Here is a 51,011-nt window from a genome sequence, read left to right as displayed (position 1 = left end):
CATGTTTTTTATCCTCTATGACTTCGCTAAAAGTTAGAGTTCAATTAACATGAGTAGATATTCAGGCAAAGCCTAATTGATGATAACCACCTACTGAAGTAGGTGGTTTAGGGCTGAAAATAAAAAAGCAGAGCCATTGGCTCTGCTTACTAGGGAAACCGACAATATTTAGTAACTTGCAGTGAGCTGCAATCCGCTATAAGCCGAATAACCTCTTAACATCACATGGTAAGTGCCTGCTTGAGATACATTGATTGAACAGGTCTCATTGTTGCCATTTCGATAAGGGCGACAATCATAACTGCCAGTCGTAGGTGCACTACCCGCTTTTACATAAAGATCAGCATCACCACTACCACCGCTGGTGGTCACAGTAAGCTGAGAGTTAGCCGGAACATCTATAGTATAAAACGTCTCAGAAAGCCTTGCTCCACTAAGGTTAGTCTCAGGTACGCCATTTTCTAAACAAGCGCCACTGGTACATCCGCCTCCACCTGTTGAGAAGCTGGCTGTAAGTGTTGCATTGCTATAGCTAGAGTAACCACGAACCATGACATACCATTTACCCGCTGCTGGAGCCGAGAAGTCACAGGACTCATTGTTGCCGTTCTTGTATGGACGACATTGATATTGAGTTTGTGTTGGTTGAGCTCCCTGCTGAACATAGATATCAGCATCACCTGAGCCACCGGCAAGATTTACAGAAAGACTGGTCGCTCCTGCTGGAACATCAATGAAGAACATGGTTTCAGAACCTGTTCCACCATTAACCGTTACTCCCTGATTATTAGTCAGCTCAGTGTCGCCACCTGGACAATCGTTCCCACATCCCCCGCCATCGCCAGTAAGCGAGTAAACAAGCTTATTTGGTGAACCCGATCTTGCATCTGACACCTTGCCACTTGATGAGCGTGATGAGAGTAGAGACTCTATTTGAGTTGGCGTCGAACTTGGAGACTCATCAAGGTAAAGCGCTGCAACACCAGCAACATGAGGGGATGCCATCGACGTTCCACTAATGGTATTCGTCGCTGAGTTTGAGTTGTACCAAGCTGACTTGATACTTGAGCCAGGCGCATAGATATCTAAACAGCTGCCATAGTTAGAAAAACTTGAGCGTGAATCACTACTTGTTGTTGAACCGACAGTGATAGCATCAGCAGCTCTTGCAGGTGAATAGTTACAAGCGTTGCTATTATCGTTACCCGCAGCAACCACAAAGGTGATCCCAGCAGCCACAGCTGAATTAACGGCATCATCGGTAGCCTGTGATGCACCGCCACCTAAACTCATATTAGCAACTGAGGGGCCTTGAGCATTATTCTTAACCCAGTTAATACCAGCAATAACACCTGAGTTACTACCTGAGCCAGAACAACCTAATACTCGAACGCCAACCACGTTAACATTCTTTGCAACACCATATGTCGACCCACCTATGGTGCCGGCAACATGGGTACCATGTCCGTTACAGTCAGTTGCATCATTATCATTGTCAACAAAGTCATAACCACTAGATGCTCGACCACCAAACTCATTATGGGTGTTTAATACACCAGTATCGACAACATATGCGGTCACCCCACTGCCATCGAAATCATAATGGTAGTTATTGTTTAACGGTAGATCTCGTTGATCGACTCTATCTAAACCCCAAGTCGCACCGCTTTGATCGCCCGCAATATCGACCATAGGGTTAATAGACATGATTTGATCTTGCTCTATGTATTTCACATTTGGATCTTGTTGCAACGCTTTCAACTGCTCTTTATTTGCTTGCACCAAAACACCATTAAGTGAATTACCAAAGTTTCTTTTTACATTTACGTTATACCGATTCTCTAATGAATTACCTTGCTGAATAGCAAAGCTCTCCACAGATAAGTTGTCGGACAAGTTTAAAACGCTAGGGGTATTAAATACGACGATATAATTATCTTTAATAGCTCGTGATTGTTCGACCTCAATCATTTGAGCTTGATAAGCATCAGCATTTACAGCACTTGATGAAATTACTGCAGCAATCGCTACTGCTATCAATTGTTTCTTATGCATGTGTTACTCCATTTATTATAATTTTGCCTTAAGGCATAATTAACCTAGAGCATTATTTGACCGTTGTGAACAATAATAAAACAAATAAAGCCAATTTAGTTATCAGGGTGTAAAATCATATTTACAAATAACACTTTATTACTTCAGTAAAATAACCGAATCACTTACCTAATATGTCAACTTTTCTATCACTGTCATTTTTTTTGAAAATGAATCTTAAACCATGATAGATAAAGGTAACCAGCTGTAATAAATGGCATTTATATTTATCTACGAAACATTTAATAGTGAATAAATATAAGTTACAGTATGAAAATAGAACATTTACATGTAAATCACTTAGTGTTCGCTGTAAAACTTAAGTATTAAACTTAATGTTTTACATAATCTTCCATCAAGTAAATAGTTTGTTATATCAATATTCAGTAAAGGAATAATGCATGTATTGATGGTAGGCGACACATGTATATTACTCATGAGTATAATAAGGAAAATCAATGCAGGATCAGTATGAACATTTTTACCCTGATAATATTTTACTTATATCATTCTTTTTGCTTCTTTCTATATTTCCACATGAATGACGAAAATATTTAACAGTGATGGTAGCACTTTTAAAGAAATAAGAGGAATATGGAATAAAACCCTTGAGTAAAATTATCCTGCAATAAAAATTGCTTTATTGCAGGGTTATGAGTGAGTCAATATAGACTGTAAAACACGTTAGCTTTACTTACCCCAAGGGTTTTTAGGATCTTGAGAAGGCTTAGGTCGTTTATCGTTAGTTCGGGTCTTATAAGCCCCATCATAAACCTTCTTACCATAACCTTTGCTCTTGTTTGCTTTCATCGCTTCATAATCGGCAGTCGCTTTAGCTCGCATCTGCTCAATAAGCTCTATCGTTAACGTTTCTGGTTTACGCGGCACAATACCATCGGCAAAACCTCGTTCCCGCGGCTTAAGTTCAAACTGTGCACTACTTCCCTTTGGCATACGCTTAAAACGATAAAGATAAAAGCTTTCAACTCGTTCACGTGCCCACTCGGTTTTCTTTAAAAACTTAAGGCAAGCTTCATGTGAAGGGTTGAGGTTAAAACACTCTAACCGTAGAGCTGCATATAAGATCTTCCAGTCATAAAAATCGACTAGTTCAGTAAGCATTACTTCGAGTTTAAGTCCGTGCAGTGGATTATTCTTTTGCTCTTCAATCATGAGATAGGTATTTAAAGCTGGAGTGTGGAATGCATTTTATACTAAGCCGCTTTGAACTTACATCAATAAAGATTTGAATAAGCAGATTTGGGTTTATTGTCTCAGTCATGTAATGTTTAGCTACTAACCGCCTTAAGGACTGGTTTAGGTGGTTGGTTAATCAGTTTTGGATAATCAGCTAAGGAATCAGCTATGACCAAACAACTAAAAGCGGTCACCTACAGGATGACCAACACTAGCCCCTACCCTGAAACGACGTTAGCGAGCTTTAATACACGAAGTAAAGATAAAGAGGTAGGTATCACCTTCTCTGGTGGAGGTACGCGCAGTGCTTGTTGCACATTAGGCCAACTTAAAGCACTCCATGACTCAGGTCTTATCAATAAAGTTAAGTATATCTCCAGCGTATCTGGAGGCGCATGGGCCGCCATCCCCTATACCTTTATCAGTGAGATACAACTTGAGCGATTTTGGGGAGAGATATTACCGCCTGAAGATATCACCTTAGAGAAAATTGAATCACCGGCACCTCTACACAGCCTGCAATACAGTATTACTCATTCAGCCGTTGTTGGTCGGCTCATTAAAGCGGGTTTTAAAGGCTATGGTGATGAGAGCTTTGCCCATGTATTAAGCCAAGTGTTTTTGAAACCATTTAAGTTAGATAGTGCAGATCAGAGCTTTAGTTTTGATAATGCCTCTGTCGAGAGTGCTTGTGCCATTAACCCTCAAACACTCACACCTGAAGATTTTGTTACCTCAAGAGAAGGCTCACCTTTCCTCATTGTCGGTGCGACACTGCAAAATCCAGATGGAGTCAACTTCAACCAAAGTTATCCAGTGGAGTACACACCTTTGTACAGTGGCATCAAACAACATTTTCTTGATGATGACTGGTTCAATGCTGATGATAACTTTGGTGGCGGTTATATCGACTCATATGGTTATGACTGTATTGGCCCCTATAAGATAGTGACTCAAGGGGATAAAACCATTTTCAGTGTTAAACGTGCGCCAAAAAAAGGACTCGACTTTACCAACGAACGAGCATTTTCATTGGCCGATATTATGGCCAGTACTGGTGCAGCGCCACAAGAAGTCACTGAATTTTTAGGTTTAAAATCTTTAGGCTTCCCTGAGTTTAATCATATTCCGATACACACCGCTAAAGGAACCGAACGCCTAGTTGAGGAGTATAGTCACTCAGATGGTGGGCACAGTGAAAACTTAGGCATCATGCCATTGCTCGCCCGTGGCGTTAAACGTATCTATGTGTTTATCAATACCAAGAAAGCCTTTAAGCCTGACAAGAAGCTGTCAAAACCCGATAGAGCTGCAAGTAAGAAAATTGCTAAAACAGATCTTAATCGCTCGGTTAAAGCCCTGTTTGTTCCTCTTAAGAACTGGCATAAACTGTCCAATTTCTCCGATAATTTGGTATTTAAAGGCGGAGAAGCACCACTGTTAGAGCTGATCGAGTTACTGGCAGAGAAAGTAGACAGCAAGGCTAATGGCATACCTGCTAAACAGGCTCTGTTTGCGACGCAAAAATTGACGACGATAGCGAACCATAAGTTTGGAGTAAAAGGTGATCAAGACGTTGAGATCACCTGGGTTTATAACCAGCGTTCCCAAGGTTTTGAAAATACCCTCAAAGATAAGAGATTAAAGGAGCACCTTAAGGAGCAAGATCAAGATGATTGGGATCCCCATGGTCTCGATAATTTCCCTCACTACGAGACCTTTATGGAAAATAGTGGCGTTATAAAACTCACACCACTGCAAACAAACTTACTTGTATCTCACTCACATTGGGTAGCAAGTAAAGCCATCGCGTCGAGTTAACCCATACCATGCCGCCCATTTTAATGGACGGCATACATTAATCGTCAGCCAAGGCTCGACATACCCGCTAGTTGCTCTGTATAATCCGCGACCTAATTAATTACGCAAATTTGCACGTCTTATTTGGCATCACTCTCTTTATTCGAGCTCAAGTCAAAATTAACCTGCTTAACTTTACCTGGGAATACCTCTTTGATCTCTACCGCGAACATCACAATGCAGTTTGGTGCTGAGCCTCTGTTTGAAAACATTTCAGCTAAATTTGGTCACGGCAACCGCTACGGTTTAATCGGTGCAAACGGTTGTGGCAAGTCCACCTTTATGAAGATCCTCAGTGGTGCCCTTGCGCCAAGTTCAGGTAATGTATCAATCACTCCAGGCTTAAAGCTAGGTACCTTGAGTCAAGATCAGTTCGCATTTGAACAGTACAGTGTTATCGATACCGTGATCATGGGCGATGCTGAACTGTGGAAGGTCAAGCAGGAGCGTGAGCGCATCTATTCACTACCAGAGATGACCGAAGAGGACGGCATGAAAGTCGCTGAACTTGAAAGTATCTTTGCTGAGATGGACGGTTACAGTGCAGAGAGTCGCGCCGGTGAGATTTTACTCGATGCAGGCATTGAGGAGGAGTTTCATTTTGGCTTGATGCAGCAAGTTGCACCAGGTTGGAAACTTAGGGTTCTACTGGCGCAGGCTCTGTTTGCTAACCCAGATATTCTGTTGCTCGATGAGCCTACCAACAACCTGGATATTCATACCATATCTTGGTTAGAGGAGGAGCTTAATCAACGTAAATGCACCATGATCATCATCTCGCACGACAGGCACTTCCTTAACTCTGTTTGTACCCATATGGCAGATATCGATTACGGTGAGCTGCGGATCTACCCAGGTAACTATGAGTACTTCCTAGAGGCGTCAGGTCTTATTCAGGAGCAGTTACTGGCAGGTAATGCCAAGAAAAGTGCCGAAATGGCTGAGTTACAGGACTTTGTTAATCGTTTTGGGGCTAACGCATCAAAGGCGAAACAGGCAAGCTCACGTGCTAAGAAACTTGAAAAGATAAGCCTAGATGAAGTTAAGTCAACTAGCCGTATGACACCATCGCTGCGCTTTGATGAAAGTAAAAAGCTACACCGTCAGGCGCTTGTTATCGAAGATCTTGGTCATGGTTTTGAAGATGGAATGCTATTTGAAGGCGGCAACCTCATTCTCGAAGCGGGTGCTAAACTAGCTGTAATTGGTGAGAATGGTGTGGGTAAAACAACCCTACTACGCTGTCTGGTCAATGAACTGTCTAACACTCAAGGTGTGATTAAATGGTCAGAGAATGCCGCTATCGGCTACTGTCCACAAGACAGCAGCAAAGATTTTGATAATGATCTAACCCTCTTTGACTGGATGTCACAATGGCGCACACCTAAGCATAACGATCTTATGGTCCGTGGTATGTTAGGTCGCCTACTCTTTACAGAGGATGACGCCAACAAAAAAGCGCGTAACTGCTCAGGTGGAGAGAAAAACCGCCTGCTGTTTGGCAAACTGATGATGCAAGATATCAATGTATTAGTAATGGATGAACCAACTAACCACATGGATATGGAAGCCATTGAAGCGTTAAACAATGCGCTGAAGTTGTTTGAAGGCACCCTACTGTTTGTCAGTCACGACCGCGAATTTGTTTCATCTCTTGCGACGCATATTATCGATGTTAAAGATAAGCAACTGGTGAACTTCCACGGTACTTTTGATGAATATCTAGCAAGCAAGGCTGAAGCGGAAGCTAAAAAAGTCGCTTAACTGCAGCCTAAGGCTAAAGTCACTCGCTCTTTAAGAGCTAGGGCTTTGGCCTTTTTTATTTCAGTCACAACCACTTTCTTATAACGCAAGCCTTGAAACGGTAAACAAGTGTCTCCATTACTATTGTATGTCGGGAAAATAGCAGTTTTTCCTAAATGGAACATAGCCATTATCAAAACTAAGGAAGTGTTATGACACAGATAAGCATTGAAGAGCTAGAAGACAATTTTACCCATTTCGATACCGACAGCGATGGCACCATCGAGTTATCAGAATTTAACCGCTTACTCGTAGCACTTGAGGCGCTAGCCCCAGGGGAGAGCGATCCTATCGGCTTCGATGCCATCGACACCGACGGCAATGGTCGAATTGACTTTAAAGAGTTCTCGGACTGGTTTAATAACCGATAACTTTTATTTTCTGCTTATACATCCCACCTACTCCGAGCTTATACAGCTCGGGTAGCTCCAACCATTTCATCTATACTCTTCATTCCTCCTTTAACTTAGATAACAAAAATCCAACCTGTTAGCGTATGATAATCTCAAACAATGAAGTGTGGACTGTATGAATATGGAAGCGAGTATGAAAACCACTGAGATAATAGATAAGACCTACATCAAACGGCTCCCTAAGAGATTGGCTATCACAGCATTACTCAGCTTAGGTATTCACTTGCCAGTTTTTGCACAAGACACCTTATTGATCGCTGATGGCTATGTGGATGTTGCTAAGGGAAAAACCGTAGAAAATGCAGCGATCATTGTTAGTAATAACCAGATAGTTAAGGTCACAAAGCAAGATAAACTAACAGATAGAGCTTCCTATAATCTGATTGATCTAAGTGGCAAAGTCTTGGTACCAGGTGTCATGGATATGCACGTGCACCTCGCAGGTGACGCAGAAGATGACTTCTTAGCAGCCCAAAATTACTCCATTCCCCGCCAGACAGTTAAAGCGGTTAAAAATGCCAAGCTGACATTGTTAGCAGGTTTTACTACAGTTCGCGATCTCGGCGCATCAGGCTATGCCGTTATCGCCACTCGTGATGGTATTAATGCCGGCGAAATTCCAGGTCCTAGGATCTGGGCTGTCGGCAATCCAATCAGTATCACAGGTGGTCATTGTGATGATAACTTCTCGGCTCCTGAGAAAAAATCGATCGCTGATGGTGTCGCCGACGGACCTTGGGCTGTTAGAGCTAAAGTGCGTGAAAACATAAAATTTGGCGCCAATGCCATCAAGGTTTGTGCAACTGGCGGTGTGTTTTCCAAAGGCACAAAAGTCGGTGTACAACAGCTCAGCTATGAGGAGATAAAGTCTGCAGTCGATGAAGCGCATATGCGTGGTTTAACCATTGCGGCTCACGCTCATGGCACCAGTGGAATAAAAGCATCGATAAAAGCTGGGATCGACAGTATTGAACACTGCAGCTTTATGGATAAAGAAGCGATAAAGATGGCCATTAAGGCTGGTACCTATCTCTCCTGTGATATCTACAACACTGAGTATACCCTTGCCTTTGGCGCTGCAAATGGGGTGCCTGAGGAGAATATCAATAAAGAGAAGTTGGTGTCTAAAGCCCAAAGAGAGAGCTTTAGAGAAGCGGTTAAAGAGGGGGCGAATATGGTGTTTGGCTCAGATGCAGCTATCTATCCCCATGGTGACAATGGTAAGCAGTTCTCCCGTATGGTCACCTTTGGCATGACCCCCATTCAAGCCCTTCAGGCAGCAACCATCAATAGTGCAGCCCTACTTAAGCAAGATAATTTGGGTCAGATAAAAGCGGGGTTTATGGCTGATATTATCGCTGTCGATGGTGATCCGTTAGAAAATATTAGCTTAATGGAAAATGTCACCTTTGTGATGAAAGATGGCCAAGTCTATAAACAGCAGTAATATCAATTAGCATTAACACCAACAATGCCAGTCATCTCGACTGGCATTTTGTCTATGGACAAGAAGAATCTATACATTGTTTTGATTCAAGCCTTGATGTAGCTCCTGATACATCATCTCTCGCATCTTAAATTTCTGTATCTTACCCGTCACAGTCATGGGGTATTGCGTAACGAACTTAATGTAGCGTGGCACTTTAAAATAGGCGAGTTTTTGCTCCAAAAAACCACGAATTGACTCCTCAGCACCGACACAACCGGGTCTGAGTTTTATCCAAGCACAGACCTCCTCACCGTACTTTTCACTCTTGACACCAAAGACGGCAACATCTTGTACATCGCCGTGGGTAAACAGCTTCTCCTCAATCTCTCTAGGGTAGATATTCTCACCGCCACGTATGATCATATCCTTAATGCGCCCCACAATTTTAACGTAACCCTCAGAGTCCATAACACCGATATCCCCTGAGTGCAGCCAGCCCTGCTTATCGATTGTGGCCGCTGTTTTCTCTATATCATTCCAGTAGCCCTGCATTACACAATAACCTTGGCTGCACACCTCTCCAGCCTCACCTACTGGCAAGATGTCACCAAACTCATCGATAACTTTGACGTTAGTATGGGCCAAAGCACGACCAACTGTGGTCACTCGCTTATCCAAAGGAGAGTCTATCTCAGTGATGTGATTGATCGGGCTACACTCGGTTTGCCCATAACCAATTAGCACCTCTTTCATGTACATCAATTTTTGTACTCGGCGCATCACCTCCTCAGGACAGGTCGCGCCAGCCATGATCCCGGTTCGTAAACTAGTTAAGTTAAACTGAGCAAACTCTTCGAGTTCAAGCATGGAAATAAACATAGTAGGTACCCCATGAAGCCCACTGCAACGCTCCTCTTCAACCACCTGTAAACAGGTAAGCGGTTCAAAAGACTCTGAAGGAAAAACAGCCGTCGCTCCCTTGGCGATACAGACTAAATTACCCAGCACCATGCCAAAACAGTGATAGAGAGGTACCGGAATACATAGTTTGTCATCACTGCTTAGATCCATCATCTCAGCCACTAACAAACCGTTATTTAAAATATTGTGATGACTCAGTGTTGCACCTTTGGGTAAACCTGTAGTACCTGAAGTAAACTGAATGTTAATGGCATCTTGTGCGTTAAGATGCTGACTGACATGCTTAAGTCTGTGCTTATCATCAGAGGTTAAAGGTCGTATTAATTGGTCAAAGTTAAACATACCCTGTGAATGTGTCTCTCCCATGCGGATCACATGTTTTAGATCTGGTAAAGCTGCAGATGATAACTGACCAGGCCCACACTCATTAAGTTCGGGAGCCAACTCATACAGGGTTTTAAGATAATGGCTGCTTTTAAACTTCTCAGCGCAAATAATAGCGCTGCAGCCTACATTAGTCAGTGAAAACGCAAGCTCCTCTGCTCGATATGCGGGATTAATACAGACCATAATGGCCCCTATTTTTGCCGTCGCAAACTGAGTTAAACACCATTCGATATTATTTGGAGACCAGATCCCAACCCTATCCCCAGGCTTAATACCAAGTTCTAACAGACCAATGGCAAGCTCATCGATATGTTGCTGGTATTCTCGATAGTTCCAACGAATATTTTGATGCTTAACTACGATGGCTAAGCTCTCTGGGTATTGCGCTGCAACCTGATCGAGATAATCACCTATGGTGAGTTCCGAAAGTGTCCGTTTGTCGCTACCAGCAAACTGACTAAGGGTTAATGGGGATGAGTTAACTTTACTGTTTTCCGACATATGGCTCCCTGCATATCGTGTTGTAAGATCTGTTGATGAAAAAGGTGTTCACTTCCCAAAAAGATATATGCAGACTAACTAATCACAGCAAGCTTTCACAAGTTAAACCGACAATTTCGAACTAAAAAACAGGCGATAAGCTTCAAATATGATGATGAAACTGGATAAGAGATAAGAGATAAGTGCTAGTGATAGCTTAATGCCCTTCCCCTCTACTTTTAGTAAACCTGCGCTTAAGGAGAGTACAAATTTGTGAGCTGGGTGCGAAATGAATAGCCTCGGCACTATAACGCTCGCCTAACTCATTATTGCCGGTTCTAAAATGCAGATCGGCAAGTACAGCACTCCATTGATAGCTTAAGCCTAGCCAACCGGGTGGCGTGGCAGCTTGCAAAATCTCTAAGCCTGCAGCTGCGCCCTTCCACTGTGCAACTGCTATCGCGCGATTTAACTGATGAAGGGCTGAGGGCGTCGATTGCTCTAGTAGCAGGTAGCACTCAGCAATTCGCTCCCAATTGGTCTCCTTGAAAGAGGGGGCAAGGCAGTGTTCAGCAGCCACTCCCGCTTCGGCATGATAGCGTGAGAAACATTTTCCCTGAGCCGAACTCGCTAACCAGTAGAGGCCTTGCTCAATACAGCCTCTATCCCATAAGGACCTATCTTGCTCTTCCAGTAAAAGTAGTGAACCGAATTCATCCTCTCTTGCACCCATTCTCGATAGATGAAGGTACATTAAAGAGAGTAACGCATGGCATTCGGGTTTATCCCCAACGGAGTGATTAACTAAGATCAGAGTTAGTCGTATCGCTTCTTCACAAAGATCTTTTCGAATTGCAAAGTCCACATTAGAGGACAGATGCCCCTCAGTAAACATCAGATAGAGTACGCGGTTTATTGCTGGTAAACGCTTAATGTAATCACGACTTGATAAGTCAAACGCTGGAGGGGCAGTATTTTTGAGGACATGACGAGCACGACTCAAACGTTTATATATATTTGCTTCATTTGAAAATAACCGAATAGCAATCTCATTAATACTAAAGCCACACAGAGTTTTAAGTGCAAAAACAAGCTGTGACTCGATGGGAATACTGTGATCGCAGCAGATAAACAGCATGCGCAACAGCTCATCTTCAAGCTCATTAGATAGATAGAACTGAGGTAGTTCAGCCACCTTTTCAGTCAGCTGTTCTATGTTATCTTGTAACAACTGATTGTGCCTACTCTCACTCCTTAGCTCGCTCACAAGCCTATTACTTGCAACTCTGAAAAGCCACGCGGTGGGATTTTTAGGTATTTGCTCTCTTATCCAGTTATCCAATGCTGCGGTTAACGCAAACTGCACGGCATCTTCGACCATCTCAATATGTCGCATCCCAACTCGATGCGACAGTAGTGAGACCAACTTTCCATACTCATGACGAAACAGATGATCAACCAGCTCCTTGGCTATCAAGGCTTGTGTATCTCTCTTATCTCAACACTAGAGCCTGGCATTGAGACACCAGGACTTGCTTGAACTATCTCTGTAGCAAACTCTAAGCTGTCGGCAGAGACTATCATAAAGCCTCCTATAATCTCTTTAGACTCAATAAATGGACCATCATGGGCACTGTCTTGCTTCACGACTCTACCATCAGCATTGAGTTTGCCCCCCATATCGACAATATGTTCACCATATTTATCTTTCCAAGCATTAAATTTGGCATACATTGCCTCCATTTGTGACGGCGACGGTGAAGGGGTAGATTCACAGGGACCAGACTGACTGCGTTGGATACAGAGAAACTGCTTAGACATAATATTTCCTTAATTTTCTAGAAGCTATAAAGTGTTATCGACTTTGTCACGGTTTTAAAACCGAATCGATATCTCTATGACGCATGAGCAAATCATTCTTGGACACTAGATTGAAAATAATTGTCATCTTTGCCTAAAAATGAGTTTTGGCGTGATATCAGAATGATTTAAGTAAAAGTGGTTACATCAAAACTAAGCGAATCCCCCAAGATAATCCAGTCGTTAGCTGGCCAAGTTTTGCGAGCACTTGTATGGGAAAAGTAGCAAAAGGTCACAGTAATCAACGACACAAATAGATGTTACCGGACTCATTAAAGCTTAGAGAAAATAGATCACTGGTCTGTCATCTAATCTTATTGGGATTGAAGATAAAAACTACGTACCGCCATGTTGTTAATATTACTCTCAATGGTTAGCCGCCCCCACAACCTGATTAAATATCTCAACCCAGAAGGGATCGAACTGGGTGCCGGAGAAGTTATTTATCTCATTCATGGTCCGAACCAAAGGCCGCTTGAGCAGGGTATGATGCGCTCTTTCATGTGATCTGGCATCGAAGGTGTCTGCTATGGCGATAATTTTAGCCCCATCGCAAATTTTATCTCCAGTAAGATGATTTGGGTATCCTGAGCCATCTATCTGTTCATGATGCTGTAGAACCATCAAGGCTGCATCGCCCCACTTTTCAAATTCGCTTAACAAAAGGGAACTGGTGCCAGGGTGACGCTGTAAAGCATACCTTTCATTTTCACTTAAAGCGCCGGTATTGATCAACAAGGATCGAGATAGAAATGACATACCCAGATCGTGCATCATCACCGCCACTGCAAGTTGAGAGGCATCGACTCTGTTTCCAGAACGCTCATTCATTGCCAGAGATAGAACCAATAAACGAAGTGTACGCCCTTTCCAATAAAATGAGCGGCTCTCTAAAGGAGTACTCAGATTTTTAAAGAAACGAATGTCTTCATCAAGATCGACACCATGCTTTTCAAGCACATCATCAAACTCTTTATCTTTTACAGATTCATTACTAATTAAGTAGTCTGTGTTGACCCTAAGCTCTCTAGTATCACATTTTTCTTCCGCTTCCCCAGCCATCGAGGAGTCCAGTTGGGACTGAACTTCAAGGTGAGTATCAGGATCTAAGATAAACAGGCAAGCTTTGATATATTCAATTCTATCTTCAGGCCCAACATCGGCCATACAACTAATGTTAATGCACAAGCTATCGATATCATCATCAGAGAGTACAAGAGAAGCCCCCTCTATTCTTGCTTGAACCATGCTCTCAGTTCTATCCAGTGAGAGTAAAATGACATCACAGAGCAAGCTATCGTATGGGATCTGTTTATGGCGGATAGCATCCAGAAGATCTTCTAAGCTTTGGATCATCGGAGTGAGGTCTTTCAGACCTACATAGACAAGGTTGCCCTTTATGGTATGGATCGATCTGAATAGAGAGTTAAGTAAGGTGTCGTTATTCGGATCGTCTTCAAGTTGGATCAAAACCGAGTCACAGGTACTGTGTGCACTCTTAAAGTCATCGAAAAACTCTTCAATGGCATCCATATCAACTTGAACCTCATCACCATCCTGTAAAGAGCCACTTTGATAAAGCATCCCACACTCCATTTGATCTTGGATAGAACCTGTCCTAAGTATAGACAGATAGATAGGTTCTACCCTATGTAACAAACTCTATAATTGATGCATCCATTACTTATTTAAGTAATGGATGCAAAATGATATTTAAACAGTCCCTCCACATCACCGCTACAGAGCAGTGGCATCCCGCCTTTAAGTTTTTCCATTGGCCAATCCCACCACTTTATCTGTAGTAATTTTTCAATAGTGGCATCGTTAAAACGCTTTCTCACCAGCTGATTATTGCCAACAACAAGGCTATATGGTGCAACATCTTTAGTTATGACAGCTCTTGCACCAATGACCGCGCCATTACCTATATAAACACCAGGCATTATCATGGCTTCACTGCCAATCCACACATCATTGCCAATGATAGTGTCACCTGAACGTTGAAAGCCACTGTCTACACCCTCACCAAATGTCTCCGTCGAGAAAGGATAGGTAGATACCCAATCAATTCGATGCCCTTGATTACCGGCAAGCATAAATGTTGCCCCGGAGGCAATAGAGCAAAATTTACCTATAATAAGTTTATCAACTTCTCCATACACGCCACTCTCCCAAATATCAGAGGTGGAGCCATCTCCCAACAAGTAACGTACAGCTTGCTCCTCAAATGAACCTCCATGGTAAAAACCTGAATAATATGAGTGTTCCCCTACTTGAATATTTGGGTTAGTGATCTGCTCTTTTAGCCTTTCGGAATCAAGCCAACTATTAAATTGTTTCATTACAACTCTCCTCTTTAATATTGCAAAGAGTCTAGCTGCTCACTATTATTTCCAGAACCTACAAAAATGATAATCAAAATTACCATATGGAAATAATCTGGTTAAGTTACCTCCCCCTTTACATTCAACTTTGCGAAGAAAAAAGTATCTCAGCAACAGCACAGCGACTGGGCTGCTCCAATGCTCATGTGAGTCGCCAGTTAGTCAAGTTGGAAAATTTGCTAAATAAGCAGTTGATCCACAGAACAACAAGGCAGTTCGTAGTAACACAAGATGGTCTTGAATTTTATCATCAGGCTAAAGCGTTAATGGAGCATGCTGAAGCTATTGAAAACAAACTTTTCAATAACAATGTGGCTTCAGGAAGAGTTAAAATATCAGCTTCAAGCTCTTTCGGAGCAGGCAGACTCTCCTCGCTACTCGCTGAATTCAATACGCTCTACCCAAGGATAGAGATTGAACTGCTGTTTACAGAGCAGATGTCTGATCTTGTTCAAGAGAGTTTCGATATTGCTGTTTACCTAACAGATACTCCACCAGAGGGACTGGTTGGCCATAAAATGAAAGCGGTAACTTGTGCCCCTTACGCGCTTGATACTTATATTGAACAACATGGCATTATTAACCACCCCGCTGAATTAAACCGTTACCAACACATTATCTATAAGAGTGAAATACTCAATCTGGATAACTGGACTTTTGTCAAAGATGAGAGCAACCAAGAGTACGAGCACACATCTAAAATCACACAATTTAATAATAGAGAAAGCTGCAATATCAAACTTGATGGTAGCTTTAAAACAAACCTTATTCCTTCTATGGTTGAAGCCATGTTGGCGGGAATCGGCGTCGCGACACTTGCAGACTTTGCGCTAGATAAACTCACGAAGAGTGAACGTAACAGAGTGGTACGGTTACTTCCTCAATGGCGAACAACAGCTATATTACCGCTTTATATTCTCTACCCCAGGAGAGAGCACCTACCTAAACGAACCCAATTAGTCATTGAGTTTCTAAAAAACAGACTGAAGGCTTAACAAAAACAGCAACACTCAGCCCCTTCAATTTTGTTTGAAGGAGCAGAGTATCAAGAGGGCTAACATGCCCAATGAGGGAAAAAGAGTATTTTAACTCACTTTTACTTTCACAAGAGGTTTAGCTTTTACACGAGCGATAATCTCTTTTCGAGTAAAGGTCACTAACACAAATCCCACCATTAACGTGCCAACAATTGAGCTAATGATCAGTAAAAGCAGGTACCAAGTTGGCATTCTAGCGCCATCATGTAAAAAGCGGGCACTGTACTTTAACTGATAGGCTAAGCCTTTATCGCTAAAGGTTTGAGCTGACTCTAACCGACCCGTATTTAGATCAATTTTTATCGTATCGGTTTGCAATAAACCTAAGGCATTATCACCATTAAAGCTTAATGAGTAGATGTAACCTGTTGCCTCAGCTTTGCGAGGCTTGGAGATTGAAACTAACTCAGAGTTTGGCCATAAAGACTGCGCAGCTAAAATCTGTGCTCGCCAGTTATCAGCCTGAGCTAGTACAGGTTTCACACGGTTATCATCCAGTGTTGATTCTCCCCATGAACCATAAGTGATATAGGCACCGCTAATGGACATCACTAATAGTGGAATTGAGAAGATCAGCCCTAGCTGAATATGACTCTTGATTAACGCGCTGTTCTTGCCGTTTTTAGGTAGCGTCTGTTTCCACCTAAATCCTTTACGAATTAACCACCACAGATAAAGACCGATAAACATAATCACTGTCGCTAAAATGGCACTAACTGCATTGACGTGTTTACCCGGATCACTGAGCTGGAAATTACGATGAAACCAAAACATCCAGCTTTGCAGTGAATTTTTGTTTTTCACTTGAGTACTAATCTCATCAAGCCCTGTGGTTAAAAATATTGATTGTTGCCGCGTATAGGCCTCAACGTAAGGCGACATTTCAGTCGGCAGTTTTACGCCATTCATCTCTGGATAACTGAGCAATATTTGGCTGGCTATTTCCGCTTTTTGCTCGTGGGTTAAGCTAACATATTGCTGATTTTTGTCATCTAAACGTTTAAACAGATCCGCACAACCTAGGTAGATCCCTGTTGTTAACACTATTAGCATGATCAAACTGATAAAAAAACCAATCCAGTTATGCAGTGTCTTTAAAAGCTTTGTCATTTCGATTCTTATTATTGCTTACAATGGCGCAAGATTATCAGCACCGAACGGGAATTCAATACTCAAAAAGGAATTTACAAAGTAATGATTAGTTTGTCATTGCCCGCCCCTTAATGACTTGTAACACTAAGCTAGCTCATACTTTGCGGCGTTACCTCTAATCTTAATATGCCCAATCCGTAAATAAGTAAAACTTTATTACAGAATTTCCCTTACATTATCTTTAAATCAAAAAACTAGTACCTGAAGCATTCTAAATTAATATTCCTTTCACTTTTTGGTTATACCAATATACCAAAAATCTGCCGCAAAGATATTTTTACATTGACTCTTTAATGAGACGGTTTTTAGACTATTGTTTTGCTAAATATCTTCTAACGCAATTAATATAACTAGCTGTATGTGAAACGGTATCTGTTTACCACTTCACATGTAACTAGGTCTAAGATCTAAATCAGCAAACCAGAAATGTCACGATATAAAAATGACAATTAGTTCTATTGATAAACATTTAAAAATAAGGCAGGTTATCTATCGTGTTACAAAATAGTTAACAAGCAGCTATTTTGTGTGAGTAACAAAGCAGACTGATTCTGCTTACCCTTAAAAATAATGATTTAATACTAATAATAAGTAGGCTGGTTTATGAATTTTAAAATGAAATATCTCGCAGCAAGCATGTTGATTTTAGGTAGTAGTTCAGTTGTTGCAGGCAACTCAGATGGTAAATTAGATGTGATTGTAAAATTAAACTCTGATTTAGCCATTTCTGGTCACCAAGCAAATAAGAGTAACGCAAAGAACTTAGCCGCTGGTATGGGCGTTGGCGCGGTTAAATACTCTTATGGTAGTGCATTTTTTGGTTTCTCAGCATCTGTAACTCAAGGTCGATTAGATGCGCTACGAAATAACCCAAATGTTGCATCTATTGAGTTCGATGGCATTAAAACAATTAATAAAGGTAAACCTGGTGGAGGCAACCCACCTGCAGCGCAAACCATGCCTTGGGGCATTGCACGCACTGGAGCTGATGCTAACTCAAACGAAGGCGCTGGCGTACATGTGTATGTTCTCGATACAGGTTTAGATTCAGATCACCCTGATTTGGCTGCTAACATCAGTAACAGCATGGCATTTGAGCAGTGTAAAGGCAGAAGCTGCAGTAACCCTTGGGATGATGATCATGGTCATGGCACCCATGTTGGTGGCACTATCGGAGCATTAAATAATGATATCGACGTTGTCGGTATGGCTTCACAAGTCACTTTACATGCCGCAAAAATCTGTTCAAGCCGTGGTTCATGCCCGAACTCAAGCACCATTGCAGCACTTGACTGGGTTACCTCTGAGGTACAAGCGCGTGGCGAAGCTGCTGTCGTTAACATGTCTATTGGTGGTAGCGGCAATGTAACTGGTAGTTGTACCAATAGCGGCTTTACAGGTAATGACTCTTACCATGAAGCTATCTGTAATGCGCGTAATGCAGGTGTCGTTGTTGTGGTTGCTGCAGGTAATGACAGCGATAACGCAGTAAACTACACGCCTGCAGGATACTCAGACACAGTGATCACTGTAAGCTCAGCCAAAGAGGGAGATGATTGGAATAGCTTCTCTAACTGGGGCGCTCAAAGTGCTAGCTGGACAACAAACAACTCTGCACCAGTGGCCATCGCGGCGCCAGGCGGCAGTGTCTTGTCACTCAGAGCTGGTGGTGGTACTACAACAATGAGCGGAACCTCAATGGCCTCACCTCATGTTGCTGGCGCTGCGGCTCTTTTCTTAGCTTCAAATCCGCAGCAAGCGAACGGAACAGCATTTGAAAATACCCGTGCACAGCTCCTACAGTCTGCTGAAAGTACCAATAACTTCAGCAACACGACAGGCGATCCACACTCTGAAGACTTTTTAGATGCTTCAAACCTTTAATGCTGTAAGCATTAAAGTGGCACTCTAATGTCGAACCACTACTAAAAAGGCTTAGTGCTTTACTAAGCCTTTTCTTTATATCTCTACTATTTCCCCCTCTGCCAACTTGCCACTAATGGCTCATTTCTACTGTAATGGTCTGTAATATTCCAACGATATTTAACATGGTAATTTACTATAAAAAAATAACCAGTTTTGAATCCACCCTGACTAACACAGTGAGAGAATAGAGATGTTAAACATAAAAAAACAGCAACAAAACATTATCATTAATTGATATAGGTGAAGAGAGAAAACTTCCAATACATAAACTGTTAAAAGATAATGACTATAATGTCCATTTCATTAGCATTTTCCCTCCTGACAACATAAAGCAACTTTCAGAAACAAAGCTATTAATCATAGATGTAATGAATAAGAACTCACAAGCAGTGTTTTCCATATTAAGAGCAATATCTACTACCTTTCATAGAGTAGGTATAACCACTCCCCCAATACTCGCTATTGAAGATATAGCATCAACAGAGAAGCAGAGATTATTTTCCTCAGGAATTCGAGACTATATAAGCTTTCCAATAATAAAAGAGGAGCTACTCTATAGGATCCGTAATGCATTACATCACGTTGAAAGTGTCACCGATGCAAGGAAGCATAAAGTATCTGAAAATGAAATATTAGCAATCAGAACCGCTGAATACCTCAAGAGCCAAATAGCAAATGAGATAAGCTTAAAGTCTCTCACTAAAGAGATTGGAACTAATAGAAACAAACTCTCATCAGCATTTAATCAAACCTATGGTATGACAGTTTTTTCTTGGATACGGCAACAAAGAATGCAATATGCCGCTAAGCTGCTAAAAAATACCTCATTAACAATTTTGCAAGTTTCTGAAAGTGTTGGTTACCCTGACTCAAATAATTTTTCAACAGCATTTAGACGAGCCTTTAATCAATCACCAAGGGAATATAGAGCAAATACAAGTATTGATGCATCTAGCAAAGAAACTCATGCATAAATAAAAGGTTTTTAACTCAAAAAGTCATATTATTTAATCAAAATAGATGAGGGGGATAACTGATAGCTATTATCTTTATCCCCACTATACAAGGAATGTATAATGAATAAAGTTAACAAGCCTAGCTGCATAATCAATCCTGCTAAAAAAATAACGCTAATGTATGAACTGCAGCAAAGGCCTGATGACTACTTCTCCTGCTGGCCTTCGATATCAGAACATCTTTACAAATACTGTAGATTTAAATTAATGCTGAACCACTGGGATGCGGAGGATGTTGTCGGAGACACAATGCTTAAAGCTTATGATAGCTTTAAGACAGCTAATCCAAGTTCCAATATACGAGGGTGGTTAACCCTGCTTGCCAGAAACATACAATTCGACAAATTGAGACGATCCCAATCAAAAAGTATTGAGGCTACCTTTAGTAACCAAGAATACCTTATAGACGAACCTTTCAAAAATAGTGCAGACATAAAGTCTATCAAAGTAGTAAAAGCAGTAATAAATAGACTCAACGATAAAAACAAAGCAATTACCTTTGACTTTTTCTTTAATGAGAAAAACTACAAAGAGATAAGTCATGAGCATAGTATTCCAGCACACCAAGTCAGACAGCGTATCCACCGTGCAAGAGAAAAGATAAAAACATCACTAAATAAAATATAAATGGAACGAAGTCCACTTTAAAACGTTTATATAACAAACCACCAATTAACATAAATAAAAAGGAGTAACGACATGCTTTGTGACACAAAGATCACCTATATCAATCGTTCACTTAATAAAGATATGCCAAAGATATTTATATTCTCGGCAAATGAGCTCCCCTCCTTTAATGCATTACAAAATGGAATAGCGTGGAAAGTCATAGAGTCAATAGGGCAAGACTCCATGAGCACATTTACCTACCCTGTAAAAACAGAGATTTTCGCTACTTGGGAGCAAGGCATTAACCAAACAAAATCACTCACTTGTTTACCAGGGAAACGCTACACGGTCACTGAAAAAAACTCAGGTATCGTATTGATAGAGAACGGTAATGCTGTAAAAGGCGATGAGATAGAGTTAACAAACGAAATAAAAGTTCAAAACGGTGTTAGCGCCTACTTAAGTAAGAATGACAAGGTACTTATTTCTAAAAAAATTGTTGCCTACGGTCAGAAAGCCACCTTTAAATTAAAACCAAAATTATATTGGGGAATAGCATCAGAGATACAGACCTCTCACGCAATTAGTTCAGCAGTATTAGATTCTGATTCATTCTTCGAACAAAATCTAGAAAATGTATCTGCGGCAAAGGTGGTTTTAACTGGCAATGCAAAAGAGGGATATTCCTTTTTCATTGAAGAACAAGAATAACTAAGGAAATGTAATGGCCACTAACATTAAGTTCATCAACAACTCTACAAATAAAAACCTTTTCAGCATTATTATTACTGCTAAAAACAATATTTCCACATTTGATATGGTGACAGATGGTATTGCTTGGCGAGTATTAAAAAATATTGGGCGTGGTTCTCAGTCTTCCTTTAAGTATAACTCTAACTATTCAATAAGAGCTGGTTGGGATAATGGGGAAAATGTAACGAGTCTTCTTAAAGCCCAGACAGGTAAGAAATATCAAGTCACAAATAATAACACAGGTATTATTTTACAAAATATTGGAAATACAAATTCAACAGAAGAAATAGAACTAATCAACAATATTAAGGTTGATGATGGCGTACTGGCGCAAATCTTTAATGATAACAAGATAATCATGGGAAAGAAAAGCGTTGGTTATGGCCAAAGTGCAGTATTCAAACCTAGTAACAAACTCTATTGGGGTATTGCATCAGAAATAGATGAGGGTAAAGGATTAAGCTCTAAATCTGCAGTATTAAACTCAAACAGTTTTTTTGAGCTTGACCTAGATGGAATATCAGATGCATTAGTCTCCCTTAACGGTAATGCAAAAGATGGCTTTTTCTTCCAAACAGAATATCAGAAATAAGTATTTACTATGGCTTACTTTGAAATTAAAGGTCTTAGGAATGACGAACTAACCCGATTAATTCCGCAAGAAGGTATTTGGATTTATAGGAAATTAGCGAACGGAAACCTGAGTATCAGTTCAAACCGCTCTGCTCTTTCAAAAAAGAATAGTCTTTTGCTAAAAAAAAAGTAGAGCGCTTAGGTGCAGTGCTCATTAACAGCTCACCTTCAATTCACCCACCCACCAACCAAAGGAAAACAAGTATGAGTAGTCAAATTGTAATGGCTTCTAGCTATTCAGTAAAAGATGAGGACAGTTTTAAATCTGCATTAATCAATGCGCTTGGTTCGGAAAATAGCCTCCAATCAGGAATACAACAGCAGCTCAATGAGATTGCTAAAAATGCTGAAAAGTCGAAATTAAAAGATAGCGTTATCTCGATTGAGTCCAGCATTAAGCCACAATCAGGGGATTCTGATACTGCAATCTCCCTCACCGTTGCCGATGATCTGTCAACATTAACTGTTCCACAAGCTGTCGCAATGGAACTGGAAGTCACAGTCATTGACACAGTCTCAGCCGATAGCAGTGAAACTGGCGTAGCAATGTCTGTTTCAACCACAAAAAGTTATCCGCTAGACAGTAATACCACCACAGGTATTGCTCAAGTCGTAACCGCATTGGGACTCTTTAATGAGGGAAAACTGTTTGATGCAAAACTCACTTCAGCCACAACAAAAGAGAGTAAATCAACAGATAAACCTGCCAGTTAACGCGATAGCCAATAACAAGCATCACCCACACTTACTCACTAAAAAGGAGGACGTATGTCTTCAAATGTAGAAATCACCTATATCAATAAATCCATGAATAAAGATCTACCCACTATCTTTGTCTTCACTAAAAATGAAACACCCACCTTTGATGCTTTAAAAGAGGGAGTGGCTTGGAGAGTTATTCCAGATATTGGCCGAGCGTCTTCGAGCAAATTTAACTTCCCCATTGAAACCAGTGTCGGAGCGACTTGGCAAGGCGGCCAAAACAAGACTCAGGTTTTAGACTCAACAATCGGTAAACGTTATACCGTCAGCAAAGATGATACCGGCGTGGTATTGGCGGCTAATGGTAATGCTTCAGACACTAAATCTATTGATGTTAATAACGATGTCAACGTCCCCAATGGCATAAGTGCTGAGTTATACAAAGATGGCAAGCTAATGATGACAAAAAATATTGTTGGCTTTGGTCAAAAAGCAACCTTTGTCTTAAAACCAAAACTGTATTGGGGCGTAGCCTCTGAGATACAGGAGAGTCAACTACTTAACTCTGCCGTACTAGATACAGATAAGTTTTTTGAACAAGATTTAGAGGGCGTAACTAAAGTAACGGTATCCCTAAATGGTAACGCAGAAAGCGGTTACAGCTTCAAAATTGAAGATCAAGAGTAACCCGACAAACTCTATTCACATACTCATCAATCATGACTAAATAAGGATTATCTATGTCATCTAATATCGAAATTACCTATATCAATAAATCAATGAACAAAGATCTACCTAGTATTTTTGTTTTTACCAAAAATGAAACGCCTACTTTCGATGCGTTAAAAGAGGGAGTAGCCTGGAGAGTTATCCCTGATATCGGAAGATCTTCTTCAAGCACATTTAACTTCCCTATCGAAACCAGCGTTGGCGCAACCTGGATGGATGGGCAAAACACGACTCAAGTCCTGTCGTCAACCATCGGTAAGCGATATACCGTTGATAAAAATGACACCGGTGTTGTTCTGGCTGCCAACGGCAATGCATCTGATACTAAATCCATTGAAGTTAATAACAATGTCAATGTACCGAACGGGATCAGTGCTCAGCTCTACAAAGATGGCAAGCTGATGATGGCAAAGAACATCGTTGGATATAACCAAAAAGCCACTTTCGTACTCAAACCAAAGCTTTACTGGGGCGTCGCGTCTGAGATCCAAGAGAGTCAATTACTAAACTCAGCAGTCCTCAATAGTGATAGCTTTTTTGAGCAAGACTTAGAGGGTGTAACTAAAGCGACTATCTCGCTCAACGGCAATGCTGAAGATGGCTATAGCTTTAAAATAGAAAGTCAGCAGTAACTCCCTTTTTTATCATCTAGCTAATTTGTTGAGGCCTATTTATAGGTCTCAATTTTATCTGGTTATCTAATTCAACTATCTACTCTAGTTCAGGAACATCAAATGAAAAAATCAATCTATCTAGGCGCTCTATTGCCCATAATGCTTTCAATCACTCCCGTAGCTCTTGCTAACAGCTGTAATATTAATATCCAACAAGGCGGTACTCCAATCACTGCTAACCAATATAACACTTGGAAAAACAGAATCCTTAACTCTAGCAATGCAGCTCTTCGCCAAGCCTACATTGATGATCAGTGCACGATTAGGCAAGGCCCTCACGGTGGTGGCTTTGTGCCTGCAAACGCTAATAACCCTCATATTACAGTCCGTATCTGGGATGGCGATATTTGCCATGTTTTCACAAAAGTAGGTCAGCAACCCACCTTCCCTACAACCTGCATGTAACCACTTAATCAAATACAAAAAAAGGATATTAATCATGGCAACTTTAACAAGGCAATCAGTTCAGCAATGCATTATGGCCTCTTATGGCCAATATTGTATAAGCGCTCAAGGTGATATCGTTTGCAATACAACAGATGACGGAAACGTTGACATTCAATGTCAGATTGTTAATACACGATTTAATAGCGGTTTTGCTGGTGACAGGATGAGAGTTGATGAGGTAGACAACTTAAGAGTTTGGTGTCAAACACACCCTGGACTTGAAAATGGTGTTGATTGGTCCTTTGGCTTCAGAGGTACTGATCACGCTCATCCTGACAGTATTAACGTTACCTTGATAGATAGAACGAACTTAATGTTTAACTTTCACATCTACCTAACTGCATAACAGGAAGTATTAGCTGAAGGTATTTGAGCTGTACTTTAGCTAATACATTTTATCGTATTACTCCTGCTTACTATTACAGTGCCAAGCCGCATTATCATTCATAACCTACAGCTCATTTTTTAATTAAATAAGATATTTTTATGGATAAAAATAATCAATTTGTAAAAATGCCAATTATGACAGCCAGCGGTACTGTTTTTGGCTATGAAGTGCTACTACGGAAGTTTAACGGTATCTCACTAGATACCTTTAATCGATATCCTGAACTCTATACCGAATTTTGTTATGAGATATTGAGCGCAATATCCTTCCTAGATAATAATCAAAAGATTAGAAAGAAAGGAGAAAGCCTTTTTATCAACCTAACCCTTGACCAGCTATTATCCGATGGCGCCCTTAGCTTTCTCAATCAATGCTATAAATCAGACTCTAAAGTCGATGATGTCATTATAGAGATCACTGAAAATGAAATGCTTTATCAAAATACAGCCATGCTTCAGGAGAGGATCTTGCTCTTTAGGGCATTTGGCTATCAATTTGCAATCGACGATTTTGGTGTTGAACACTCAAACTTTCAACGAGTATTCGATATAAGGCCTGACTTTATTAAGCTAGATAGCAAAATGGTCATCACATACTCAGAGCAAGCACAGCTAAACCCAGCTTTTAAGCACCTAATCGATTTCTGCCACCAAATCAATACTCAGGTCATCGCAGAGGGGATCGAAAGTGAAAAAACTTATAAAAGACTCACTTTAGACAAAGTGGATTATTTTCAAGGCTATCTATTTGGACAACCACAACGGCTTGATCTTTAGAAAGTGTAATCTTAAGTAATAACCACTCACCAGCCACACAACTATTGTGTTAACTCACATCAAAAATTCAAAGGAGATGAATATGTCACAAACAAAGCAATGGCCTAATACTGCAATGGTCGGGTATATAGATACAACAGCAACCGGCGCAATGTCAGCCATCACCAAGGAGCAAATACAAAACTACAACGTTATTATATTTGGTTTTACAGACGCTAATGGTGAGCTACCACCTCAATTGCAACAGGCGATAAAGGAAATTCGCGAACTTGAAGCTCCAGATACCTTAAACCTTATCTCAGTAGGTGGTGCAGGCGGTACATTGTCACTGACGTCGCAAACGATAACTAATCTATTAAGCGGGCTTAAAAGCGAGCAGCTTGACGGTATTGATCTTGATTTAGAAGATCCAAGTATTGATATTGATACGCTCTCAAGTTTTACAGCCGAACTCAGTCTACAACTAGCCGACAACTACCTGCTCACCATGGCGCCTATTTTAGCCGGGACACCCGATCAACCTACTCTGAATATTCCAGGTGGAGCAAGCCTAAAGCCTCTTTATAGCCAGCTTCACTTTGATGCGATATTGGTACAAGCCTATAACTCAGGAACTTACTTTAGCTACCCACTACCGAGTGATAAAAATGTACTTGTTTCAGAGTCTTCAACAAACATCATCTCAGCGGCCTACAACAGCTTACAAAAAGATGGTGAGATACTAAGTACGAGCAAGATAGTGATAGGTATACCAAGCAATGCAGGGGCTGCCCCCACACAGTCAAACCTGTGGGATACAGTCAATTTTGAGGCGATTCCTGTAGAGATCCTCTCAAACGTAAAAAGCATTCAACTTGGAGAGTATGGGATTGACGCGACACAGTTTGGTGGGCTAATGAGCTGGAGTCTAAATTGCGATGCTCAGCCATCATCCTATCCTCCCTATAGCGGCGTGCAGAATTCACCAGCTGGTTACTTTGCGGCTAAAGTCGCGAGCAAAGTGGTCTAGATAATCTTGCATTAAGCAGAGGGGACAAATAGAGTAATAACCTTGCAAGAGGTTATTACTCGCTATCTGATTTTTTACTTCATTAATACCACAAGCTTTCTACCTAGATAGATCCCAACAAGCATAGAGAATACAGTGCTCACACCTGCCGGAGAGAAAGATGGAAGAGCGAGCAGAAGCTGAGTATCATTTCCGCCACTGGCAATCGCAGCACCCACCCCCATCAACACACCCGCACTAAGGTGTTTTACACACTGCTTACCATTTACCGGCAATAGCTGAAATGTTTTTGCTTTAAATGCTGATAACACCATTCCCGCCACTAAAGCAGCGATCAATATAAAGCGATCAGTAGCAGGCCATTGACCCTCACCTACCAACCACACCGAATGGCTAATATCTTTTAACAGTGCACTCGGTGTCCAATGTTGCTCCGTTAAAAATACAATGCTAGCCATTAACCCAATCAGCAGCATACTGATCCACACTTTACGGTTCTCTGGACTCATAGAAAAGAGCAGAAATAGAATAATCACAGAGAGTGAAGCCAGCATACTGTTATGCCATATCGGTGAGAGGTTGAATGTGACCAAATTGATATCCGGCGCTAACTTAGTCAGCACTGTCCAGCCAGCTAACCAACCACATACAGTCAACATCATCGCCATATGACCTCGGGCCAACCGGCTAATCGTAGAAACACCACAGCCGTTATTTATCGCTGCTCCAAATCCAAATAGAAAGCCACCAAAAAGTGCCCAAAGTGAAAACTCATAGGAGATAAAGGGAGTTTGAATATCAAGGTAGTAGCCAACAAGAATAGATACCCAAGAGAGAACACCACTAAAGAGTATCGCCAACAGAAACATGGGTCTGCCCTTTCCTGCTTCATTCACACCACGCACCATGCACAGGCCTATCGACTGAGCAAGAAAGCCAAGTGCAGCGAGAAGTAAAATAGAGATAATAAACAAGATCATAAAAGAGGGTTTTCCCCTAACTCAATAATTCGAGAGCCGTTAATGAACTAAATCAAAAGGCTTAGGTAGATAGAAATACTATATGTTTAGAGGTAAATAAAGTGTTAATGCTAATTATTGCGGTTTAATAGTAAAGGACGAGCTTTGCCCTGCGAGGTCGGTACTTCGTACCTGCGAGAGCGTTCGCAAGCTCACTTCTAGGTTCTAGGGTAAGAACTAGAGCCATAAACGAATTACTCCCACTGCCGTCATCCCGGGCTTGTTCCGGGATCTATTGTTTGCTGTATATGTGAGCTTTCTCTGTGTTCTCTGTGCTTGATAGCTTTTATTTTGGCAGTAAGGATTAAAGGCAAGTGACTGATGAGATTCTCTACTTATGCTGTTGAGATTTTTGCCAGCGTTGCCAGTCTCGATTTAGCTGGTCTAAACCGCCTGAATAGTTTGCAAGCGTGGTCTCTGGTGTTTTGTTTTGACAACGATTGCGACTGAAATCATGAAATAATGCAGCTAATATTGCTCGCCCTTTTTGACCAGACATTAGAAAAGCGATGAAGTGTTGGGAATGCAGATAGAGTGAGTTACGTTTATTCCCTGCCCAATCGTTACCAGACGCGGTTAATAGATTATCTAATGTCATCAAGGAAAACTTGCTGGACTGCTTTATTGCAGACCTTAGTTGACGCTTAGTGACGAGCTCATAACGAACCTTTTTATCTAAACTCATTAAGTAACTTGGTGATTCAAAATATTCTGCTAGTCCTTCATTAAACCAGCGTTGAGTGTGCCCAAATTGGCCAGAGTTCATCACGTGTACAGCTTCATGAATTGATGTTTTAAAGGCTTGCGGATCACTTTTATGCCACACAACAGCAAGATTATGCCGACTAGAATAGAAGCCTTGGCTAGCTGCAGCTAAGTTTGAATACTTCATTCTTAATTTGTCATATGAGTGCAAGTTACCAGCTAATGTCAGATCGATTTTAATCGGCTGTAGTTCTCGCTTAGGTAGGTATTGACGATAAACAGCATCAATCTGCTGCATTGTGGCTGTTAGTTTGTTTCTGAAAAATGGCGGTGGATTGGTTGCTATAGAGTTTATTTCGAGCTCAAAGCTGTATTTAGGCTCTGTATATTGAGTTAACTCCCCTTTTGCATCGGCTGATGCGGTATCTGAGAAATGAGTCAGCCCCTTCTCATCAACCCAGGTATAGATCCCATTGACGCGCTTTTGCGATTCACGCCCCTGTTTAACGGTTAACCTTTCACAGCTAAGTCTTTGGGTGTTGGTCATGGTTTGAGCATGAACTTCAATAGCGCGAAGCGCTTCTATCGGGCTCTGTTCATTCGAGCTTGGATTGAGACATCCACTGGCACTTGCTCAGAAAATAGATTGTCTAATACTGATACTCTGAACCACTTTGTTTGATAGTGATTGACTAATAAGCCAATGACAGCAATAAATAAAACTAAGAGTATGTAACGACTCAATCGGCTTTCCATTGCCTTGTACCTCTGTAATTATGAAGATCACCAATATATGCTGCTAAAAAGATACATTGAGAAAGTAACTTCATAATACCTAACAAGATATTTTAGTAAATGAGTAATCCCTCTGAAGGGCCTTCCCCACTATATTTGTTGACAGAAGTAGGATATAAATGCCCGTTTTCTCTGGATGTTGCTTCCCTACACATAAATGTAAGGGTGAGATAATCTGCTTTTCTCCAAATCCTCTGTGCTAAGTAGCTTTTGTTTTTATGAGAGTAAGAGGTAATCCCCCTACTCTTAACTTTTAACCAACTTGCAGATTTCTGTCCTCTACTTTGGCAAAAGTTGGCTAGATGAAAACGAGTTATTTATGCAGTGCATTGGACATGGCGACGATATCAGCCATTACAGTTATTTCGCCTAAGTCTGCTAGAAATGTCAGGTGCTCTAATGCTTTTACTTTCTGAAGATTTTCGAGCTTAGGTGCACCACCGATAGCAAGTGCAGGCACAAAACCATACATCTCATCAGCTTCTAATGGGCCAAGCTTGGCCATAGCACGTTCGAAAAGTGGGTTTTTATCGAGATCTTGCTCTTCCATATTTGACTTTCTTTTAGAAGAGTAAAACTTTTCAATTAGTTTCTCTTCACCAATAGTTTTAAGCTTTTCACTTTGATCTGAAGGAAAAATCATACTGAAATTGGTTACAATATCTAATGAAGCACCGGAGGTTTCTCCCCATATATATAGCTTCCCGAATGCACTACGCCCTATGACATAATACTTATCAATTCCAGCTACCTCTCTTTGTTCAAATACAGTACCTAACAACCACTGCGCTAAAATATCTTTGTAGTCATCGGGGTTAACAGTCCAAAAGATACCTTCGCCCCAACCACAAAAGCCATATTCCTGCCAATATTCTAATAGGCGAGCAGGCAATTTATCTTCAAAGAACTCAAGCTCTTCAGCAGTTGGTTGTTTAGATTTAACTGCTGGACCAAAGCCTGCGAAAATATAAAAGTTATCAAAAAATTTATTCATTACTCAAACGTTCAATCTCATCTGCTAACTCTTGATCCCACTCAAATTCCATATTGAACTTACCTGAAGGCTCTAAAGAAAATTTTGCACGATTCCATTTATTATCTTGGTTGTCAGTGGTTAGTTCATGAAGCTCTTTAAACAATTTAAAAAGTGGGTACCCGCCTTTTAAATCACATTCAACACCTTGCTCAGAAATATATGAAGTATCAAATTCAGCAGCGCCTTCAAAAAACTCCACATCAACTTTACAGCCAGACCATTCTTCATCGATTTGATTGAGCATATGTTGTGCTATTGCAGTGTATATAGAATCAATTGTTTCCAAATTTTATCCTCCTGGTTGATTGATTAACGTTACAGATTTCTTTTTCCCATCAATTAGGTATGTAATATCAAAGGCTTCTGGTCTATTGCTACCTTCATCATAAATAGCATCGATACTAACACTAACTTTTTTAGGCGGGTCACCTTTTAACGCATCAGCCCATTTGTTCTCCATTCGTTTCCAAGCACCTTTATTTAAATTGCCATCCATAGCTGCGTAGTTGATCTGTTCGCCAGGTCCATTAAAGATCGAAGCAATGATATGACCACCTTCATCATCATCTAAACCGTCTTTAATCCCGTCTTGTTTACCCGCTTTTCCTTGTTGATAGGTATTTCTATCTTGCTTGGTTAAATCAAGTTCCCCAGAAACTGATTTAACTCTACCAAGATCATCTGTTTCATATGTGTAGTTGCCTACTTTGTATTTAGAATTCGCCTTTAGCTTACCATTCAACTCTTTATTCCATGAGCCTTTTTTACCTTGCTCTAACTCGATAACTTTCGTTGGTTGCCCTTTGCTAAGCGATAGTTCATTGTCTTTCTTGTAGGGCACAATGTCATGCTGATTATTGATTTTTTTCAGAGATTTAGAAATATCAGCGACGATATTGATCGTGCCTTCTAAAGCTTTACCGCCTTTACGGGCTGTGGTGGCGGTAAATAACATGCCTGCTGCGACAGGGCCGCCGACACCGCCGGCTAAAGTACCTACAGCGGTGCCACCCGCAACAACTGCGGTGTCCATTCCCAGCTGAGTTGCTTGGTAAGCGGTTAACTCGGCGACTTGATCTTCTGGTAGTGCTGCAATGATTCGTTTGGGCACACTGGCTAACATTTCACGGCTAGTAGGATCACTTAGAAGCAGTATGAGAGTTTCCATGGTTTTACGGGCTTCGTTGAGCCCTTGACCACCTCTGTCCTTCCATTGCTGTAATTTAGCCTCTAGTGCATCTATGTTGCCTGTGCTAATGGCCTCTATTAGCATGGTGATGTCTATGTCGGCGGCATCCATTAACTTACCGAAATCACCTAAGTCAGGGATATATTCAGTAAAACCGTTAGATGCCCCCTCCTTTGTTGCCTTGGCAATTTCCCATGTTTGAGCTAGGTATGAGAGATTATCAAAGGCTTCACTTTCGGCATTTAACGCTGCAATTTTGTCGTCGACGGCAAGTTTAAAGGATTCAGTTACCTCAATAAGCTGAGTTTGCTTGGCTTTCTCTTTTGCTGCAAGTACGTGATCAGCTACCTGCTTAGCAGTGTCATTGAGTGCTTGATCAAGTTGCTTATATTGGTCTTTTAATGCTAATTCAGCGGCGGCTTTTTCAGCTTCATCACCAAATATAACTTTGGCGGGATAATTAGGCCCGCCTTCTACCATGGCCCAGCCTTGGTTATTGAGCACACCTTTAATGACAGTTTTCCCTGGATCGCTGAAAATCACACTGTAGGGCACATCGCTGGCGTAGGTTTTTTCGCTGTCATCGTAGCAAAGCTGAAGCTCAAGCTTAGGTGGAGCCTTGCCAAAGTTATCGCTAATCAGCGCAGGTTTAGGCTCCTCTTTAGCCTCTTTGACTTGAGAAGTATCGGCAATATAGTCAAGCGGCGGTGCAGGATCTAGATTGCCATTGTTTGGAGCCGCTGCTCCTATAGGACCAGAAGATTGAAAGCGATTGGTAAGCTGAGAAACTGTTTGCGTACTGATCCCGCCGGCAAACGCTGAGCTTGCCAGTGGATTCCCCTGCTCCATGGTAAATACAGGAGAAGCTGGTGAATCTCTGAGTACCACATATGTGCCCTGCTCAAGTTCACTTTTGACTCTTTCAGGACTTCGGCCAGAGGGAGTGATCGCTTGCCAGTCACTATCTGTTAAGACTGACAAGTCAGATTCTATGTGTGTAGCATCCTGAATCATTAAAGAATCAACTGAGGCTAATCGTATCGACATTCTGCGTGACTTCCTGTTACGGCATAATTGAGAACGAGGTATTTGGACCTAAATCTTATGATTTATGGCTTTGGATCTATGGCTTAGAGCAAAAAGCGCACCAACACGGAATTTTCAGTGTTTACCTGTGTTTTGTGTATCTTTATGAAGATGCTGGGCAAGATCTGGCCCAGAGTTGAGCAAAATATTGCCCAGCGAGCAATAAATGGCCCAGAAGATTTGTGGTTTTCTCCGAGCTCTCCGAGACCTCAGTGGTAAATAGCTTTTGTTTTGGGTTTTAACGGTGAAGACGGGAAACGGTCATCAACTTAGTTTGCCATCGAGTTTATCTAAGATCTGCATTAGTGATTGATACTCCTTTTTATCTAACGTCTTAAGAAGACTCTCCTCCCACGCAAGTGCTTTGGGGGCGATGGTTTGATATAGAGCAAAGCCTGCAGTGGTCAGGGTAAGTGTAAAAGCGCGCTTGTCGGCTATATGAACTTGCTTAGTGATGTAGCCCTTGTCGAGCATAAGCTTGACGGCGCGGGAGACAGTGGATTTATCCATCGATGCTAATTGTGTTAACTCTTTGGCGCTAATACCTGTTGTTTGCAGACTAACAGGCACATCACTCTTATCACAAAGTGTCTGCTCGGCTAAGTGGACTAATATTCTCCATTCAGGCGTGGTGAGGTTAAACTCCGACTGATACACCTCGGCAAAGTTTACACTGACCTTTTGAGATAAATTGACCAGTCTATAGGGTAAAAACTGCTGTAATGAAATTGAAGTTTGACCCAGTTTAGCTTGTGACATAGGGATCCCTAAGGTTAATACTTATAGTTATGGCTTATCTCTACAGTTCAGTATTAAACGGCCGGTTTTTTTCAAGGTAGTTGGCACTCTTTCTGCATTTTTCATCTTTTTCTGCGCTGATTAAACCCATTTTCAATCGACTATTTGCCCCTTTGGGATTGAAACTAGTCTCACGTGAGAGTAAATTGTTTTATCTGCTAATACAAGAATGGACGAATAACGATGGCATTAGATCTCGAGTACATGACAGGCTTCGGTAACGAATTTGAAACTGAAGCCCTTCCCGGCGCACTTCCTAAGGGTCAATTTAGCCCTCAAAAGGTAAAGTATGATCTCTATGCCGAGCAGTTTAATGTCACGGCTTTTACCGCACCGCGCAGTGATAACCGCCGCAACTGGTTTTATCGCATTCGTCCATCAGTGGTTCAAGGTGAGTATGAAGCAATTGACAATGGCCTAATTCGTACAGCCCCTATCACTGAAATTATCACTCCACCGACCATGTTACGTTGGGATCCGGTTGCAATCCCTGAAGTGAAAACTGATTTTATCGATGGTTTAGTCACTATGGCGGCCAATGGCAGTGCTAATGGACAAACGGGGATCGGTATTCATATCTACGTTGCCAACAGCTCCATGGAGGGACGTTATTTTTATAATGCCGACGGCGAGATGTTGTTTGTTCCTCAAGATGGCGAAATCGTGCTGCATACTGAATGTGGTAAGTTAGCCATTAAAGCGGGTGAAATAGCGGTTATTCCTCGCGGTATTAAGTTCTCGGTAGAGCTGTTAACTGAGACTGCTCGTGGTTATATCTGTGAGAACTACGGCCATTCATATGTACTGGCCGAACGTGGTCCAGTGGGTGCGAACGGATATGCTAATGACAGAGATTTTCAATACCCAGTTGCGGCTTTTGAGGATAAAGAGGGAGATTTTGAGTTAGTCGCCAAGTTTAATGGCAACATGTTCAGATGTGATATTGGCCACTCTCCTTTTGATGTGGTCGCTTGGACTGGTAACAGCGCGCCCTATAAATACGATCTTGCACGCTTTAATGTGATTAATACCGTGAGTTTCGATCATCCCGATCCCTCGATTTTCACCGTACTCACCTCACCATCAGGCACGCCTGGTGTAGCTAATATTGATTTTGTTGTTTTCCCGCCGCGTTGGATGGTGGCAGAGAACACCTTCAGACCGCCCTACTACCACAGAAATATCATGAGTGAGTTTATGGGCTTGATTGAGGGGGTCTATGACGCTAAAGAGCACGGATTTGTACCTGGTGGTTCTAGCCTACATAACTGCATGTCTCCTCATGGGCCTGAAGCTGAAGTGTTTGAGAAAGCGTCTAATGCAGAACTGGCACCACAACGTTATGAAAACACCCTAGCCTTTATGTTTGAGTCACGCTACATCATCTCACCGACAAAATATGCGCTAGAGGGGACTGAACGTCAGCCGAACTATTCAGCTTGTTGGAAAGGGATTGAAAAGAAGTTTAAGGGTTAGAGCAGAGAAGATTCTAGGGCGGGCCTCGCCCTGCGAGATCTTCGTATCTTCGAGGGCGTTCGCAAGCTCACTGCGAGGAGAAGCAGATCATTTCTATTGCCGTCATCCCGGCGTAAGCCGGGATCCAATCTTTACTTCTATACTTTAGCTTTTAAATAACTTCATGGACGACAGTTATGCAACCAGCGGTTTATATTTTAGCAAGCAAGCGAAATGGGACCTTATATGTTGGTGTAACAAGCGATCTCGTTAAGCGTATATGGGAGCACAAAGAGCATTTGGTCGAAGGTTTTACTAAGAAATACTCGGTGACGCAGTTAGTACATTATGAAATTACTGACACAATGCAAAGTGCTTTTACACGAGAGAAACAACTTAAAAATTGGCAGAGGCAATGGAAAATCAACCTTATAGAAGAGCATAACCCTGAGTGGAGCGATCTATTCTATGAGATTCGATGACTTTGTAAAGAAAGATCAAAATCTGGATCCCGGAACAAGCCCGGGATGACGGCTAAAAAGCTCGAAGCTAAGGTAAAGCAGTTGATAGAAATAGATAAACTGGCTCACTTGACCATGTTGAGTAACAAGCTTTTCTCAAAGTTGAGTGCAGCCAGCCAGTGACAACATAAATGCGTTCCAGACTTTAGCTGTTTCGTCATCCCGGCTAAGGCTGGGCTCCATTGTTTGCTTTATATTCGTGCTTTCTCCGTGGTCCTCTGTGATCTCTGTGGTTGGTAGCTTTCGTTCTGGCTTTAACGGTTATCAAAAGAGGTTTTACCACAGAGCATTTCATCCAGTGACCATAATTTATCTATTCCCGTCATGCCGGCGAAGGCCGGGAGCTATGGCTCTACTGTGTTAGTTTTTTTAAGATAGTCATCAATCTGTTACATTTCTATTACTGCTTTTCATCGAAATTTGTTTATCATCATCTCTTGTTAATCCACGAGGATTAATAAAACATTTATGTTGACGTGATATTTTTTGATATCAACTATCACTTAAATCCTCAGTGTTTTATAGGTAAATATATAAATTCGGGTATAGATAAGATAAGTATCTATTTAATGACTCTAAAATTTTCATCGTAAAGATGTCGCAAAAAACGCTCTACAAAAAACAAGCTACAGGAATAATAATGAACTTATTAAAAATAAGTCGTAAATACCATAGATACTTGATGCTCTTTCTCGGTGTTCAGTTCGTGATCTGGACGGTATCAGGTGCTTATATGGTGATCTTTGATATTGACTATATCCATGGCGATACCCTTGTCCATAACCATCAAACAAAAATCGCTCCAGATGATGTTCATTACTCCTTAACCCAGTTAATCCAAACCTATCCAAAGGCTGAGCAGCTTGAGCTCGGTATGTTAATTGATAAGCCAGTGTACCGCTTCAAGCAAGGTGATGAACAGCATATGTTAGATGCTGGTACAGGGGCTATGCTCTCTCCACTGCCCAAAGCATACGCCCAGGCAATTGCACAACATGAATACACTGGCACGGGCAATATCGCGCTGATTGAACTTATCACTGACAATCCCCCTTTCGAGTTAAGTGGCCGCCATCTTCCTGCGTGGCGAGTAAACTTTAATGATTTTGGTAGCCCTTCGCTCTATATCTCGGCACTTACAGGCAAAGTCGTCACCAAACGCCACGAGTTTTGGCGCACTTTTGATCTAATGTTCAGCCTGCATGTGATGGACTATGAGGAGGAAGATCCCAGTAACTGGCTACTATTCTGGTTTGTCTGCTTCGCCCTGCTTGCTTGTTTATTCGGGTTAATACTCACCTATTACCGAATTTTTAAAGATGACGCGGTAAAACCGACGGCTCAAGGCTCCTCAGGTCAAAATGAGGGAGTAAGTTCATGAATAGCAATGTAATGGGGAAGATAAAGTTCCTGCATAAATGGTTATCTCTGTTGGTTGGTATTCAGCTACTCCTCTGGATTGGAACAGGGCTCTACTTCAACCTAATGGATAGCCAAAAAGCTCGTGGCACGCAATATTTAGCCAAATCGGCGCCGGTAAGCGTAGATGACACTGATAAGCCTGCCCAGATAGAGCCTGCGACACTGTTAAACAGCTTTAAACCTGCAGTGTCTTTATCGCAAGTAACACTGCTTGATAAGCCTTACTACCTGCTTACCTATGATAGAGCGCTCTATCCCTACTTCAAAAATCATTACACCTTGATCGATGCTATAACGGGAAAACAGGTAATGATTGATCAAACGATGGCAAAGGGATTGGCTGTTAACTCATATAAGGGTCCTGGCATCATCACCTCAGCCTCTCGTGTATCACCTCCGTTTGATGAGAGATTAAAAGAGAAAAACACCCTCTGGCGTGTCAATTTTGATGATGAGATAAATACCAGCGTCTATATCGATGCAGGCTCTGGTCGCTTAGTGGGTCACAGTAATGATGATAAGCGTATCGTCGATATCGCTTTTATGCTCCACTTTATGGATTACACCAATGAAGGCAGCTTCAATAATGTGCAGATTATCGTATTTGCGATTTTTACTCTGTTTTTCGCTTTTACGGGTTTTATCTGGACTATAGAGCTGGGGCTAAATGGGCAATATTCGCTGACCCAGTTGTTACCAAAGCGTTTAATCAAAAAGCAGAACAACACGATTCAGGTCATCGACATAGACGGCCAGCAATTACGCCATGTTTCAATTCCTGCCCATGAAAACTTACTCGACGGTTTAATACACCAAGATATCGCACTGCCCTCAAGTTGTGGCGGTGGTGGAAGTTGCGGGCGTTGTCGAGTAAAACTCAAACCCGAGGCTAAAATTACCGCTTGTGACAATCAGCAGTTTACTCAAGATGAGCTCAATTTGGGCTATCGGTTGGCTTGTCAGCACACAAGTGATGAGGTTGACAGCTTAAGTCTGCTTGATATCACACAAGCCGAAAAGCATCAGCTAGAGTTGATTAGCAGTGAGTTTATCAGCCCTTTTATCAAAGAACTCAGGTTTAAGACCGTCTCAAGTAAACCTATCACGTTTAAAGCGGGAGCCTTTATGCGCTTCTTTATTCCTGCAGCTAGCAGTCACAGCTTACCAGTAGCGCTACCAGAGTCTTTGAGCTCACATTGGAATGAGATAGAGAGTCATCAATTTACCCATGACTCCTGCAGTCGTAACTATTCACTGGCAAACAGCGATCACGCTTTACCTGACGCTGAAAACGAACTGCATTTCACCATTAAGCTACAGCAGGCACCAAAGTTTGCGATCTCACAAGTCATCAATCCCGGTGTTGGCTCCCACTATATCTGTAATTTACAACCTGGAGATAGGATTGAAGCTGCAGGTCCTTTTGAGGAGTTCTCGGCTCAGCCCATAAGCAAAAGGAGCATGGTGTTGATAGGAGCAGGTTCCGGTATGGCGCCATTAAAATCGTTAATTGAGGAGCAGCTCGTTAAGCTTAAAAGTACCCGTCCTATTCATCTCTTCTTTGGCGCGCGTAGTGAGGCAGATCTTATCTATCAAGAGAGGTTCACGACACTGGCGATTGAGCATAAGCACTTCTTCTATTACCCAGTACTATCGAGACCGACCGGTTTATTTAACGGCAGTAATCCTACAAGCATCAGTATTACAAACCATGATGCTTCAGCTCACTCAAGAGTTAACTCAGGTCCAACGCAAGGTTATGTTCAGGACAGGTTAGCCGCTCAATTAGATGAGATATCCAAACAAGCAGAGGGCCTAGCTAATGTTGAGTTTTACCTCTGCGGCCCTAAACCTATGATGACATCCACTATAGAACAACTCAAAGCCCGCGGAGTAAAAGAGAGCGCGATCGCATTTGATTCGTTTGTTTAAAAGAAGGACGGACTCTGTCCTACTAGGACGACACTTCGTGCCTGCGAGAGCGTTCGCAAGCTCACTGCTAGGAGCTAGGTCAAGAGCTAGAGCCACTACAAACGGATTATTCCCACTGCCGTCATCCCGGGCTTGTTCCGGGATCCATTATTTGCTGTATATTTGAGGCTTTCTCCGAGTTCTCTGTGGTGGATAGCTTTTATCTTGGCTTTAATAATGAAGATCAAAAGAGGTTTTACCAAGGTGAATTTGGCCTAGTCATGAGCTATTGAACGAGAAACAGAAGCACGTTGTTGCGCTTCACTAAACGGAGAACAGGGAGTTAAAGAGGGAGAGATTTTATGCCAAGCGGCTGGTGGAGTATGACCAACCAGTGCAGAATTCCCAACCTCGTTCTCGGCAGACAAATCCCGCTTGATAACGGTTAAAGGTGAGCTGTTGACTTACTGTAGTAGAAGCTGCAATTTGATTTTTAGGGTGGAAATGAGAAGCTGAAAATACAATAGCTAAAGTCATGCCGAATACTAGAGTTGGCACTAGGGCTTTTTGATTATGTTTAATCAGTCCTATCATGGCGTGTTCCTTTGAAACAAGCAGAGCAGTATTGATAAAAAGTGACCTGCTATCTATTCAATATAGGGAAAGCTTTATCAATACGCAAAGCTTTATCGGCGCTAGTGTATCAATCAAGCATAAATCTTATCCAATTGCTGGATAAACACATCAATATTCAGAGGCTTCTGCATAAAGAAGACATCGGGATACTCTTCACTGAATGGGATCTCTGTTTTATCGTTCGCCGAAAGAATAAAGTAGTGGGTCGTTTTTTCCTTCTTTTTAGTCACCCCATCTGTTTGCAGTTCCATCAGTTCATCAATAAGCGCTAAACCATTAGTCCCTTCAAGACGGTAATCCATTAAAACGATCTCTGGGGTTGTACTCTTGATGTATTCAATCGTCGATGCTGCATCAAGACAGGTAGTTACACTAAAACCCTGCTTCTCCAACATGGATTTACACACCTCCAAATTGAACAAGTTATCATCAACTAATAATAGCTGTTTCAGTTGATAAAGAGCAGAGCGATCCTCTGCCAAACTCCCCTTCTCCCCAACGGTTGAAGAGTAAGGCTTGGCTAAAACCAGCTTCTGGTTTACACCCTCGCCTTTTGTTTCTGAAGCTAACATCTGCTCCTTAGAAATAGCGTTTATATACTCGAAAGGAAAACGAATGATCACTAAGGTCCCTTGCCCTTTGCGACTACGTATAGCAATTCTTCCTCCGACTTTCTCAATCACCTGTTTGCAGGTGTAGAGACCAATTCCTATGCCAGATTGTTGTGCGGCACTATTGGGCAAACCAGCAGTAAATGGGCGAGATATCGCTTCCATAGAGGTTTTAGACATGCCTTTACCAAAATCCCTAATCGCCACTCTCAAAAAGGGAGAGTTTCGGTATTGTTTAAGCGCAATGTGGCAGTTGACTTGTTTACCAGTACTGTATTTAAACGCGTTATTGATGATGTTAGTGATCAGCTGATAAAGCTTAGTACTGTCGATAGCAATACTAGGCGGAAGTGGTTTATCAATAAAGATATTGAGCTTTTTGTCTCCAGTCTCACTAAATGCAATATAGTACTCTTTAATATTATTAATAAACTGTGCTAGATCTGTTGCTTGATTTTCCAAAACTAGCGTATCAGCACTCGCCTTACTAAAATTCAGCGTATTTTCTGCGACGCTATGTAACAAGTTCGCCGACCAGATAATCTTATTGATCGTCATCTCACCTTGAGGAACACAGCAGTCAGCACTTTTAAGCATATGGCTATAGCCCAAAACGGCGTTGATGGGCGTACGGATCTCATGATTTATCGCTGATAATACAGCCACTTTAGAATCAGTTTCGATTCGCATCTTATAGAGCATATTTCGCTGCTCTACTTTAAGGTATAAAAGAATAGAAAAACCAACACCAGTCACTGAAAAGAGAAAAATGATCAACAGAATCTCATTAATCTCATCAACTGGGGGTGAATACCAGGTTGTTAAGGTGAAGTCTTCAGCGCCAAACTCCGATCCATGATATTGCCCTTCACTTTGATAATAAAACAGTGCCCGTTGGATATCTGAAAGCTGCATTTGGCAATAATGGTTACTAAGTTGCTTACCTGTAACCATGAAAGCGATGCAGATATCCTCCTCACTGTTTAGCCTCTCCAATACTTGTCTGTGGGATATGATGTACACCATATAACGTTGCTTGGCTTGGTCAATCGGCATCAGAAAAGAGGAGTACCCAGCCAGCTCGAAGGTTAACTCATCTTGACCGTTAACGCTAAACCTGCCTTTTTTAATCTCATCCTCAAACTCTGGATTGGATATAAAAGCCAGCTTGTTATCCTCTCCTATGGTAAATGCAATCGCAGATTTTATCTTAAGGAGCTCTTGAGTAAATTCGGTAAACTCTTTTTTGGTGACCAGCATAGAAGCACTGAAGAAGGAGTGAATTGATCTGGTAATGATCTTGTGCTGCATCAACATATCATGGGCAGACATGGCTGATGCTGCGGACTTTTTATCATGGAACTCAGCAAACTCTCTTTGAGAGTGGCTCCAAAACAACCAATCGATACAAAAGGTAACCGTCAGACCGACGATAAGATAACAAATAGAGTAAGGCTTAAACTTCATCTAGAACAACCACAATTTGATTTTGTAAAACCTGAACAATTAACATAAGTTCAAACTTGCTATCTGGATAGCAAAAAATAGTCTCAATTTGTATCATAAGGTAACAGCAAATTCCCTTAAGTCTATGCTTAAGAGCCGCTAACGCTTCTTTATCAGTCGAATTTACACAAGTGACCGCTTCATTGAGTAAAATTACCTCATCCTGTAGAATTTTTAACAACCTTTTCCTATCATTTTCAGCATGATGATTAAGAAAAAATCGTATTTTTTGCTGTATATATATGTCATTAACTTGTGATGACATTGCAGCCCTCACCGCTATATTCACCAATCCAGCTTTCAAGATATCGCCCCTCGATCGGTGGGCTAAAATAATAACCTTGAGCCATATTACAACCTAAGGATTTAAGATGTTCGAGTACACTCAATGTCTCTACCCCCTCGGCCACAGCTTTTACTTTAAGTTTATTAGCCAGTGCAATTGTTGACTCCACTATCGCGAGGTGTTGACTGTTTCTGTCCAGATCACAGACAAAATCTTTATCAATTTTAATCTCATCAAAAGGGATACAATCTAACCTGTCAAATGTTGAGTAGCTCTTACCAAAATCATCCAGTGAGATTGCAATATCATTGATGATGAGCTTAGCAACTGAACGAAGCACCATATCTTGCTCTATCGTTTCATGGGACTCAGTGAGCTCCAGGATCAGTTTTGTGTTTGGGAGTAACTGCTTTTTATTAATAACAAAATCAATGAAATGTTGATCAAAAAGATCTTCTACTGTGATATTTACTGATAGATCGTACTGCAAGAATCTAGGCGAGAGCATCCATTGACTGATAGCCTGCTCAAGGACCAACTTAGAAAAAGTGGTACTTAAGCCACCCTGAGTGATTTGAGGAATAAACTTGTCTGGATAGATAAATCCATCCCCCTTCTGACATAACCTAGACAATACCTCAAAACCGGTTATCTCACCTGTGTTTATCTCAATTTTTGGTTGATAGCATAAGATCAAATTCTCTTGATTAATCAAGTAACTAATTTGCTCTAGCGATAGGAGCGCCGAGTGTTCCGCTTTATCTGCGGCCTGTTTACGAACTCTCTTTAACAGCTTTAGCTGCTGCAGGAGTAAAGAGATATTAACAGGCTTTTGGTATACACCAATAAGATAGAGGTTAAAGGTATTACTGATATTTTCGACTAACTCTAATGTTCGTTTATCTGAAGAGCTGATCACAGCTAGAGGGATAGTATTGGAAATCTCACTGGCGGCCATAAAGTTGATCACGGCTAAACCATCACCATTTTCCATCTTTAGATCGGCAATAATCAGATCTAGCTGTGTTTCCTCCTTTTGACTGTGCCATCGAATAAGCTCAATCGCTTCGTTGCCACATTCAGCCTCATAGAAGAACACCTCGAGATAGTGAAGTTGACGTTTTAACTCAGCCTTTATTGTTTCTCGTATAAATCTTTGATCATCAATAATTAATACTCGCATCTTCAACCTCCTTTAACCATTGTATTGAGCATAGAGTTCAACCTAGAAGCTGAAATGACAGCTAGCTTGAGTAGAAAGCGGTTTGCCATCACCTCTGAACGACTAATCAAAAAGGAGACAATAGTGACTTGCACCTCCTCCTTCTCATAAAGTTTCTCTTTAAAAGGGGTCAACTTGGCTGCGGTGAGTTTTTTAATTAAGGTTTCATCACACAGGCTAAAACAGAGGTATCGTAGTGGTTTGCTACAGGCAAATTTGTTGATGTAGATTGACATCATGCTATTTTCTATCTGAGATGTTGCCCCAAAAGAGGATAAAACAAGCAGAGAGTCGTCATTCACTCCTTTTGCCGAAGTGATAACTTGCTGTAATCCAGATTTAAAATTGAGTAGTTTTAGGATCTCATGGGTACTCGTATCTAGATAGAGACAGTGGCCGACGACTTGATTACCGTATGCACATGCCACCATGATATTAAGTGAAGCATATTCATCTTTTATAATCTCTTCAGAGACCAATTCGATACTTGGATTGCCCTCATATTGTAAGATCATACGCAGAAAAAAAAGAAAGCAGTGATGCTCTACCCCAATCTTTTCAATGGTATAGCTATCTTCTTTATAATAGGGGTGAATAGAGCGCCCATCAGTATAACTTTGTTCATAGTTAACGAGATCTATCCCTTCAGAAATAAATTGATGATCGTTCCCATATACATCAAATAACTCCTTGCCAAAAAGCTCTACGATTTCAGCTTGCTTTGCTAAAGATGGAATGTTCACCTCTCTCTCCCAGCGACTGATGGTAATGCTATCAAGGTTACAAAACAGACTACTCTCTTCTCTTAATCTCAAGCAGAACTGTTCTTGTGAAAGGTCATTCTCATGTCGTATTTGCTTCAAAAACATAGAAAATACATGTGAACTATTGTCGTTTGTACAGGAGTAAGCTGTAGAGGTCATAACGTGTTCCATTGGTTTTACTTATCTGATCTAACAATCCCACATATGCTTCACGGTCAATTTTATCGAATCAGTTAGGGGATTTTTCAAGATAGAAAGTCCACATTCGGCTTTAATTTTCAGCGGAATACGATCCCATAACCTTTTCATTGTTAACCCCTTCACCAACAAGGTGATTTGTTAAAAGTTTGCAATGGGAATTAGTGTAAAAGATTCTTAATTTAGGGGGTATTGGCAAGTTATCAGCACATCTAAAAGCAGATTGCCTATAGCGAGGTGAAGGTGAGTGGAGCTATCTATTCGCATTTCTTGGTAAACAGTAAGCTTCACGCCTATTTGCAGGAAAAGTTAAAACACAATAAGTGGTTTAATTTAAGAAACACAATGTGATATTTTTTGTTTAGTTTCAAGCGCCAGTTGCTAAAGCTTTACTCCATATCGTTAAACGGCACTGAGAGATAAGTATCAAAACAGTGCCCTCTTACTCACTGTCAAACGAAGCCATAAACGCTTCTCTTAACTTAGTTAACGGGGTCAAATCCTGGGTGCTTTTACGACTGCGGCTAAAGATAGATGACTCGATAAAAAGTTCAAACCACGTATTTAAAGATGCCGCATTGTCTGCCTCTCCAGCAGCTCCAAGTGCCAGAGCGGCCACCTCTGCGGTACCAAGTTGAAAGTCACGACTACCTTTACGTAATCCATACTTGGCAACTGTGTCTGGAGTAAAGGAGAGCATCGGAAGATGATGCAGATAGGGGCTTTTACGAAACATTCTTATTGCTTCTCGCCAGCTGCCATCGAGTAAAATAAATAGGGGTTTCTTGCCCCTTAGCAAACTTGACGGCTCGACCTTAGAAAGAACCTGCTGCTCTTCGTTCGCATATTCACCAGGAAAGATGATAAAAGGCTGATAAGTGGGATCTTCAATCAGAGCCATCATTTTTCGATTAGCATGAGTACGTGACCAAATGTAGGCGTGAGTATCAGGGATGAGATCCGCAATAAGCCTTCCACTATTGCTCGGCTTTAATACTTCATCATCATACATAATCAATAAAAAGGCGTTATTTGAAATTAGCTGTCGACGATATTCACAAGTGCAATACACCTTTGCTAGCAAACAAAGATCGCATCGAACAAGGTTTTTTCCACGTGCACCATAGGGTCTAGAGGATATCGCTTTTCGATATTGATAAAGCTTATGGATTGCGTGTAGTTCGACACTCATACTATTTACTTCTATGCTCATTTTGCTATTAAAATATTTGATAGCGTTAATTTGCCGATTTTAACAGGCATGGTGAGTTGGGGTAAAGCTTGCATTAGGGGATATGTAACTCACAGCATCAAAAAATATCAAAATAAACTGAAATTGAGCCATTGGTTAAATTTGCCACACACCATGGTAAAACATGAGATCTCCGTCAAAAAAACATGTTGCGACATAGATTATAACTCAACATCTACAATACATATCGTAAGTATAACTTTACGCCGTTTACACCCTTAAAAAACTTATCAAAATATAGCGAATAATTTCATTTAAATAAGCAGTTTAAAATTTGTAATTGTATTTTATATGAGTATTATGCGCGTTTCTTATATAACCTCATATTTTTTACAGTTTCGGAGACGACATGAGCGGCTTACAGAAGAAGTCGAACCTTAGCGCACAACACCAAGGCTTCTCTTCACTCATATTTCTAATCGTTATCATAGTGGCATGCGGACAGATGGCGCAAACCATCTTTGTACCTGCATTGCCCGACATTGCAAGCAGCTTCAGCATTGATGCAGGTCAACTTCAAGCCATCATGGCATGTTACCTACTCTCTTATGGCTTATTACAGTTTATCTATGGTCCTGCGTCAGACAGACTTGGACGTAAGCCAGTGTTGATATTCGGGATCTCGCTCTTTGTAATAGGTGCGTTTATTGCGAGTATTGCAAACAGTTATCAGCTATTAATCGCCGCCACGCTATTACAGGGTGCAGGTACAGCCAGTGCTGGCGCACTTTGTCGCAGTATCCCAAGGGATCACTACTTTGGTGAGCCACTAGTCAAGTTCAACAGCTTTGTCTCTATGGCCGTGGTGTTTTCACCGCTTATTGCCCCGTTTGCAGGCAGTTTATTGACCCACTACTTTGGCTGGCAGTCAGTATATAGCTTTTTAGCCGTATTTGGTCTTTCTGTACTGCTATTGATCATCACTAGATTTAAAGAATCACTCCCTGCTGATCAGCGCAAACCTGAACCAGTAACTCACTCTTATCGCTTTGTATTGGCTAACAGGAAGTTTAGAAACTACCTTGTGTGTCTAGTTGCCACCTTTGCTGGTATTGCAGCCTTTGAAGCTGTTGCGGGGGTACTCTATGGCCAAGTGCTTCAACTTTCGCCATTTTGGGTTAGCTGCTACTTTGTTGCGCCTATCCCAGGTTACCTTGCTGGTGCATATTATGCGGGTAAATTGAGCGACAACAGTAAAGACATGTATCACAGTGTTGCCCTACTTGGCGCAGGTTCACTATTTTTGTTGATCCCTGGGTTATCAAACCTAGTGATAGGCTGGAGCCTACTCGTTGGCTCTGTTCTCTTTTTTACTGGCGCAGGGATCCTATTTCCAGTATTGACCTCTGCGGCATTGGAACCTTTCCCAAGGCATGCAGGTGTTGCTGGTGCGCTACTTGGTGGATTACAGAATTTTGGTGCGGGTATTGCTGCGCTTATGATGTCTTTAGTCCCCATGCACGGTCAGTTCAGTGTCGGCGCCCTGTGCGCTATCATGGTGGTATTGGTAGTACTTGCATTAAACGCTGCTAAGTCTGGCACGGATCTGGATAAAACCGATGTCGCAGTGTTGTAAAAGCTAAGAAGGACAGGCTTCGTCCTGCGAGGATGGCAGCAATTGTTCACTAGGCTTCACAGAAGACGTCGCAGGCGACTACAGAGCGCTACGCTGACGGGAAAAGCAAGAACAAACAAACTCAAGCAAGAACAAAATGGGCATTTGCTCATTGCCGTCATCCCGGGCTTGTTCCGGGATCTATTCTTTTGGCTTTTCTCCGAGACCTCTGTAACGATATCCCTATCTAAGTACCAGTTCGACCTCGTATCTCTCGTTCGCGAGCTTATAACTACCGTTATGCTCACCCTCTGTGGTGAATAGCTTTTGTCTTTTCTCTACGATTAACATCAACAGAGAGACATAACGACTATCGCTAACCATCCGTGGCCAACTCTTTATATAATCAAAATCTATAAATGTTCCAGACATAACGACTATCGCTAACCATCCATGGGCGCTAGTCATAAATGTTCCAGACATAACGACTATCGTAAGCCATCCATGGCCGCTAGTCATAAATGTTCCAGACATAAAAAAGCGAGGATTATCCTCGCTTTTTTTAAGCATGTACTTGAAACTGGAACTAAGCAGACTAGAGAATTCGTCTTAGCAGGAAGTCCGCTTTTAAACGACGAATACGCGTCATAATCTTACGTACAGGCGCTGGATAACTATTTAAGGTATCGATCTGACTGTAGTGATATAGACGCTCTGTATGCTGCAAAATATGGCTCTGCTCAGTCTCAAACTGCTCCTGCCAGCAACCTGTTTCATCATGGAGCAATAAACCGTTTTCAAGATCTAACGACCAGGCTCTTGGGTTTAAATTACTGCCAGTAAGCAGATGACGTCTGCTGTCGGCACTCATCCCTTTGAGGTGATAGCTGTTGATCCCATCTTTCCACAGGTGAATATTCAGTTGGCCATTCTCAATTGCCCACTGCTGTCTCTTGGCAAACTTACGCAGTGATTGCTCATACATGTAGGGCAAAGCACCAATGGTCGAGAAATCTTCCTCAGGGGGGATATAGAAGTCGTTAGCGGTTTTATCGCCGACAACGATATCGATACGCTTACCATCACGAAGATGTTTCGCAAGTGCTCTGGCTAAGATATAGGGCGGATTAAAATAGGGAGTACAGATAAACAGTGACTCTTTAGATTGTGCCACGAGATCGACAACTAATTTATTAAGCTTGTTTTTCTTACGTCCTAGCCCCACAACAGGGGTAATACGATTACCTATACGCGTCTGTTCAAACTCGTAATGCGCTTTGCTCAAACGAGTTTTAAGACTACGGATATCAATTTTATCAGGGAGTTGCTCGCAATCTTTCTTCTGAGTCAATGAACAAACAGCGACATCTTCGACCAAATATGTCTGCACCATTTGACGCATGGAACGCGCAAGCTCAGCAGATTCGATAACATGGTAACGATCGAAGCGGTATTTTTCATTCTGATGAAGGTAGATATTATTCAGGCTAGCGCCACTGTAGATAACAGTGTCATCGATAACAAAGCCTTTCAGATGCAGTACGCCCATGAACTCACGAGATTTCACAGGTACGCCTAAGATCTCGATTGGATGCTCAGCTTCAGCTATCACCTTACGGTACATAAGGTAGTTTCCACTGTCACCTTTGTGACCAATCAGTCCACGACGGGCACGATGAAAATCGACTAAGACTTTTACATCTAATGCCGGATTTTCAGCTTTTGCTTGCATCAAGGCGGATAAAATTTCACGACCCGCTTCGTCATCTTCTAAATAGAGTGCTGAAATGTAGATAGCCTGTTTAGCTTTAGCTATCGATGTCAGCAACTCAGCCTTCAGGCATTTAGGGGTTAACAACCAGCGTATTGACTCAGGTTGTAACGGTATTCCACCAAGCTTATCCAGCAAGGCCATCTCCTTAAAAATGCTCGCCATTTCGGAAGTAAGTGCTTGGGTCTAATGCAATAAAGATCACAGACAGATTTTGTAGTTCCGGATAAGCATTTTTTATCGCTTCACGGATAGCACTTTCAACCATTTGGTGAGTGTTTGGATCTTTGGGAAACCAGAGTACTTCAACTTGTGTCGTACTCAAGTCCTTCATGCCATCACGATAACTGACACTCGAAACCCAGTCTAATGTGAACGCTTGTTGGTCCACATTGCAGATCTTAGCGAGGTCATGGAGTAAGGTGCGACTTAGGTCAATGACCGCTGCTTCAGGCAGCCCGCGTAGACGAATGTGAGGCATGTCGATCCTTTTAATGAATCATAAGGGGTAGAAATTACCGATTTAAAGCCATTACAGCAAGTTTTTTCTACCATAATCAGCCCTAACATCTTAACTTTCGTACTATTTTCGAGCAATAAATGACCAGGTGAATAAAAACCTCTGCTTTTGAGCATTATCACGGCAATGAAGAGCTGCTTTAGATAAACTGGAATTATTGTCTGTTTTGAACGCCTCTTTATGGGGAAATATTCGCTATGAACTTAAAAATATTAATGACACTCGTTATCACCCTTCTTGTAGCTTGGGGGATTTTCCACTTTAAAGCTGAGCTAGGTTTATTTATTCTCCCGCTGTTTATTGGCTTAGTTAGCTTTGTCACTTTACGCCTCTACCGTCTGATGGAAAAAGATAACTCAAACGATTAGCTTCTCTATATTATCTATATGCAGATAAAACTATGGACAGTGCTTTTTAAACCCTAAGATTTTATGCCAGAATAGCAGTCCATATGAGCCATGCATTCTGAGTTAGCCAACTATGTGCGTTATTCGACACCTTACGCGAGCAGCCCTGCTCACCTGTTTTATCTCATCCCCCTCTGTAGCTGAGGATTATTTCAGTAACCTGCTAAGCCTAATTAAACCTCCCCACTCCCATACCGCGCTTTATGCCAAGAACCTAGTGACAGATCAGGTGGTATTAGAGGAGAACGCCGATACCTTACTGTTACCCGCCAGCACCCAAAAGTTACTCACAGCGGTTGCTGCAACAGCGCAACTTGGCGATGACTTTACATTTAACACAAAGCTCTACTCTCGCTACCCAATCAAAAATGGAAAAGTCACGGGAGATCTTTATCTCAAATTCAGTGGCGATCCAACACTGACCACCCAAGATCTACGCGGTCTATTCAAGAAACTTGAAGATCTAGGTATCAGTCGGATTAACGGTGATCTGTACCTAATAGGTGACAGTAATGAACAGCTTCAAGCACCAGGTTGGGTATGGGATGATTTAGGGATCTGTTTTGCTGCGCCCGTCTCTCAGTTTGTGATCAATCAAAACTGCGTCCATGGTCAGCTTAAGCCTTTGCTCGCAAGCAACAAAAGCCAACTTAGCTTTGCCAGTTATCTGCCGGTGAAGTTTTATAATTCAGCCATTTTTGACAAAAATAAGCAGGAGGCTTTTTGCGATCTGGATCTAAAGCGCTTGGGCAATAATCAATTTCAGCTCAGTGGCTGTTATCCTGGTAGCAAAAACTTAAAGCTGGCGGTGGCCATATCTGATCCAGCACTCTTTGCAAGCGATACCCTCAAGCAGATTATTGCCAGCAGCAAAATCAAACTTACTGGCAGTGTAAGACTCAGCAATGTAAGTCCAAATTATGCAAACATCATAGTTACACACAGCTCTAAAGCACTTCCTCGGCTGCTCGAGACCATGTTACTAAAATCAGACAATTTAATAGCTGACAGCCTGTTAAAACAGATCGGTCAGTCCTACTTTAAGCAGGCAGGCAGTTTTAAAAATGGCAGCCAAGCTATGCGTGAAATTCTGACCCAAGCAGGTGTTGACCTTACCCATGCGCAAATAGTTGATGGTTCTGGGCTCTCTCGTTACAACCTGCTTAGTGCCAAGCAGCTAAGCCAAGTATTAGGGCTTATCTACACAGATAAACGTTTTATGGGCTTACTCGATTTCCTTCCCTTGTCAGGAGTTAGTGGCACCTTGCAATACAAGTCTTACTTTAACCGAAAACCTTTAGTGAATTATGTTTACGCCAAAACCGGCTCTATGCAGGGAGTGGATAATTTAGCGGGATTTATTAAGAAGCCCTACTTCGATGATACTTTATTTGTGGTATTAGAAAATGGTCAAAGCCCACTGGAGAAAAAGGAGCAGATAGCCCCCTTCAGTGCCCTATTCTTACAAAGCCTACTCGACTATAAACCCAATAATGATCTCAAAACCTCGGGAACAACTGACTCCCTCTCCCACTAATATGTAAAGAATCCACCTTCTGAAGAAGGTGGCTTTGCATTAGCCCCCTAAAAGGGGGCGTTGTCTACTTCAAATCTAATTGCGGCTGCTCCTGTTTTTCAACCTTTTCTTGATGCCTTACATATCTTCG

General features: G+C 41.6%; 47 protein-coding genes and 1 pseudogene. 24 read left to right on the top strand and 24 right to left on the bottom strand.

Going from position 1 to position 51,011, the window contains the following annotated elements:
• Positions 1–168: 168 nt before the first annotated feature.
• Positions 169–2,055 carry a S8 family peptidase gene (locus K0625_RS22185; RefSeq protein WP_220111635.1) on the bottom strand — a complete coding sequence of 629 codons (1,887 nt, stop codon included), beginning with the start codon at positions 2,053–2,055 and terminating at the stop codon, positions 169–171.
• A gap of 729 nt (positions 2,056–2,784) precedes the next feature.
• A complete protein-coding gene (locus K0625_RS22180) occupies positions 2,785–3,267 on the bottom strand; it encodes a VF530 family protein (RefSeq protein ID WP_220111634.1) in 483 nt (160 codons plus the stop codon).
• A 192-nt stretch (positions 3,268–3,459) separates the two neighbouring features.
• Here K0625_RS22180 and K0625_RS22175 point away from each other — a divergent pair, with 192 nt between their 5' ends.
• The 4 genes from K0625_RS22175 to K0625_RS22160 all read left to right on the top strand — a co-directional run bounded on the left by K0625_RS22175 (position 3,460) and on the right by K0625_RS22160 (position 8,814).
• On the top strand, positions 3,460–5,112 hold the full coding sequence (locus K0625_RS22175) for a hypothetical protein (RefSeq protein ID WP_220111633.1): 1,653 nt from the start codon (positions 3,460–3,462) through the stop codon (positions 5,110–5,112).
• A 192-nt stretch (positions 5,113–5,304) separates the two neighbouring features.
• Positions 5,305–6,915 carry an ABC-F family ATPase gene (locus K0625_RS22170; RefSeq protein WP_220111632.1) on the top strand — a complete coding sequence of 537 codons (1,611 nt, stop codon included), beginning with the start codon at positions 5,305–5,307 and terminating at the stop codon, positions 6,913–6,915.
• A 191-nt stretch (positions 6,916–7,106) separates the two neighbouring features.
• The gene (locus K0625_RS22165) at positions 7,107–7,325 is read left to right on the top strand and encodes an EF-hand domain-containing protein (RefSeq protein WP_220111631.1); all 219 of its coding nucleotides are present in this window, start codon (positions 7,107–7,109) and stop codon (positions 7,323–7,325) included.
• 175 nt (positions 7,326–7,500) lie between these two features.
• Entirely contained in the window at positions 7,501–8,814 is a 1,314-nt protein-coding gene (locus K0625_RS22160; RefSeq protein ID WP_232847243.1) for a Xaa-Pro dipeptidase, read from the top strand.
• Between the two features lie 69 nt (positions 8,815–8,883).
• On the opposite strand, the gene K0625_RS22155 is transcribed toward K0625_RS22160, so the two are convergent.
• From K0625_RS22155 to K0625_RS22135, 5 genes are all read right to left on the bottom strand, one after another.
• The gene (locus K0625_RS22155; protein WP_220111629.1) at positions 8,884–10,605 is read right to left on the bottom strand and encodes an AMP-binding protein; all 1,722 of its coding nucleotides are present in this window, start codon (positions 10,603–10,605) and stop codon (positions 8,884–8,886) included.
• Positions 10,606–10,801: 196 nt separating this feature from the next.
• Positions 10,802–12,061, bottom strand: coding sequence for an RNA polymerase sigma factor (locus K0625_RS22150; RefSeq protein WP_232847242.1), 1,260 nt, complete (start codon positions 12,059–12,061; stop codon positions 10,802–10,804).
• Positions 12,058–12,405, bottom strand: a complete 348-nt coding sequence (locus K0625_RS22145) for a YciI family protein (RefSeq protein ID WP_220111628.1) — start codon at positions 12,403–12,405, stop codon at positions 12,058–12,060. Before K0625_RS22145 ends, K0625_RS22150 begins: the two co-directional genes overlap by 4 nt.
• A gap of 405 nt (positions 12,406–12,810) precedes the next feature.
• Positions 12,811–14,028 carry an HD domain-containing phosphohydrolase gene (locus tag K0625_RS22140; RefSeq protein WP_220111627.1) on the bottom strand — a complete coding sequence of 406 codons (1,218 nt, stop codon included), beginning with the start codon at positions 14,026–14,028 and terminating at the stop codon, positions 12,811–12,813.
• Between the two features lie 104 nt (positions 14,029–14,132).
• Positions 14,133–14,786 (bottom strand): CatB-related O-acetyltransferase, encoded by a 654-nt coding sequence (locus K0625_RS22135; RefSeq protein WP_220111626.1) that lies wholly within the window; start codon positions 14,784–14,786, stop codon positions 14,133–14,135.
• A gap of 86 nt (positions 14,787–14,872) precedes the next feature.
• Between K0625_RS22135 and K0625_RS22130 the strand changes: the two genes are divergently transcribed.
• Entirely contained in the window at positions 14,873–15,823 is a 951-nt protein-coding gene (locus K0625_RS22130) for a LysR family transcriptional regulator (RefSeq protein ID WP_220111625.1), read from the top strand.
• A gap of 90 nt (positions 15,824–15,913) precedes the next feature.
• On the opposite strand, the gene K0625_RS22125 is transcribed toward K0625_RS22130, so the two are convergent.
• Positions 15,914–16,975 (bottom strand): PepSY-associated TM helix domain-containing protein, encoded by a 1,062-nt coding sequence (locus tag K0625_RS22125; protein WP_220111624.1) that lies wholly within the window; start codon positions 16,973–16,975, stop codon positions 15,914–15,916.
• Between the two features lie 645 nt (positions 16,976–17,620).
• On the opposite strand from K0625_RS22125, the gene K0625_RS22120 reads away from it, so the two are divergent.
• The 12 genes from K0625_RS22120 (at position 17,621) to K0625_RS22065 (ending at position 26,679) form a co-directional block, all read left to right on the top strand.
• Positions 17,621–18,901: a S8 family serine peptidase gene (locus K0625_RS22120; RefSeq protein WP_232847241.1), complete on the top strand. Its 1,281-nt coding sequence runs from the start codon at positions 17,621–17,623 to the stop codon at positions 18,899–18,901.
• 410 nt (positions 18,902–19,311) lie between these two features.
• Entirely contained in the window at positions 19,312–19,917 is a 606-nt protein-coding gene (locus K0625_RS22115; RefSeq protein WP_220111623.1) for a helix-turn-helix transcriptional regulator, read from the top strand.
• A 102-nt stretch (positions 19,918–20,019) separates the two neighbouring features.
• Complete coding sequence (locus K0625_RS22110) at positions 20,020–20,586, top strand: sigma-70 family RNA polymerase sigma factor (protein WP_220111622.1); 567 nt, start codon at positions 20,020–20,022, stop codon at positions 20,584–20,586.
• Positions 20,587–20,658: 72 nt separating this feature from the next.
• A complete protein-coding gene (locus K0625_RS22105) occupies positions 20,659–21,279 on the top strand; it encodes a hypothetical protein (RefSeq protein ID WP_220111621.1) in 621 nt (206 codons plus the stop codon).
• 13 nt (positions 21,280–21,292) lie between these two features.
• Positions 21,293–21,913, top strand: a complete 621-nt coding sequence (locus tag K0625_RS22100; RefSeq protein ID WP_220111620.1) for a hypothetical protein — start codon at positions 21,293–21,295, stop codon at positions 21,911–21,913.
• A gap of 245 nt (positions 21,914–22,158) precedes the next feature.
• Complete coding sequence (locus K0625_RS22095; protein WP_220111619.1) at positions 22,159–22,668, top strand: hypothetical protein; 510 nt, start codon at positions 22,159–22,161, stop codon at positions 22,666–22,668.
• Between the two features lie 54 nt (positions 22,669–22,722).
• Positions 22,723–23,343 (top strand): hypothetical protein, encoded by a 621-nt coding sequence (locus K0625_RS22090; protein ID WP_220111618.1) that lies wholly within the window; start codon positions 22,723–22,725, stop codon positions 23,341–23,343.
• Positions 23,344–23,396: 53 nt separating this feature from the next.
• The gene (locus tag K0625_RS22085; RefSeq protein ID WP_220111617.1) at positions 23,397–24,017 is read left to right on the top strand and encodes a hypothetical protein; all 621 of its coding nucleotides are present in this window, start codon (positions 23,397–23,399) and stop codon (positions 24,015–24,017) included.
• Between the two features lie 102 nt (positions 24,018–24,119).
• Entirely contained in the window at positions 24,120–24,464 is a 345-nt protein-coding gene (locus K0625_RS22080) for a hypothetical protein (RefSeq protein WP_220111616.1), read from the top strand.
• A gap of 34 nt (positions 24,465–24,498) precedes the next feature.
• Positions 24,499–24,852: a hypothetical protein gene (locus K0625_RS22075; RefSeq protein ID WP_220111615.1), complete on the top strand. Its 354-nt coding sequence runs from the start codon at positions 24,499–24,501 to the stop codon at positions 24,850–24,852.
• A gap of 140 nt (positions 24,853–24,992) precedes the next feature.
• Positions 24,993–25,670, top strand: a complete 678-nt coding sequence (locus tag K0625_RS22070) for an EAL domain-containing protein (protein WP_220111614.1) — start codon at positions 24,993–24,995, stop codon at positions 25,668–25,670.
• 82 nt (positions 25,671–25,752) lie between these two features.
• A complete protein-coding gene (locus K0625_RS22065) occupies positions 25,753–26,679 on the top strand; it encodes a glycosyl hydrolase family 18 protein (protein WP_220111613.1) in 927 nt (308 codons plus the stop codon).
• Between the two features lie 74 nt (positions 26,680–26,753).
• Here K0625_RS22065 and K0625_RS22060 read toward each other — a convergent pair whose 3' ends face one another.
• The 6 genes from K0625_RS22060 to K0625_RS22035 all read right to left on the bottom strand — a co-directional run bounded on the left by K0625_RS22060 (position 26,754) and on the right by K0625_RS22035 (position 33,268).
• Positions 26,754–27,659: a YeeE/YedE thiosulfate transporter family protein gene (locus K0625_RS22060; RefSeq protein WP_220111612.1), complete on the bottom strand. Its 906-nt coding sequence runs from the start codon at positions 27,657–27,659 to the stop codon at positions 26,754–26,756.
• 370 nt (positions 27,660–28,029) lie between these two features.
• A complete protein-coding gene (locus K0625_RS22055; protein WP_220111611.1) occupies positions 28,030–28,950 on the bottom strand; it encodes a DUF4124 domain-containing protein in 921 nt (306 codons plus the stop codon).
• A 561-nt stretch (positions 28,951–29,511) separates the two neighbouring features.
• Positions 29,512–30,192, bottom strand: coding sequence for a GAD-like domain-containing protein (locus K0625_RS22050; RefSeq protein ID WP_220111610.1), 681 nt, complete (start codon positions 30,190–30,192; stop codon positions 29,512–29,514).
• The gene (locus K0625_RS22045; protein ID WP_220111609.1) at positions 30,185–30,520 is read right to left on the bottom strand and encodes an immunity protein YezG family protein; all 336 of its coding nucleotides are present in this window, start codon (positions 30,518–30,520) and stop codon (positions 30,185–30,187) included. Before K0625_RS22045 ends, K0625_RS22050 begins: the two co-directional genes overlap by 8 nt.
• A 3-nt stretch (positions 30,521–30,523) precedes the next feature.
• The gene (locus tag K0625_RS22040; RefSeq protein ID WP_220111608.1) at positions 30,524–32,404 is read right to left on the bottom strand and encodes a DNA/RNA non-specific endonuclease; all 1,881 of its coding nucleotides are present in this window, start codon (positions 32,402–32,404) and stop codon (positions 30,524–30,526) included.
• Between the two features lie 369 nt (positions 32,405–32,773).
• Positions 32,774–33,268: a MarR family winged helix-turn-helix transcriptional regulator gene (locus K0625_RS22035; protein ID WP_220111607.1), complete on the bottom strand. Its 495-nt coding sequence runs from the start codon at positions 33,266–33,268 to the stop codon at positions 32,774–32,776.
• 222 nt (positions 33,269–33,490) lie between these two features.
• Between K0625_RS22035 and hmgA the strand changes: the two genes are divergently transcribed.
• The 4 genes from hmgA (at position 33,491) to K0625_RS22015 (ending at position 38,637) form a co-directional block, all read left to right on the top strand.
• Positions 33,491–34,783 (top strand): homogentisate 1,2-dioxygenase, encoded by a 1,293-nt coding sequence (gene hmgA, locus K0625_RS22030; protein ID WP_220111606.1) that lies wholly within the window; start codon positions 33,491–33,493, stop codon positions 34,781–34,783.
• A 176-nt stretch (positions 34,784–34,959) separates the two neighbouring features.
• A complete protein-coding gene (locus K0625_RS22025) occupies positions 34,960–35,244 on the top strand; it encodes a GIY-YIG nuclease family protein (protein ID WP_220111605.1) in 285 nt (94 codons plus the stop codon).
• A gap of 679 nt (positions 35,245–35,923) precedes the next feature.
• Positions 35,924–36,664, top strand: a complete 741-nt coding sequence (locus K0625_RS22020) for a PepSY domain-containing protein (RefSeq protein ID WP_220111604.1) — start codon at positions 35,924–35,926, stop codon at positions 36,662–36,664.
• Positions 36,661–38,637: a 2Fe-2S iron-sulfur cluster-binding protein gene (locus K0625_RS22015; protein WP_220111603.1), complete on the top strand. Its 1,977-nt coding sequence runs from the start codon at positions 36,661–36,663 to the stop codon at positions 38,635–38,637. Before K0625_RS22020 ends, K0625_RS22015 begins: the two co-directional genes overlap by 4 nt.
• Positions 38,638–38,976: 339 nt before the next feature.
• On the opposite strand, the gene K0625_RS22010 is transcribed toward K0625_RS22015, so the two are convergent.
• The 6 genes from K0625_RS22010 to K0625_RS21985 all read right to left on the bottom strand — a co-directional run bounded on the left by K0625_RS22010 (position 38,977) and on the right by K0625_RS21985 (position 45,031).
• Entirely contained in the window at positions 38,977–39,210 is a 234-nt protein-coding gene (locus K0625_RS22010) for a hypothetical protein (RefSeq protein WP_220111602.1), read from the bottom strand.
• A gap of 113 nt (positions 39,211–39,323) precedes the next feature.
• Entirely contained in the window at positions 39,324–41,330 is a 2,007-nt protein-coding gene (locus K0625_RS22005; RefSeq protein ID WP_220111601.1) for a hybrid sensor histidine kinase/response regulator, read from the bottom strand.
• A complete protein-coding gene (locus tag K0625_RS22000; protein WP_220111600.1) occupies positions 41,320–41,634 on the bottom strand; it encodes a hypothetical protein in 315 nt (104 codons plus the stop codon). The genes K0625_RS22005 and K0625_RS22000 overlap by 11 nt, the downstream gene beginning before the upstream one ends.
• Positions 41,618–42,838 (bottom strand): EAL domain-containing response regulator, encoded by a 1,221-nt coding sequence (locus K0625_RS21995; protein ID WP_220111599.1) that lies wholly within the window; start codon positions 42,836–42,838, stop codon positions 41,618–41,620. The genes K0625_RS22000 and K0625_RS21995 overlap by 17 nt, the downstream gene beginning before the upstream one ends.
• Before the next feature lie 2 nt (positions 42,839–42,840).
• Positions 42,841–43,800 carry a helix-turn-helix transcriptional regulator gene (locus K0625_RS21990; RefSeq protein WP_220111598.1) on the bottom strand — a complete coding sequence of 320 codons (960 nt, stop codon included), beginning with the start codon at positions 43,798–43,800 and terminating at the stop codon, positions 42,841–42,843.
• 481 nt (positions 43,801–44,281) lie between these two features.
• The gene (locus tag K0625_RS21985) at positions 44,282–45,031 is read right to left on the bottom strand and encodes a tRNA-uridine aminocarboxypropyltransferase (protein WP_220111597.1); all 750 of its coding nucleotides are present in this window, start codon (positions 45,029–45,031) and stop codon (positions 44,282–44,284) included.
• A gap of 409 nt (positions 45,032–45,440) precedes the next feature.
• Here K0625_RS21985 and emrD point away from each other — a divergent pair, with 409 nt between their 5' ends.
• Positions 45,441–46,667, top strand: coding sequence for a multidrug efflux MFS transporter EmrD (emrD, locus tag K0625_RS21980; protein ID WP_220111596.1), 1,227 nt, complete (start codon positions 45,441–45,443; stop codon positions 46,665–46,667).
• 222 nt (positions 46,668–46,889) lie between these two features.
• On the opposite strand, the gene K0625_RS21975 is transcribed toward emrD, so the two are convergent.
• The 3 genes from K0625_RS21975 to K0625_RS21965 all read right to left on the bottom strand — a co-directional run bounded on the left by K0625_RS21975 (position 46,890) and on the right by K0625_RS21965 (position 48,898).
• The gene (locus K0625_RS21975) at positions 46,890–47,165 is read right to left on the bottom strand and encodes a hypothetical protein (RefSeq protein WP_220111595.1); all 276 of its coding nucleotides are present in this window, start codon (positions 47,163–47,165) and stop codon (positions 46,890–46,892) included.
• A gap of 76 nt (positions 47,166–47,241) precedes the next feature.
• Positions 47,242–48,555 (bottom strand): CDP-diacylglycerol--serine O-phosphatidyltransferase, encoded by a 1,314-nt coding sequence (pssA, locus tag K0625_RS21970; RefSeq protein ID WP_220111594.1) that lies wholly within the window; start codon positions 48,553–48,555, stop codon positions 47,242–47,244.
• Between the two features lie 10 nt (positions 48,556–48,565).
• Positions 48,566–48,898, bottom strand: coding sequence for a DUF1904 family protein (locus K0625_RS21965; protein WP_220111593.1), 333 nt, complete (start codon positions 48,896–48,898; stop codon positions 48,566–48,568).
• Between the two features lie 236 nt (positions 48,899–49,134).
• On the opposite strand from K0625_RS21965, the gene K0625_RS21960 reads away from it, so the two are divergent.
• Positions 49,135–49,305: a hypothetical protein gene (locus K0625_RS21960; RefSeq protein ID WP_220111592.1), complete on the top strand. Its 171-nt coding sequence runs from the start codon at positions 49,135–49,137 to the stop codon at positions 49,303–49,305.
• A gap of 112 nt (positions 49,306–49,417) precedes the next feature.
• Positions 49,418–50,881, top strand: coding sequence for a D-alanyl-D-alanine carboxypeptidase/D-alanyl-D-alanine endopeptidase (dacB, locus tag K0625_RS21955; RefSeq protein WP_220111591.1), 1,464 nt, complete (start codon positions 49,418–49,420; stop codon positions 50,879–50,881).
• Positions 50,882–50,945: 64 nt separating this feature from the next.
• Here dacB and K0625_RS21950 read toward each other — a convergent pair.
• A pseudogene (locus tag K0625_RS21950) lies at positions 50,946–51,011 on the bottom strand (IS200/IS605 family transposase); the annotation flags it as partial.

Origin of the sequence: Shewanella nanhaiensis (assembly GCF_019457885.1) — a bacterium.
In the GTDB taxonomy this organism is placed as follows: Bacteria; Pseudomonadota; Gammaproteobacteria; order Enterobacterales; family Shewanellaceae; genus Shewanella; species Shewanella nanhaiensis.
The sequence above is the reverse complement of the archived record's forward strand: the minus strand, read 5'-3'. Positions and strand labels throughout refer to the sequence as shown.

What these genes read in the sequence shown, in the direction of transcription:
- K0625_RS22185 (WP_220111635.1), bottom strand. Translation starts at nt 2,055, where the DNA reads ATGCATAAGAAACAATTGATAGCAGTAGCGATTGCTGCAGTAATTTCA.
- K0625_RS22180 (WP_220111634.1), bottom strand. Translation starts at nt 3,267, where the DNA reads ATGATTGAAGAGCAAAAGAATAATCCACTGCACGGACTTAAACTCGAA.
- K0625_RS22175 (WP_220111633.1), top strand. Translation starts at nt 3,460, where the DNA reads ATGACCAAACAACTAAAAGCGGTCACCTACAGGATGACCAACACTAGC.
- K0625_RS22165 (WP_220111631.1), top strand. Translation starts at nt 7,107, where the DNA reads ATGACACAGATAAGCATTGAAGAGCTAGAAGACAATTTTACCCATTTC.
- K0625_RS22160 (WP_232847243.1), top strand. Translation starts at nt 7,501, where the DNA reads ATGAAAACCACTGAGATAATAGATAAGACCTACATCAAACGGCTCCCT.
- K0625_RS22155 (WP_220111629.1), bottom strand. Translation starts at nt 10,605, where the DNA reads ATGTCGGAAAACAGTAAAGTTAACTCATCCCCATTAACCCTTAGTCAG.
- K0625_RS22145 (WP_220111628.1), bottom strand. Translation starts at nt 12,405, where the DNA reads ATGTCTAAGCAGTTTCTCTGTATCCAACGCAGTCAGTCTGGTCCCTGT.
- K0625_RS22140 (WP_220111627.1), bottom strand. Translation starts at nt 14,028, where the DNA reads ATGCTTTATCAAAGTGGCTCTTTACAGGATGGTGATGAGGTTCAAGTT.
- K0625_RS22135 (WP_220111626.1), bottom strand. Translation starts at nt 14,786, where the DNA reads ATGAAACAATTTAATAGTTGGCTTGATTCCGAAAGGCTAAAAGAGCAG.
- K0625_RS22130 (WP_220111625.1), top strand. Translation starts at nt 14,873, where the DNA reads ATGGAAATAATCTGGTTAAGTTACCTCCCCCTTTACATTCAACTTTGC.
- K0625_RS22125 (WP_220111624.1), bottom strand. Translation starts at nt 16,975, where the DNA reads ATGACAAAGCTTTTAAAGACACTGCATAACTGGATTGGTTTTTTTATC.
- K0625_RS22120 (WP_232847241.1), top strand. Translation starts at nt 17,621, where the DNA reads ATGAATTTTAAAATGAAATATCTCGCAGCAAGCATGTTGATTTTAGGT.
- K0625_RS22115 (WP_220111623.1), top strand. Translation starts at nt 19,312, where the DNA reads ATGAATAAGAACTCACAAGCAGTGTTTTCCATATTAAGAGCAATATCT.
- K0625_RS22110 (WP_220111622.1), top strand. Translation starts at nt 20,020, where the DNA reads ATGAATAAAGTTAACAAGCCTAGCTGCATAATCAATCCTGCTAAAAAA.
- K0625_RS22105 (WP_220111621.1), top strand. Translation starts at nt 20,659, where the DNA reads ATGCTTTGTGACACAAAGATCACCTATATCAATCGTTCACTTAATAAA.
- K0625_RS22100 (WP_220111620.1), top strand. Translation starts at nt 21,293, where the DNA reads ATGGCCACTAACATTAAGTTCATCAACAACTCTACAAATAAAAACCTT.
- K0625_RS22095 (WP_220111619.1), top strand. Translation starts at nt 22,159, where the DNA reads ATGAGTAGTCAAATTGTAATGGCTTCTAGCTATTCAGTAAAAGATGAG.
- K0625_RS22090 (WP_220111618.1), top strand. Translation starts at nt 22,723, where the DNA reads ATGTCTTCAAATGTAGAAATCACCTATATCAATAAATCCATGAATAAA.
- K0625_RS22085 (WP_220111617.1), top strand. Translation starts at nt 23,397, where the DNA reads ATGTCATCTAATATCGAAATTACCTATATCAATAAATCAATGAACAAA.
- K0625_RS22080 (WP_220111616.1), top strand. Translation starts at nt 24,120, where the DNA reads ATGAAAAAATCAATCTATCTAGGCGCTCTATTGCCCATAATGCTTTCA.
- K0625_RS22075 (WP_220111615.1), top strand. Translation starts at nt 24,499, where the DNA reads ATGGCAACTTTAACAAGGCAATCAGTTCAGCAATGCATTATGGCCTCT.
- K0625_RS22070 (WP_220111614.1), top strand. Translation starts at nt 24,993, where the DNA reads ATGGATAAAAATAATCAATTTGTAAAAATGCCAATTATGACAGCCAGC.
- K0625_RS22065 (WP_220111613.1), top strand. Translation starts at nt 25,753, where the DNA reads ATGTCACAAACAAAGCAATGGCCTAATACTGCAATGGTCGGGTATATA.
- K0625_RS22060 (WP_220111612.1), bottom strand. Translation starts at nt 27,659, where the DNA reads ATGATCTTGTTTATTATCTCTATTTTACTTCTCGCTGCACTTGGCTTT.
- K0625_RS22055 (WP_220111611.1), bottom strand. Translation starts at nt 28,950, where the DNA reads ATGACCAACACCCAAAGACTTAGCTGTGAAAGGTTAACCGTTAAACAG.
- K0625_RS22050 (WP_220111610.1), bottom strand. Translation starts at nt 30,192, where the DNA reads ATGAATAAATTTTTTGATAACTTTTATATTTTCGCAGGCTTTGGTCCA.
- K0625_RS22035 (WP_220111607.1), bottom strand. Translation starts at nt 33,268, where the DNA reads ATGTCACAAGCTAAACTGGGTCAAACTTCAATTTCATTACAGCAGTTT.
- hmgA (WP_220111606.1), top strand. Translation starts at nt 33,491, where the DNA reads ATGGCATTAGATCTCGAGTACATGACAGGCTTCGGTAACGAATTTGAA.
- K0625_RS22025 (WP_220111605.1), top strand. Translation starts at nt 34,960, where the DNA reads ATGCAACCAGCGGTTTATATTTTAGCAAGCAAGCGAAATGGGACCTTA.
- K0625_RS22020 (WP_220111604.1), top strand. Translation starts at nt 35,924, where the DNA reads ATGAACTTATTAAAAATAAGTCGTAAATACCATAGATACTTGATGCTC.
- K0625_RS22015 (WP_220111603.1), top strand. Translation starts at nt 36,661, where the DNA reads ATGAATAGCAATGTAATGGGGAAGATAAAGTTCCTGCATAAATGGTTA.
- K0625_RS22010 (WP_220111602.1), bottom strand. Translation starts at nt 39,210, where the DNA reads ATGATAGGACTGATTAAACATAATCAAAAAGCCCTAGTGCCAACTCTA.
- K0625_RS22005 (WP_220111601.1), bottom strand. Translation starts at nt 41,330, where the DNA reads ATGAAGTTTAAGCCTTACTCTATTTGTTATCTTATCGTCGGTCTGACG.
- K0625_RS22000 (WP_220111600.1), bottom strand. Translation starts at nt 41,634, where the DNA reads ATGTCATCACAAGTTAATGACATATATATACAGCAAAAAATACGATTT.
- K0625_RS21995 (WP_220111599.1), bottom strand. Translation starts at nt 42,838, where the DNA reads ATGCGAGTATTAATTATTGATGATCAAAGATTTATACGAGAAACAATA.
- K0625_RS21990 (WP_220111598.1), bottom strand. Translation starts at nt 43,800, where the DNA reads ATGACCTCTACAGCTTACTCCTGTACAAACGACAATAGTTCACATGTA.
- K0625_RS21985 (WP_220111597.1), bottom strand. Translation starts at nt 45,031, where the DNA reads ATGAGTGTCGAACTACACGCAATCCATAAGCTTTATCAATATCGAAAA.
- emrD (WP_220111596.1), top strand. Translation starts at nt 45,441, where the DNA reads ATGAGCGGCTTACAGAAGAAGTCGAACCTTAGCGCACAACACCAAGGC.
- K0625_RS21975 (WP_220111595.1), bottom strand. Translation starts at nt 47,165, where the DNA reads ATGACTAGCGGCCATGGATGGCTTACGATAGTCGTTATGTCTGGAACA.
- K0625_RS21965 (WP_220111593.1), bottom strand. Translation starts at nt 48,898, where the DNA reads ATGCCTCACATTCGTCTACGCGGGCTGCCTGAAGCAGCGGTCATTGAC.
- K0625_RS21960 (WP_220111592.1), top strand. Translation starts at nt 49,135, where the DNA reads ATGAACTTAAAAATATTAATGACACTCGTTATCACCCTTCTTGTAGCT.
- dacB (WP_220111591.1), top strand. Translation starts at nt 49,418, where the DNA reads ATGTGCGTTATTCGACACCTTACGCGAGCAGCCCTGCTCACCTGTTTT.